50 protein-coding genes (2 of these 50 cut by a window edge) are annotated in these 57,671 nt (G+C 48.5%); 27 read left to right on the top strand and 23 right to left on the bottom strand.

The annotated features are described in order from the left end of the window. Both FS628_RS19660 and FS628_RS19655 read right to left on the bottom strand, forming a co-directional pair. Nucleotides 1-15 carry the start of a glycosyltransferase gene (locus tag FS628_RS19660; protein WP_145324741.1) on the bottom strand. The gene continues 978 nt to the left of window position 1, outside the view, so 15 of the gene's 993 nt are visible here — the first part of the coding sequence; the start codon lies at nucleotides 13-15; its stop codon lies off the left edge, out of view. Then, nucleotides 15-1,307 carry a hypothetical protein gene (locus FS628_RS19655; protein ID WP_145324740.1) on the bottom strand — a complete coding sequence of 431 codons (1,293 nt, stop codon included), beginning with the start codon at nucleotides 1,305-1,307 and terminating at the stop codon, nucleotides 15-17. Before FS628_RS19655 ends, FS628_RS19660 begins: the two co-directional genes overlap by 1 nt. A 383-nt stretch (nucleotides 1,308-1,690) precedes the next feature. Between FS628_RS19655 and FS628_RS19650 the strand changes: the two genes are divergently transcribed. From FS628_RS19650 to cydC, 4 genes are read left to right on the top strand one after another with little or no spacing between them, the layout of a single operon-like run. Beyond that, entirely contained in the window at nucleotides 1,691-3,106 is a 1,416-nt protein-coding gene (locus FS628_RS19650; protein WP_145324739.1) for a cytochrome ubiquinol oxidase subunit I, read from the top strand. Further along, the gene (gene cydB / locus FS628_RS19645) at nucleotides 3,051-4,106 is read left to right on the top strand and encodes a cytochrome d ubiquinol oxidase subunit II (RefSeq protein WP_260871119.1); all 1,056 of its coding nucleotides are present in this window, start codon (nucleotides 3,051-3,053) and stop codon (nucleotides 4,104-4,106) included. The genes FS628_RS19650 and cydB overlap by 56 nt, the downstream gene beginning before the upstream one ends. A 1-nt stretch (nucleotide 4,107) precedes the next feature. Next, a complete protein-coding gene (gene cydD / locus FS628_RS19640; protein WP_145324738.1) occupies nucleotides 4,108-6,018 on the top strand; it encodes a thiol reductant ABC exporter subunit CydD in 1,911 nt (636 codons plus the stop codon). A 1-nt stretch (nucleotide 6,019) separates the two neighbouring features. Beyond that, nucleotides 6,020-7,957 carry a thiol reductant ABC exporter subunit CydC gene (cydC, locus tag FS628_RS19635; protein ID WP_145324737.1) on the top strand — a complete coding sequence of 646 codons (1,938 nt, stop codon included), beginning with the start codon at nucleotides 6,020-6,022 and terminating at the stop codon, nucleotides 7,955-7,957. Nucleotides 7,958-8,066: 109 nt separating this feature from the next. Here cydC and FS628_RS19630 read toward each other — a convergent pair whose 3' ends face one another. The 3 genes from FS628_RS19630 to FS628_RS19620 form a co-directional block, all read right to left on the bottom strand. Further along, the gene (locus tag FS628_RS19630; protein WP_145325010.1) at nucleotides 8,067-9,026 is read right to left on the bottom strand and encodes an MraY family glycosyltransferase; all 960 of its coding nucleotides are present in this window, start codon (nucleotides 9,024-9,026) and stop codon (nucleotides 8,067-8,069) included. A gap of 117 nt (nucleotides 9,027-9,143) precedes the next feature. Then, nucleotides 9,144-9,959: a hypothetical protein gene (locus tag FS628_RS19625; RefSeq protein WP_145324736.1), complete on the bottom strand. Its 816-nt coding sequence runs from the start codon at nucleotides 9,957-9,959 to the stop codon at nucleotides 9,144-9,146. 64 nt (nucleotides 9,960-10,023) lie between these two features. Beyond that, a complete protein-coding gene (locus FS628_RS19620) occupies nucleotides 10,024-10,341 on the bottom strand; it encodes an ArsR/SmtB family transcription factor (RefSeq protein ID WP_260871118.1) in 318 nt (105 codons plus the stop codon). Nucleotides 10,342-10,734: 393 nt separating this feature from the next. On the opposite strand from FS628_RS19620, the gene FS628_RS19615 reads away from it, so the two are divergent. Then, nucleotides 10,735-11,124 carry a nuclear transport factor 2 family protein gene (locus tag FS628_RS19615; protein ID WP_145324735.1) on the top strand — a complete coding sequence of 130 codons (390 nt, stop codon included), beginning with the start codon at nucleotides 10,735-10,737 and terminating at the stop codon, nucleotides 11,122-11,124. Nucleotides 11,125-11,766: 642 nt separating this feature from the next. Here FS628_RS19615 and gntK read toward each other — a convergent pair. The 4 genes from gntK to FS628_RS19595 form a co-directional block, all read right to left on the bottom strand. Then, the gene (gene gntK / locus FS628_RS19610; protein WP_145324734.1) at nucleotides 11,767-13,317 is read right to left on the bottom strand and encodes a gluconokinase; all 1,551 of its coding nucleotides are present in this window, start codon (nucleotides 13,315-13,317) and stop codon (nucleotides 11,767-11,769) included. 267 nt (nucleotides 13,318-13,584) lie between these two features. Further along, on the bottom strand, nucleotides 13,585-14,412 hold the full coding sequence (locus FS628_RS19605; RefSeq protein ID WP_145324733.1) for a carbohydrate ABC transporter permease: 828 nt from the start codon (nucleotides 14,410-14,412) through the stop codon (nucleotides 13,585-13,587). Between the two features lie 20 nt (nucleotides 14,413-14,432). Then, complete coding sequence (locus tag FS628_RS19600) at nucleotides 14,433-15,299, bottom strand: carbohydrate ABC transporter permease (protein ID WP_091013252.1); 867 nt, start codon at nucleotides 15,297-15,299, stop codon at nucleotides 14,433-14,435. 128 nt (nucleotides 15,300-15,427) lie between these two features. Next, nucleotides 15,428-16,702: an ABC transporter substrate-binding protein gene (locus tag FS628_RS19595; RefSeq protein ID WP_145324732.1), complete on the bottom strand. Its 1,275-nt coding sequence runs from the start codon at nucleotides 16,700-16,702 to the stop codon at nucleotides 15,428-15,430. Nucleotides 16,703-17,025: 323 nt separating this feature from the next. Here FS628_RS19595 and FS628_RS19590 point away from each other — a divergent pair, with 323 nt between their 5' ends. Further along, entirely contained in the window at nucleotides 17,026-17,793 is a 768-nt protein-coding gene (locus FS628_RS19590; protein WP_145324731.1) for a GTP cyclohydrolase II, read from the top strand. A 3-nt stretch (nucleotides 17,794-17,796) separates the two neighbouring features. Here the strand turns inward: FS628_RS19590 and FS628_RS32035 are convergent, their stop codons facing one another. Further along, nucleotides 17,797-17,961 carry a hypothetical protein gene (locus FS628_RS32035; protein ID WP_222125264.1) on the bottom strand — a complete coding sequence of 55 codons (165 nt, stop codon included), beginning with the start codon at nucleotides 17,959-17,961 and terminating at the stop codon, nucleotides 17,797-17,799. Between the two features lie 24 nt (nucleotides 17,962-17,985). Between FS628_RS32035 and FS628_RS19585 the strand changes: the two genes are divergently transcribed. The 4 genes from FS628_RS19585 to FS628_RS19570 all read left to right on the top strand — a co-directional run bounded on the left by FS628_RS19585 (nucleotide 17,986) and on the right by FS628_RS19570 (nucleotide 23,209). Then, entirely contained in the window at nucleotides 17,986-18,555 is a 570-nt protein-coding gene (locus FS628_RS19585) for a glycerol-3-phosphate responsive antiterminator (protein WP_145324730.1), read from the top strand. A gap of 28 nt (nucleotides 18,556-18,583) precedes the next feature. Next, nucleotides 18,584-20,071, top strand: a complete 1,488-nt coding sequence (gene glpK / locus FS628_RS19580) for a glycerol kinase GlpK (RefSeq protein ID WP_145324729.1) — start codon at nucleotides 18,584-18,586, stop codon at nucleotides 20,069-20,071. Between the two features lie 406 nt (nucleotides 20,072-20,477). Next, entirely contained in the window at nucleotides 20,478-22,136 is a 1,659-nt protein-coding gene (locus tag FS628_RS19575; RefSeq protein ID WP_313958620.1) for a glycerol-3-phosphate dehydrogenase/oxidase, read from the top strand. Between the two features lie 68 nt (nucleotides 22,137-22,204). Then, nucleotides 22,205-23,209, top strand: coding sequence for a Gfo/Idh/MocA family protein (locus FS628_RS19570; protein ID WP_145324728.1), 1,005 nt, complete (start codon nucleotides 22,205-22,207; stop codon nucleotides 23,207-23,209). A 94-nt stretch (nucleotides 23,210-23,303) separates the two neighbouring features. Here the strand turns inward: FS628_RS19570 and FS628_RS19565 are convergent, their stop codons facing one another. Beyond that, complete coding sequence (locus tag FS628_RS19565; RefSeq protein ID WP_026081419.1) at nucleotides 23,304-23,603, bottom strand: winged helix-turn-helix transcriptional regulator; 300 nt, start codon at nucleotides 23,601-23,603, stop codon at nucleotides 23,304-23,306. Nucleotides 23,604-24,026: 423 nt separating this feature from the next. Between FS628_RS19565 and FS628_RS19560 the strand changes: the two genes are divergently transcribed. Beyond that, nucleotides 24,027-24,407 carry a DoxX family protein gene (locus FS628_RS19560; protein ID WP_145324727.1) on the top strand — a complete coding sequence of 127 codons (381 nt, stop codon included), beginning with the start codon at nucleotides 24,027-24,029 and terminating at the stop codon, nucleotides 24,405-24,407. Nucleotides 24,408-24,599: 192 nt separating this feature from the next. On the opposite strand, the gene FS628_RS19555 is transcribed toward FS628_RS19560, so the two are convergent. From FS628_RS19555 to FS628_RS19545, 3 genes are all read right to left on the bottom strand, one after another. Further along, complete coding sequence (locus tag FS628_RS19555) at nucleotides 24,600-25,118, bottom strand: AbrB/MazE/SpoVT family DNA-binding domain-containing protein (protein ID WP_145324726.1); 519 nt, start codon at nucleotides 25,116-25,118, stop codon at nucleotides 24,600-24,602. Nucleotides 25,119-25,224: 106 nt separating this feature from the next. Then, a complete protein-coding gene (locus tag FS628_RS19550) occupies nucleotides 25,225-25,905 on the bottom strand; it encodes an LrgB family protein (protein ID WP_145324725.1) in 681 nt (226 codons plus the stop codon). Next, nucleotides 25,902-26,273, bottom strand: coding sequence for a CidA/LrgA family protein (locus tag FS628_RS19545; protein WP_145324724.1), 372 nt, complete (start codon nucleotides 26,271-26,273; stop codon nucleotides 25,902-25,904). The genes FS628_RS19550 and FS628_RS19545 overlap by 4 nt, the downstream gene beginning before the upstream one ends. 154 nt (nucleotides 26,274-26,427) lie before the next feature. Here FS628_RS19545 and cidR point away from each other — a divergent pair, with 154 nt between their 5' ends. From cidR to FS628_RS19520, 5 genes are all read left to right on the top strand, one after another. Beyond that, complete coding sequence (gene cidR, locus FS628_RS19540) at nucleotides 26,428-27,312, top strand: cidABC operon transcriptional activator CidR (RefSeq protein ID WP_186327884.1); 885 nt, start codon at nucleotides 26,428-26,430, stop codon at nucleotides 27,310-27,312. A gap of 111 nt (nucleotides 27,313-27,423) precedes the next feature. After that, nucleotides 27,424-28,281 (top strand): carbon-nitrogen hydrolase family protein, encoded by an 858-nt coding sequence (locus FS628_RS19535; protein WP_145324722.1) that lies wholly within the window; start codon nucleotides 27,424-27,426, stop codon nucleotides 28,279-28,281. Nucleotides 28,282-28,358: 77 nt separating this feature from the next. Then, nucleotides 28,359-29,033, top strand: a complete 675-nt coding sequence (locus FS628_RS19530) for a GNAT family N-acetyltransferase (protein WP_145324721.1) — start codon at nucleotides 28,359-28,361, stop codon at nucleotides 29,031-29,033. A gap of 45 nt (nucleotides 29,034-29,078) precedes the next feature. Beyond that, on the top strand, nucleotides 29,079-29,750 hold the full coding sequence (locus FS628_RS19525) for a GNAT family N-acetyltransferase (protein WP_145324720.1): 672 nt from the start codon (nucleotides 29,079-29,081) through the stop codon (nucleotides 29,748-29,750). A gap of 147 nt (nucleotides 29,751-29,897) precedes the next feature. Next, nucleotides 29,898-30,458, top strand: coding sequence for a hypothetical protein (locus tag FS628_RS19520; protein WP_145324719.1), 561 nt, complete (start codon nucleotides 29,898-29,900; stop codon nucleotides 30,456-30,458). Nucleotides 30,459-30,554: 96 nt separating this feature from the next. Here FS628_RS19520 and FS628_RS19515 read toward each other — a convergent pair whose 3' ends face one another. Continuing rightward, on the bottom strand, nucleotides 30,555-32,537 hold the full coding sequence (locus FS628_RS19515; RefSeq protein WP_260871117.1) for an LTA synthase family protein: 1,983 nt from the start codon (nucleotides 32,535-32,537) through the stop codon (nucleotides 30,555-30,557). A 166-nt stretch (nucleotides 32,538-32,703) separates the two neighbouring features. Continuing rightward, entirely contained in the window at nucleotides 32,704-33,201 is a 498-nt protein-coding gene (locus FS628_RS33045; RefSeq protein WP_076328672.1) for an antibiotic biosynthesis monooxygenase family protein, read from the bottom strand. 364 nt (nucleotides 33,202-33,565) lie between these two features. Here FS628_RS33045 and FS628_RS19505 point away from each other — a divergent pair, with 364 nt between their 5' ends. Continuing rightward, nucleotides 33,566-35,878 (top strand): ATP-dependent DNA helicase, encoded by a 2,313-nt coding sequence (locus tag FS628_RS19505; protein WP_145324718.1) that lies wholly within the window; start codon nucleotides 33,566-33,568, stop codon nucleotides 35,876-35,878. A 176-nt stretch (nucleotides 35,879-36,054) separates the two neighbouring features. Next, the gene (locus FS628_RS19500) at nucleotides 36,055-37,536 is read left to right on the top strand and encodes an alpha-amylase (protein ID WP_145324717.1); all 1,482 of its coding nucleotides are present in this window, start codon (nucleotides 36,055-36,057) and stop codon (nucleotides 37,534-37,536) included. A gap of 126 nt (nucleotides 37,537-37,662) precedes the next feature. Here the strand turns inward: FS628_RS19500 and FS628_RS19495 are convergent, their stop codons facing one another. Next, nucleotides 37,663-38,406 carry an MBL fold metallo-hydrolase gene (locus FS628_RS19495; RefSeq protein ID WP_145324716.1) on the bottom strand — a complete coding sequence of 248 codons (744 nt, stop codon included), beginning with the start codon at nucleotides 38,404-38,406 and terminating at the stop codon, nucleotides 37,663-37,665. Between the two features lie 203 nt (nucleotides 38,407-38,609). Between FS628_RS19495 and uxaC the strand changes: the two genes are divergently transcribed. From uxaC to FS628_RS19475, 4 genes are all read left to right on the top strand, one after another. Beyond that, on the top strand, nucleotides 38,610-40,052 hold the full coding sequence (gene uxaC / locus FS628_RS19490; RefSeq protein ID WP_145324715.1) for a glucuronate isomerase: 1,443 nt from the start codon (nucleotides 38,610-38,612) through the stop codon (nucleotides 40,050-40,052). Between the two features lie 298 nt (nucleotides 40,053-40,350). After that, the gene (locus FS628_RS19485) at nucleotides 40,351-40,893 is read left to right on the top strand and encodes a MarR family winged helix-turn-helix transcriptional regulator (RefSeq protein ID WP_145324714.1); all 543 of its coding nucleotides are present in this window, start codon (nucleotides 40,351-40,353) and stop codon (nucleotides 40,891-40,893) included. Beyond that, a complete protein-coding gene (locus FS628_RS19480) occupies nucleotides 40,890-42,617 on the top strand; it encodes an ABC transporter ATP-binding protein (RefSeq protein WP_145324713.1) in 1,728 nt (575 codons plus the stop codon). The genes FS628_RS19485 and FS628_RS19480 overlap by 4 nt, the downstream gene beginning before the upstream one ends. Then, on the top strand, nucleotides 42,614-44,494 hold the full coding sequence (locus tag FS628_RS19475; protein ID WP_145324711.1) for an ABC transporter ATP-binding protein: 1,881 nt from the start codon (nucleotides 42,614-42,616) through the stop codon (nucleotides 44,492-44,494). The genes FS628_RS19480 and FS628_RS19475 overlap by 4 nt, the downstream gene beginning before the upstream one ends. 102 nt (nucleotides 44,495-44,596) lie before the next feature. Here the strand turns inward: FS628_RS19475 and FS628_RS19470 are convergent, their stop codons facing one another. Next, nucleotides 44,597-45,187, bottom strand: a complete 591-nt coding sequence (locus tag FS628_RS19470; protein WP_145324709.1) for a hypothetical protein — start codon at nucleotides 45,185-45,187, stop codon at nucleotides 44,597-44,599. A 308-nt stretch (nucleotides 45,188-45,495) separates the two neighbouring features. Between FS628_RS19470 and FS628_RS19465 the strand changes: the two genes are divergently transcribed. Next, complete coding sequence (locus tag FS628_RS19465) at nucleotides 45,496-46,392, top strand: diacylglycerol/lipid kinase family protein (RefSeq protein ID WP_145324707.1); 897 nt, start codon at nucleotides 45,496-45,498, stop codon at nucleotides 46,390-46,392. A gap of 40 nt (nucleotides 46,393-46,432) precedes the next feature. On the opposite strand, the gene FS628_RS19460 is transcribed toward FS628_RS19465, so the two are convergent. Next, entirely contained in the window at nucleotides 46,433-47,023 is a 591-nt protein-coding gene (locus FS628_RS19460; RefSeq protein WP_145324705.1) for a GNAT family N-acetyltransferase, read from the bottom strand. Between the two features lie 159 nt (nucleotides 47,024-47,182). Between FS628_RS19460 and pdxR the strand changes: the two genes are divergently transcribed. Beyond that, the gene (gene pdxR / locus FS628_RS19455; protein WP_145324703.1) at nucleotides 47,183-48,646 is read left to right on the top strand and encodes a MocR-like pyridoxine biosynthesis transcription factor PdxR; all 1,464 of its coding nucleotides are present in this window, start codon (nucleotides 47,183-47,185) and stop codon (nucleotides 48,644-48,646) included. Between the two features lie 2 nt (nucleotides 48,647-48,648). Here pdxR and FS628_RS19450 read toward each other — a convergent pair whose 3' ends face one another. Continuing rightward, a complete protein-coding gene (locus FS628_RS19450; RefSeq protein WP_145324701.1) occupies nucleotides 48,649-49,281 on the bottom strand; it encodes a TetR/AcrR family transcriptional regulator in 633 nt (210 codons plus the stop codon). 178 nt (nucleotides 49,282-49,459) lie between these two features. Here FS628_RS19450 and FS628_RS19445 point away from each other — a divergent pair, with 178 nt between their 5' ends. Both FS628_RS19445 and FS628_RS19440 read left to right on the top strand, forming a co-directional pair. Continuing rightward, a complete protein-coding gene (locus FS628_RS19445; RefSeq protein ID WP_145324699.1) occupies nucleotides 49,460-51,691 on the top strand; it encodes an MMPL family transporter in 2,232 nt (743 codons plus the stop codon). Nucleotides 51,692-51,959: 268 nt separating this feature from the next. Beyond that, nucleotides 51,960-52,913 (top strand): nucleoside hydrolase, encoded by a 954-nt coding sequence (locus FS628_RS19440; RefSeq protein ID WP_145324697.1) that lies wholly within the window; start codon nucleotides 51,960-51,962, stop codon nucleotides 52,911-52,913. A 335-nt stretch (nucleotides 52,914-53,248) separates the two neighbouring features. On the opposite strand, the gene FS628_RS19435 is transcribed toward FS628_RS19440, so the two are convergent. From FS628_RS19435 to FS628_RS19425, 3 genes are all read right to left on the bottom strand, one after another. Next, nucleotides 53,249-54,967 carry a methyl-accepting chemotaxis protein gene (locus FS628_RS19435; protein WP_145324695.1) on the bottom strand — a complete coding sequence of 573 codons (1,719 nt, stop codon included), beginning with the start codon at nucleotides 54,965-54,967 and terminating at the stop codon, nucleotides 53,249-53,251. 204 nt (nucleotides 54,968-55,171) lie between these two features. Continuing rightward, nucleotides 55,172-55,903, bottom strand: a complete 732-nt coding sequence (locus tag FS628_RS19430) for a DUF3105 domain-containing protein (RefSeq protein WP_222125263.1) — start codon at nucleotides 55,901-55,903, stop codon at nucleotides 55,172-55,174. Between the two features lie 470 nt (nucleotides 55,904-56,373). Beyond that, the gene (locus FS628_RS19425) at nucleotides 56,374-57,291 is read right to left on the bottom strand and encodes a hypothetical protein (RefSeq protein ID WP_145324691.1); all 918 of its coding nucleotides are present in this window, start codon (nucleotides 57,289-57,291) and stop codon (nucleotides 56,374-56,376) included. A gap of 375 nt (nucleotides 57,292-57,666) precedes the next feature. On the opposite strand from FS628_RS19425, the gene FS628_RS19420 reads away from it, so the two are divergent. Next, nucleotides 57,667-57,671, top strand: the 5' end (the start) of a protein-coding gene (locus FS628_RS19420; RefSeq protein ID WP_017691786.1) for a Na-translocating system protein MpsC family protein. It continues 340 nt past the right edge of the window; 5 of the gene's 345 nt are visible here — the first part of the coding sequence; the start codon lies at nucleotides 57,667-57,669; its stop codon lies beyond the right edge, outside the window.

Below are 57,671 nucleotides of genomic sequence, written 5' to 3'. Positions count from 1 at the left end.
CTTCGGGTCCAGCATCATGGCACCTCCCCAAGCAATTGCTGCACAGCATGATCCAACAGCTCCAGCTCGACAATCCGGGCCAGCGCATCCTCATCCTCCAGTGCCGTCTCGAGGAAATGTCGGACGGCCCCGTGTCGTTCCCCTCGCAGTGCCAGCGCACTTCCCGATAATTGCTGATAATCCCGGCGACTGGCATCATCCTGAATATCGACTGCATGCACGAGAGCCAGTGCCTCTTCCACACGTCCAGTCTCCTGGAAGATGCGGAATTTCCAATGTCTCGCGGTTTCTCCGCCAAGTTCGTCCAGGATACGCAGCGCGTATCCGTAATCATCGTTAATACGTAGCAATTCCGCTCGCACAAGTTGATCTTCTCCCGCCTCAAGCCAGCGACATAGCTGTTCATAATGATGTCGTTCCTGTTCGTCGCCTGCACTGATTCCATACACTAGCAGAGCGTCTTCCAACTGCCCGGCCCGTGCATGAATGGCAGACAGGAATCGATAATGGGAGACTACACAATCACTGCGACCGTTCATAACCGCGTGGGTGAAGGCCTCCTGAAGTGATGCGGTGGCTCGTGGATCCTCAAGCAGATACTCATAAGCTGCCAGTAAAAAAGATATCGTCTCATGCGCCCCTGCTTTGGCCCGGAGCTGGCGGTAGAAGTCGGCACGTACACTGCATTGAAGCAGGGTGACGCTATCCAGCGTTCCTGACAGGATCTGCCGCAGCGCATGCAGGAAGAACAGTTCGTAGTCCCGGAGAGGGATTTCAAGATCATCCTTTTGCATCGTACCCGCGGGTGTAGGGTCTTCTCCGCCCAGCCAGATGGCGCGTACGCCTTGGAATAACAGCTTCAAATACCGTGTTTCGGAGGAGGTACCTACCAGATCGGCGATGCCGACCAGTTTGGAAATACTGCTCTCCCATAGTGGAGATTCTGCTTCGTTTCCAGCAGGCTCAGGGAGCAGGGCGATACATAGCTCAGGCTCCAGCGAAGCTGTAGCCATTAGCCAGTAGGGATGGGTGACCACTGCTACGGTGCGAGGTTCCAGCAGTAGTTGTTCAGCTTCAGGGAGGGAGATGACGGTGATGGCCGCAGGTACATCCTCTGTCTGCGTCAGGCTGCTGACATAATAGACATCTCCCTCGATCGACAGCAGAGCAGCGATATCGGGATAAGGAAAGGAGGACCAGCCCCCTTTGCGAGGGAAGAGAATATACCGGACAGGCGGCTGGGCTGTACTGTCCTCAATCGGGCTGGATTCGGGATCTACACTTGGTAATGGCGCAGGTTTTTCCATGAATGCTTCACCTCACCTTGACTGTATTATGGTGTTTCATTCTCTCTTCATGTGCTTCATGCTTTCACTTCATATGTAAAGCCCTCACGGTACTTCGCATGATATGCCTGAGACTAACATATGGGCATTCCATCCCAAACATGAGTATCTTCCATGAATAGATGAAGTGGGCAAGCTGTGATAATAGGCTGAATTTTATCTTTTGTGTGACCGAGGTCACTTTTTTTCACTCTAAACACGTAGATTGTGATAATTCTCACATGTATAAAATAGGTAATCTGGCACAATACGTTCATCAACGTATTTGGTGGACAGACAGCGAAGGTGCAGCTTCAATGCCAAATACGCATACTGCGAAGTGAACAGAAAGAAGGGGTAACGGTATGGATCCGATTATGTTATCGCGTATCCAATATGCACTTACAACGATTTTCCATTTCTTTTTTGTGCCGCTATCCATCGGTCTTGTACTGTTGGTTGCGATTATGGAGACGTTGTACGTTGTTAAAGGTAAGGAGATCTACAAAACGATGGCCAAGTTCTGGGGCAAGCTGTTCCTGATTAACTTTGCCGTCGGGGTAGTCACAGGTATTCTGCAGGAGTTCCAGTTCGGCATGAACTGGTCAGAGTACTCCCGATTTGTCGGGGATGTGTTCGGTGCGCCACTGGCTATTGAAGCCCTACTGGCGTTTTTTATGGAGTCTACATTTATTGGATTGTGGATATTCGGATGGGATCGTTTGTCCAAAAAAGTGCATCTGGCCTGCATCTGGCTGGTGTTCGTCGGCACATTCCTGTCCGCGCTGTGGATTCTGGCAGCCAATTCATTTATGCAGCATCCCGTCGGGTTTGAGATCAACAACGGCCGAGCCGAGATGAATGATTTCTTTGCACTTATCACGAATGGTCAGCTTCTCGTCGAGTTCCCGCATACAATCTTTGGGGCATTGATGACAGGGGCCTTCGTGGTAACCGGGATCAGTGCCTACAAATTGATGAAAAAGCAGGATGTAGAGATCTTCCGCAAATCGTTCAGTATTGCGATCATTATCGCGCTTGTTTCCTCATTCGGTGTGGCTTTCTCCGGACACTTCCAGGCGCAATATCTGGTGGAGACACAGCCGATGAAGATGGCAGCCAGTGAAGGCACATGGACGACGACAGAAGATCCGGCGCCATGGACGGTGGTCGCCTTTATCGATCCGGACAAACAGGAGAACACGGGTGAGATCAAAATCCCCGGCTTGCTCAGTTATCTGTCTTATAGCAAGTTCTCCGGCAGTGTCAAAGGCATGAAGGAGCTTCAAGCTGAGTATGAACAGACGTATGGACCGGGGGACTACATTCCGCCAGTACGGACAACGTTCTGGAGTTTCCGCATCATGATCGTTGCGGGTGGTCTGATGATTGCACTGGCGCTATACGGTACGTTCCTGGCCATGCGCAAGAAGCTGGAGGTCGCTGGAAAGTGGTTTATGCGTCTGATGGTATTTGCCATCTCCTTGCCGTTTATCGCCAATACATCAGGTTGGATTATGACCGAGGTTGGAAGGCAGCCATGGACAGTATTTGGCTATATGACAACCGAAGCCGGGGTCTCACCGAATGTATCCGCAGGAATGATCCTGTTCTCGACCATCGCTTTTACCGCTGCGTATACGGTTCTCGGAATCGTGATGGTATACCTGTTCGTACGTGAGATCAAGGCAGGACCGTTTGCGGTCGATAAGCCGGAAGATCACGATGAATCGGCCGATCCGTTCGGCGTGGATGGAGGTTATTCCGTTGTCACTAAGTGAGTTGTGGTTTTTGCTGATTGCCGTATTGTTTGTCGGTTTCTTCTTTTTGGAAGGTTTTGATTTTGGTGTGGGGATGTCTACAGGCATTATCGCTAAAACAGATCGTGAACGTCGGACTCTGATCAACTCGATCGGTCCGTTCTGGGATGGCAACGAAGTATGGCTGATTACAGCAGGGGGAGCGATGTTTGCTGCCTTCCCGCACTGGTATGCGACGTTGTTCAGTGGTTTTTACCTGCCACTTGTAGTGGTGTTACTCGCGTTGATTGGTCGCGGAGTTGCCTTCGAATTCCGCAGTAAAATGAAACAGCAGCGCTGGCGCAAAACGTGGGACATCATCATTGTCGTCTCCAGCGCGCTCTTGCCGTTCCTGTTCGGGGTTGTCTTTGCCACGTTGATGAAAGGTCTTCCCATTGATGGGGAGATGCAGTTACGCGCAGGATTCTTCGATATCGTTAATCCGTACACCGTGATTGGTGGCTTGAGCGTAACGCTGCTGTGTCTGGTTCATGGATTGCTGTTTGCCTCACTACGAACAGTGGGGGAACTCAGAGAGCGTGCCTTGAATACAGCGCAAAAATTAATGCTGCCGCTGGCTGCACTGCTCGCTGTTTACGCGTTAATGACGTATTTCATGACCGATGTGTTCGCGGTACGCGGATGGGCTCTTTGGATCATGGTTGTACTTGGCGTAGTCTCGCTTGCACTTGCGGCTTACTTCGTTCGTCAGAAGCGTGAAGGCTGGGCTTTCGGTATGACAGGGGCAGTGATTGCAATTGCCTTTGCCTCGGTATTTATCGGATTGTTCCCAAGAGTGATGGTGAGTTCCTTTGGAGCGGCATATGACCTGACTGTGTACAATGCGGCATCCGGTGCTTATTCTTTGAAAGTAATGACCATTGTAGCTTGCACATTGCTGCCGTTTGTTCTCGGCTATCAGATCTGGAGTTATTATATCTTCCGCAAACGTCTGAACGAGCAGCACCACCTGGAGTACTGATATGGGACGGGGGCTGATGAAGCTGCCGGGCATCCGGCCGGTACTTGCGCTGGCCTCAGCGCTGGTGCTGCTACAGGCGATGACGATCATGATGCAAGCCAAATGGCTGGCACAGGCCATCACGGCATTGTTTGAAGGTTCATCCGTAACGGAGCAGTACCCTGTACTGCTGCTGTTCCTGGCTGCTTTTGCCGCCCGCTATGCCCTATCCTTCTGGTTACAACTCGTGACCTCACGATATGCGGAGAGGACAGGAACCGATCTGCGCAGACAGATGGTGGAGCAGTGGTTCAGGCTTGGACCGCGTTATGCCAAGACGGAGGGCACAGGCCATCTGGTTACGCTGGCACGTGAGGGAACAGCCCAATACAAGACGTATCTGGAACTATTCATTCCTCGCATGCTGGGCATGGGGTTTACCCCTATCGTCATTCTGTTGTATGTATTCAAGTTGGATCTGATGTCCGGAGTTATTCTGATGCTGACACTCCCGATTTTGATCGTGTTCATGATTCTGATTGGCCTCGCTGCGCAGCGGAAGATAGACGGGCAATTCAGATCCTACAAAGCACTCGCTAACCATTTTGTCGATACCTTGCGTGGTCTGGAAACGCTGAAAACATTGGGGCAGAGCAAAACACACGAAGGGTCTATTCTGCGGGTCAGTCAGCGGTATCGGAAGGCGACGATGTCTACGCTGCGTATGGCCTTTCTTTCTTCGTTTGCACTCGACTTCTTCACGATGCTGTCTGTTGCTTCGGTGGCAGTTGGCTTGGGGTTGCGTCTGACGGAGGGACATATGCTGCTTGGTCCTGCACTGACGGTACTCATTCTCGCTCCGGAATATTTCCTGCCTGTACGTATGCTCGGCGCCGATTACCATGCCACATTGGATGGCAAAGAAGCAGGAGCAGCCATTAATCAGATGATTGAACGTGGGAAAGCCGCTGAACGGAAACAGAAAGAAGCCTATGCGAATGTTGTTGTGCATGCGGACACGACAAAAGACGAGACGGGATATACATCATTATTATCTTCGGGTAAAAGGAAAGCGAGCTCTTCGACCATACGCGTCGTGTTGAACGACAAAATGACTGCGGGGCATCTTGATCCTGATCCTGCTTCTATTACTCCTGATCTTGTTCCTTCCTCTTCCTCGGTGACCTCCTGGAATGAGAATAGCAGATTGGCACTAACGGATGTACAGGTACGACACGATGATGAAGGTCCTTATTCGCTAAAGGATGTTACCTTTCAGATTACAGGTCTTGGCAAAATCGGTATTATCGGCGCTAGCGGAGCAGGCAAGTCCACGTTGATTGACGTATTGGCTGGATTTCAGCTGCCTACTTCAGGCCAAGTATTAGCTAACGGACAGCCTGTGACACAGGATATGCTTGAATCCTGGCGAAGACAGACGGCAGCCATCCCGCAGCATCCGTATATCTTCAGCGGAAGTCTGGCGGATAACGTTCGTTTCTACATGCCGGAGGCTTCGGATGCGGAAGTGGCGAAGGCAGTTAGCGCTGCCGGATTAACCAAGCTTCTGACCTCATTATCCGGTGGACTGCATGAGCCCATTGGTGCTGGGGGCAGACAACTCAGTGGTGGGCAGGAGCAGCGTGTGGCACTGGCAAGAGCTTTGCTTAGTCAACGGAACATTCTGCTGCTCGATGAACCGACGGCACATCTGGATGTGGAAACGGAGTACGAACTGAAACAGACGATGCTGCCGCTGTTTGATGGCAAACTTGTATTTTTGGCTACCCATCGTCTGCACTGGATGCCACATATGGATCGAATTATTGTCATGGACGGCGGTACAGTGGCAGAGACGGGAACACATCAGGAGTTGCTGGCACGACAAGGCGTATATTATCAGATGATTCAGGCCCAGATGGAGGCGATATAAAATGAAGTCCGGATATGAACATATGGAGAACGTCCGTAACAAAAAAGAAAAAAATAGCTGGATCGCTCCGTATGTGGCACAGTACCGCTGGAGATTCATTGCAGTCATTGCGCTGGGCACATGCGCTGCCTTGTGTGCGGTGCTGTTGCTGTTCACCTCCGGATTTCTGATCTCCAAGTCTGCGCTGCGTCCCGAAAATATTCTGATGGTATATGTCCCCATTGTAGGTGTACGTGCATTTGGAATATTCCGAGCTGTCTTTCGATATATCGAGCGATTGGCAGGACATGATGCCGTACTGCGGGTGTTAGCCGATCAGCGGGTGAAGCTGTATCGCATTCTGGAGCCACAGGCCCTGTTCCTGCGCTCCCGCATGCAGACCGGAGATGTGCTTGGAGCACTGGCCGATGATGTGGAGCGGCTGCAGGATATCTATCTCCGTACCGTTTTTCCCGCCGTTACCGCGCTTGTGATGTACGGTGCGGCTGTGGTCGCCTTCGGCAGTGTTGATCTGGGATTCGCGGTGTGGATGGGCTTGTATATGTTATTTCTCGTTGCCGCGCTACCTGCAATTTCCCTGAAAGTAACGTGGAAATGGCGTGTTCGGCTGAAAAAGGAAAACAGTAGGTTGTACACCCGTCTGACTGACGGGGTGCTTGGACTGGGAGATTGGCTTGCAAGTGGGCGAGCAGCCGAATTTGTTCAGCAGCAGGAAGAGGCGGAGGAACAGGTCAACGCGATTCGTCGCAAGTTGCGGCGTTGGACACGCTGGCGTGATCTGATTGCCCAGTGTGTCATTGGTCTGCTGGTGGTATCGGTTACGTTATGGGCAGGAAACGCCACTTCTGTCGGACAATTACCTGCTGTGATGATTGCTGCTTTTGTGCTGGTTCTATTTCCGCTCACGGAAACGCTCCTGCCAGTAGGGGATGCTGTGGAGCACCTTCCACAGTACCGGGAGTCGCTGGACCGCTTGAAACAGCTGGAAGGGAAAGAGCATCTTCCGGTGCAGAATGGGGCGGATGATGTTGACGGGACGGGCGAATCGATCTCTAGAGTAACAAACGGCAACGGATTGGCTGGACAGCCATCTGAGTCCTTGCCAGCTGCGAATGATATCCCGGACAGACGAATTCGTCTTCGCATTCCGCCCAAATTAAGAGCAGAAATCGAGATTCATCGTGTAAGTTACCGTTATGCAGAGGATGATTCTTACGCTGTACAGGATGTGTCTCTTCATCTGCCACAAGGCAAACGTCTGGCTATCCTTGGACGAAGCGGCGGCGGCAAATCGACATTGTTGAAGCTCATTCAGGGGGCTTTGCTTCCGTCTGCGGGGAAAGTTCTGATCAATAATATGTCTGTGCAGACCTTGGGTGAAAGTGTCACTGATGTCATCGCGGTACTGAACCAGAGTCCGCACCTGTTCGATACCACGGTAGCGAATAATTTGCGGATTGGACGTCCGGATGCAACAGATGAGCAGATTCGTCAGGTGGCTGCGCAAGTAGGTTTATCCGGTCTGATCGAATCCTTGCCGCAGGGATATGATACGCCGATGCTGGAGACGGGCTTGCGTTTCTCCGGCGGGGAAAGGCAACGGATCGCTCTGGCCCGGGTACTGCTTCGGGAGACACCTGTTATTATATTGGATGAACCAACCGTAGGGCTTGATCCGGTGACGGAACGCGAACTGATGCGGACCATCCTGGACAGCTTGCAAGGCAAGACGATGATCTGGGTCACCCATCACCTGATTGGTGCGGAACAGATGGACGAACTTATTTTTATGGAAAATGGTCAGATTGCCATGCAGGGTTCTCACGAACAACTGCTGACCGGGGAAGAGCGATACCGCCGTCTCATCGAACTCGATCGGCCAGGATGGACAGGTCGGCAGCAACAGACACAACCGTTGCCACCCGTAGCTTCGAGATAAGTGGGAGCCTGTTAGCGCCGAACCATATAAGCATAGCAAAGAGACGAGCCAAGAAATCTTGGACTCGTCTCTTTTTACATTTCGATATGACCGCTTTCGGTGCGGATAATTACATTTCCACCAACATTAAAATAATGGAGGACAGACACAGACAAGTGCTGACGAGATAGAGCACAGCAACAACCTGTTTGTGGTTCAATCCTGCACGCAGCAGCCGATAATGGGCTTGACTCGCATCGGCCTGGTAGATCGCTTTACCTTGAATGAAGCGTTTGATAACGACAAAGATGTTATCGAAGATCGGTACACCGAGCGCCAGAATCGGAATGAAAATGGACAACATGGTTGCTTGTTTGAATGCACCATCCAGAGCGATAACCGCCAGAATGAAGCCGAGGAACGTAGCACCTGCATCGCCCATGAACACTTTGGCAGGAGCTTTGTTGTACTTCAGATAACCGATCGTCACACCGACCAGAATAATCGACATGAGTGCGGAATCACTTTGACCTTTGGCAAGGGCCACGATGAACAGGGTAATAGCCGAGATGGCCGATAATCCCCCAGCCAGTCCGTCCATGCCGTCCGAGAAGTTGATGACAGTTGTCACCCCGAAGATCCACAGGATCGTGAGAATGAATTGCAGCCAGATCGGAAGCATGACATATTCCGCGTTGAAGGGATTCACGAATCCGGTGAACGCAATACCTGAAGCAAATACGAGTACTGCCGCAGAGACCTGTACGAGCATCTTGGGCAGGGCAGGAAAATCTTTGCCTTTTGTTTTGTACCAGTCGTCGACGGTACCAATCGTTAGCAGAAGCATACCACCAGCGACCAGGGCCGCCGTTTCCCATGTGATTTCTTTCGTAAGAGCAATGTATGTCAGGAAAAATCCAGTAAATATCGCGTAACTCGCCGTGAGCGGGATAGGTTGCCTGTGCAGCTTACGCTCCACATCTTCCCGGGGCTTGTCCACAAAATCGAGCCGATGAGCCAGTCGACCAAGCGGCGGAATAAGTAGAACCACGACAGCAAAAGACACTATAAAAGCCAGTATGTATACCATAAACTCGCTTGTTTCACTCCCATCTACCAATTTCCCCTTATTATACGAGTTAAACAGGAAATCTGTCGATGTCATTATTGTAACCAGACGCACGCAAAGGTGAGCAGAAATCGGATTCTATTGCTTTTGAGGAAGATAGGAGCCGAAATAATGATATGCGGTTTCTACATGATATCCATCATCGCCTTGCCAAGTTGCTGCAAAGACGAAATCATTGGAGCCTCCCTTGCCTTTTCTCGGTTTATCTCCAGGGATCAGTATACCGGCTGCGGCCCAAATTTCCAGCAGGGCGTCCCGCTCCTGTTTGCTGGAAGGGAAGAGATCTTTCCACTTTTTCTCCAGTGAACGTGCACTGTCCTTGGGATCTTCTGTCTGTGCTGCTTCAAGAAGATTTACAAGGATAGCCTGATCTTCAGGTGCTACTTCATAGTTTGCATCCTTGTCTTGTAGCAGTAATTCCAGATCCATCAGGCAGTAGAGTAACCAACCATGACGTACGCCACCCCATTTGATCCGTTCAAAATTAAGGACGTTCAAGTCTACGTTGGAATATTCCTTGTCTGACTGCAAACGCAGGAAATTGCAATCTCCACAGGCACTGGTATTAGCGTGAAGGGCAGGGCGTTCCGCGTAGGTGTGTAAAGGCATGTTCGATGTTAAAGCCCAGCTGGATAATGCGCTGCGCAGGTAGACTTTTTTGGTGGACAGACTATGTAGAAAGGCCGAAATCACGCGTTCCTTGAAGGAGTCATCCTGATGCATGGCGTACAGACGCTGGACAATCTCATCATGCGTGATCGTGATTGGATCGAACATAACGCCTTGGCTCTTGGCATATTCAAATTCATCTCCAGAGAAGGGAGCAGAAGTTGTTTTCCAGCCGCCGCCTCCCCAGAATGTGCTCAGCAGTATCTTTGCCGCTTTTTTGTCCATATGTTGAGCCTCCTGTATCCGAATTGCGATTATGATCATTGTGATTCTTCTATCTCAGACCTGCTTAATGTGCATATTCCGCGGTTGTATTCAGAATCATCTCGACTAGTCCCGGAAAACGTGTATTTAGTTCTTCCTTTCGTAGGGAATAAAAGTGCTGTTTACCTTCAATGCGCGGCTGGATTACGCCAGCTTCTCTTAAAATTTTAATGTGATGGGACAACGTGGATTTGGAAATATGGTCTACTTCGAAGGCGGAACAGTTTTTCTCGCCAGAGCTGGCCAGACAGTGTGCAATTTTCATGCGGATTGGATCACCCAATGCATTGCAGACCGTGGTCAGCTTGAATTCCGAAGCCATAGGTATCGTTGGAGTTCTCATATCTATGACGTTAGCACATTCGGCTTTCTCTTTCAATGTTTGAAAAATTTCGAACTATAGAAGTTTAACTGTAACTATTACACTTGTTTACTCCGATTGCAGTACCATCTTTCGATCGCTCTTATCCCCAGATTTTCTTTATTCCCTTGGTCTAAGGGCAAAATCCGGTGATAGCGTATGCTTCCGATGTAGCTTTCTTTCAGAAAGCTTTTAAGCGCACGCTTCGCTTCTTCAGATTGGTTCTGCACTCTCCGTGTTAGTGGGAAAGTCGGTCTCAACTTATATATTCCTTGCAGGCAGTATAAGAAGTGTGTTACATTTCTTTTCACTTAGTTCGAAAATATTCGAACTGAAAGATTGGAAATCGGATTTTTTATTCTAGGAGGAATATGAATGAATGCTACAAATACCACTACACTGTTGAACAACTATTTCCGTTTATTTGATGCTTCACGTACAGACGAGCGTGCCATGGAGGATTTGTTATCTCTTTTCACACCGGACGCAGAGATTGTGCTTAACGGCACCAGCCGAACAGGATTCGACGGTTTTATGAAGGCCTTCTACGAGTACAATAAAGACGTAAAACATATGTGGGACGGTTGGGTGCAACAGCCTGATGGCAGCTACCAAACCAATTGGGCGGTATGCGGACAAGCGGCTGACGGAACCGTATATGCCAAGACAGGCATTGATATTGCTCGTGTGAATGATGCGGGGCAGATCGTGTACCTGGAAAATGTACAGGCAGACCAGAATGCGTTCAGCAAGTATAATCAGTAATAGCGGAGTGTAAATAGGTAATAATGCAATGGTTAGGAAACGAAGCTCTACAGTCTTTCAAGCTGTGGGGCTTTTTTTATGGAATATTTAGGTGATTTGGAAGGCGCTGAGGACGAGGGCTTAATCACTCTAGTAGCACAGTTCTACAGGTAAATTGGTAAACAAAAACTGTACATGAAAATCTGTACATGAAAAAGACCCTCCCGCATGTCTTAAACATGGCGGGAGGGTCCTCATAAATGTGCATAAGATGTAGTCGCTAGAGCCGTAGGTTATTCTGAGCCAGAGGCAGCTTAGGAGATGGTAATTCACTGCATGGTGACAATGGTCTGTCAATTCTAACGAACCTGAGACGCGCTATTGGCCGAAAATCGGCATAAGTCAGATTCTAACGAATCGCTGAGACGCTATTTTTCGGTTATTCTCACTTTCAGGCAGTTATCCACCGCTAAAATCGGATATAAGGTGGCTCAGGTTCGTTAAATTTTGAAAACATGCTAAAAGCTTCAAATAAGATGTCTACGATTCGTTAGCCTATTCCATGTTCAACGTTTGACCCTCCAACGTGAACATCCCAAGCATGTAACCCTCTAGCCCCTAAATCTTCAAGCCGCCATCCTCTAGTCATCTTGCACGTCATCCTTACCCTTGCATCGTCTTATTCTGAAAAGCAGCGATATCCGCATACTCCTCTTCGAATTTGCGGGAGATGCGGATGAAGATCGGTAGCAGTTCTCGGTAGACGCGGACACTGTCCGGGTCAGGCTGGTGCCGATGTGTTGATCCGATCATGCCGGAGACGGCACTCAGGGAATCGATGCGGCCAAGGGCGTACAAGCCCAGCACAGCTGCGCCGAGGCAGGAGCTTTCAATACTTTCGGGAATGATGACATCCTGATCGAAAATATCCGCCATCATCTGACGCCACAACTCAGATCGGGCGAAGCCGCCAGTCGCCTGGATTTTTTTCGGACGGCCGATCTTTTCTTCAATCGCCAGCATGACCGTGTACAGGTTGAACAACACACCCTCGAGCGCAGCGCGAATCATATGTTCCTTCTTATGGTGCAGGGTCAGACCGAAGAACGAGCCGCGTGCGTTCGGATTCCAGAGCGGAGCCCGCTCACCCGTCATGTACGGATGGAACAAGAGACCTTCCGAACCCGGAGGTACATTTTCGGCGACACGAGTGAGCACTTCATACGGATCGATGCCAAGTCGCTTCGCCGTTTCCACCTCGGAAGCCGCAAACTCGTCCCGAATCCAGCGGAAAATAACACCGCCGTTATTCACCGGTCCGCCAATGACCCATGCATCCTCCGTGAGCGCATAACAGAAGAAACGACCTTTTGGATCGGTCACTGGTTTGTCCACGACCGTACGAATCGCTCCGCTAGTACCAATGGTTACGGCCACGACGCCTGGGTCAATGGCATTCACGCCCAAGTTGGAGAGCACGCCATCACTGGCTCCGATGACAAACGGTGTGGTGACCGCAATGCCCATCTCCTTGGCGTATTCCGGATGCAGTCCCTGTTTCAGCACATGTGTGGTCGGTACGAGTCGGGATAGATGCTCCGGCGTAATACCCGCCACATGAAGCGCTTCTGCATCCCAGTTGAGTTTCTCCAGATTCATGAGTCCGGTGGCTGAGGCCATCGAGTGGTCGATGACGTATTCAGAGAATAATTTATAGAAGACATATTCTTTCATGGATATGAATTTATGTGTCTGTCTGAACAGTTCCGGTTGATCCCGTGTGAGCCACATGATCTTGGTGAGTGGGGACATCGGATGAATCGGCGTGCCTGTTCTCAGATAGATTTCGTGACCATTCATCTCCGATTTGAGTACTTCAGTCCACTCGGCACTGCGATTATCTGCCCATGTCATGGCCCGCATCAGCGGTTTGCCGTGTTGATCGACTGGCAGGATGCTGTGCATGGCCGAACTGAACGATACAAACAGGATATCCTCAGGCTTCACTCCCGCTTTGGACGTGGCCTGTTTAACGGATTCGATGACTGCTTTGAAAATATCTTCCGCATCCTGCTCCGCAATCGCAGGTGTGGGGGTGTGCAGCGGGTAATCGGCACTGCCTTGAGCTACAATGGTTCCGTTCTGTTCGAACAAGACGGCCTTGGTGGAGGTCGTGCCGATATCTACGCCGATCATATAGGGTGAAGAAGCCATTTTTAGTCATCCCTCTTTCTTGAATATATAAGTGAAATGAATGCTGTTACACGTTAACACTTCGGGTACAGAAAGCCTTCCGATCGCGTAAATGCGAAGCATATGCTTTTGAAGTAGCTTTCCTCTGGAAAGCTTTTAACTTCATTTCTTCAGGCCCTTTCTGTCCCCTCCGCGCACGTGGCGCTGTTCATCCAACTTATATGGCATCTGGTATTTATCTATAGATAAGAATATCAGACTTGAGGGATGGATCAAAATGCCACAATCTTAGTCCTTCACTGCTCCTGCCGCGATATCCGAGATAAACTGGCGACTGATGAACAGGAACATGATGATAAGCGGAATAACGGCGAGCAATGTACCCGCGATAACCATGGCATAGTCTGTATTGTACAGTCCGTTCAATTGAGACAACGCAATCTGCAACGTATACTTGCGTTCATCTGTCAGGACGATCAAAGGCCACAGGTAGTCATTCCATACTCCGATAAAGGTGAACGCACCGAGGAAAGCAAAGGCAGGTCGCAAGATTGGCAGCGCCACGTTCCAATAGAGTCGGAAGAAATTACAACCGTCGATGCGGCCTGCATCCAGCAGATCGTTCGGAATCGACTCCGTGGCATATTGGCGAATCCAGAAGATGCCGAAGGCGTTCACCATGCCCGGAATAATGAGGGCTTTGAAGGAACCGACCCAGCCGAACGTAGCCATGAGTACGAAGGAAGGCACCAGCGACAGCTGTGAAGGTACCATCATGGTCGCGAGCAGCAGGATGAAGAGCCACTTTTTGCCGGGAAATTCAAACTTCGCAAACGCAAATCCCGCCAGTGAGTCAAAAAACAGCACCAGGATCGTTACGAGGCCTGACACAAACAACGTATTTAGAAAAGCTCCCCAGAAATCAATCTGCTGCAATACGCGCGTAATATTATTCCACAGTTCACCCCCGAACCAGAGCTGGGGCGGGAACTTGTAGATATCGGACGTTGTCCGGGTGGACATTACAATCAGCCAATAGAACGGGAACATGGATATGAGCATGCCCCCGATAAGACCGGTATACAACACCAGCGATTTGAGGTGTTTGGTCGCCATGTGCGCTCCCCCTTATCACATCAGGATGATTTGCCTTGAACAAGCTTCCAGTTCACAATCGAGAACAGGGCGATAATGAGGAACATACCCCAGCCAACAGCAGCACCATATCCAAAGTAATTGTTAATGAAGGATTCACGGTAGAGGTACAGTACAATCGTCATACCTGCTGCACCAGCACCACCATCGTTACCTACCAATACTTGCGGCTCGGTGAACAGCTGCATACCGCCAATCGTTGATGTAATGACCGTAAACAGGATCACAGGACGCAGCATCGGAATCGTAATTCGGAAAAAGGACTGTATCGCTGATGCACCATCAATTTTGGCTGCTTCGTATAATGTCTGCGGGATACTCTGTAATCCCGCCAGATAGATGACGGCGTTATATCCGGTCCAGCGCCAGACCACCATGGAGGAGATTGCGACTTTGATGCCCCATGGTGCATTTAGCCACTCCACAACCGGTAGCCCGACCGACTGCAACAGATAATTGAGAAAGCCATAATTGTTGGCAAACAAGGCACCGAAGATGATGGCCACCGCCACGATGGACGTGACGTTCGGCAGGAAATAACCAACCCGAAACAGGGTGCGGAACTTCACAAATGGTGCATGCAGCAGAAAGGCAATAATCAATGCGAAGAAGAGCATCGGAATCGTCGAATAGATCCAGATCATGAACGTATTACCCACGGCTTGCCAGAACTCGGCATCGGTCAGCATGTATTTGAAATTGTTGAACCCGTTGTACGTCATGACACCGATGCCATCCCATTTATGAAAAGCTAGATAGAGTGAGAACCCGATCGGGAACAGGCCAAATACCGCAAACAGAATATAAAACGGCGATATCGCAACATAAAGTGCACGATGCTCCCACATCTTGGACCACAGTGACTTCTGCCGATCCAGATCAGGTCTTGCATTTCCAGGATCGGGAGTAAGACGAGGTTCAGTTACAGCCATATGAATTCCTCCTTTGCGGATAACGAAACCACACGTTCTTCAGGTTAACGCTGTAATTCCCGTTCGACGCGGTGCACCGTATCCGTCCAGACCTGCTGAGGATCGGCATTTTGCTTCGCGACATCATTCAGCCGCCGGGTGATAATGTTGTGTACGGATGGGTATCGTTCGCCAAAGAAAGCATCCGGCACCTCCTGTGCCGATTCGGCAAATACAGGCCCTGTCGCCTGTCCACCGAAGAAAGGTTCTTTTTCTTTCATGGCAGGATCATCAAATACACCTGGTGCAGAAGGGAACAGGTTCAATGTCTGATATTGCTCCAGTTGATTTTCGGGACTTTGCAGCCAGCGAACCAGTTCAAAGGCTTCCTGAGGATGTTCACTCGACTTCAGGATGGACAGGAATGATCCCCCGTTATTGCCATCTCCCCCTGGTGCCCGAGCGACCCGCCACTTTCCGGATGTATCCGGAGCGGCTTCCTGAAGAACTTGTTTCATCCAGACAGCACCTACGAAAGAGGCGATTTCGCCATTATTCATCGCGGCGTTCCAGCCCGGAGTCCAGCCATCTGCATTGGCTAGCAGTCCCTTCTCTTTGAAAGCAACGGCCGTATCCCAGCTCTTGCCCACAATAGGGGAATCCATGCCGATAAAGGACCCGTCCGGCCGGAAATAGCGCTCCGCAGACTGCGATATGACTTGGTTGTAAACGGTTGCAATATTGTCGGTCAGATATACCTTGCCTCCGAATTTCTCCTTGATCTGTTCTCCGGCAGCTGCATATGCATCCCAGCTGTTAATCTGGCGTGTAACGTCCTCGGGATCAGATGGCAATCCGGCTTCCTTGAATAGATCTTCTCGGTAGAAGAGGGCTGTTGGTCCCGTATCCATCGGGAACCCGATCATCTGTCCACTTGGCGTAACGCCTTGCTTCCATTTCCACGGCAGATATTGGTCTTCAATATCTCCTGCGCCGAGATCATACAGATTATAGAAACGATCCTCACTGGGGAATAGCTCCATGATCCAGTCGTTCAATGCCACAATGTCTGGTTCACCTGAGCGTGCAGCGAGTGTTGTTTTGAGCTTTGCTTTGAAATCACCGCCGATTTTCTGAGCTGTCAGTTCAATATTGGGGAACTTTTCCTTAGCCCTGGCAATCAACTTATCATCGATGGAACGGTTCCAGTACCATAATGTAAGCGTTACCTTTTTGTTGTTCGCTGAATCGTCCTGTCCGGGCCAGATGGAGCATCCGCTTATGAGCAGGACGCAGACCATCATTATGGCTGTCCAGCATGTTCTTTTCCGGCGGATCATGTGCATAACCCCCTCATCGTTAAGTTCGAGGCATGAAGTGCTTTGGACTACAACATTAGTGTATGAGCAGTTTATAAACTCATACCCAATATTCCTGAAATGAAACACATATTTGTGTCCGTTGCGTAACATAATTTTAGTAGTTACTTTAAAAATAAAAGTTACTTGACACTTTATAATTTTTATTCTAAACTAACTTACATAAAGTAACTAATGATGATGAGAATAATATAGATACGTACTATATAATATCCAAGTGATCCATTTTCGCTCTGGATGCGAATCAATCAACATACAAGTTGGCCTAAACAGGAGGAACGACAATGATCAATTCACATATTATTCAACTGCTTGCCCCCAAAATTCAGACTTTTCCGAGTGGAAAAGAGTTTATATACCTTGTAGGTCCGATTAAGCTTCCGGTAAACCTCGATGGAGAGACCAAGACATTCCAGTGGTACAGCTGGATGAAGTCAGACAAAGCGATGGAGAGCGGGGAGCTGATTGAATCCCTTGCTGAGGCTGAACTGGCAGAGCGTCAACAATCCAGTGTTCTGGTGTATGGTGACTTTGCCAACGCACAAGAAGCGCTGATTCGGATGCATAGCATCTGTCATACAGGCGACATCTTTGGCAGCAAACGTTGTGATTGCGGCTTCCAATTGGAACAATCCATGAAGATGATTGCCGCTCACGGAGCGGGCGCACTGTTCTACCTTGCCAACCATGAAGGACGTGGCATCGGTCTGTTCAGCAAAGCGATGGCGTACATTTTGCAAGAAGAAGGTCTGGATACGGTGGATGCGAACTTGCAGCTCGGATTCACGGACGATGCCCGCAATTATGACGATGCGATTGCCGTATTGCGTGCGCTTCGCTCTGCACCGGTTACACTGATCACCAACAATCCACGGAAGCTGGCTGCCTTGCAGGAAGCGGGATTGAATGTGGGTGGACGTGTGCCACTATGGGGAGATCGTTCTGCTTTTAACGAGAAGTATCTGCAAACGAAAGTGAATCGTTCCGGTCACTTGGCAGAAAGTGATGGCTGGGCTGGGGCAGAGACGCTGCTTCCGCATGCGCAGGCTTAATCATTATTTATAGACGTATACGAATAGATGATTAGCCGTTGTTGTACTCTCCGTTATGGAGAAGTGCAGTAGCGGCTTTTTGGTATGGATAACAGCATAGCGTTCAGATCTTCCTGATTCACGGAATGGCTTGCCGTTCACACGGCACGGATTATACAATATAGGCATCTGATGAATGCGGGAGGAACCAAGGTGCCATTTGAGGGACAACGGATATTGCCGGCTGCGAAGAGCATGAAGCAGTTTGAGGCGATGATTGAAGGCCCTTATACCTATGGGGTGATGCTGGAAACTCATATTGCACAGCTTCAGAGTGTAATGGACGAGGCGCGGCGGTATGACAAAAAGATACTTTTGCATGCAGATCTGGTACAGGGATTGAAGAACGATGAGTATGCGGCAGAGTATCTGTGTCAGCACATTCGCCCGGCAGGACTGATCTCTACAAGGGCAAGTGTAATTCAAAAGGCGAAGCAGAAGGGAATTACAGCCATACAACGTATTTTTCTGCTGGACACCCATGCACTGGAGAAAAGTTATCTGCTGCTGGCTAAAACCCAACCGGATTATATTGAAGTACTACCTGGCGTCATTCCGCATATTATTGCGGAAGTATCTGTGCGTACAGGTATCCCCATTATTGCGGGGGGACTGATCCGCTCACCGGAAGAGGTTGAACTTGCGCTTGGCGTCGGAGCAACGGCAGTGACCACTTCCAACGCAGAGCTGATCCGACATTTTGAGAAATCGCTTACACCTTAAAAAGAACCCACAACAGGAGGTTGTCTGTATGGAAAAATATATATTGGCTTTGGATCAAGGAACGACTAGCTCCCGGGCCATTTTGTTTAACCACGGCGGAGAGATTGTGCACATTGCTCAGCAGGAATTTCCCCAATATTTCCCCAAGCCGGGCTGGGTAGAGCAGAATGCCAACGAAATATGGAGTTCCATTCTTGCCGTGATGGCTTCATGTCTGGCAGAGAGTGGAATCAAGCCTGTCCAGATTGCCGGGATTGGAATTACGAATCAGCGGGAGACCGTTGTGGTATGGGACAAAGAAACAGGCAGACCCATCTATAATGCAGTGGTATGGCAGTCCAGACAGACCGCAGACATCTGTGAAGATTTGAAGACACAGGGACTCGGGGACCTTTTTCGCCGCAAAACAGGATTATTGATCGATCCCTACTTCTCGGGAACGAAGGTGAAATGGATTCTGGATCATGTCCCTGGTGCCCGGGAGCGGGCAGAGAAGGGTGAACTGTTGTTTGGCACGATTGATAGCTGGCTGATCTGGAAACTAAGCGGGGGCACACACGTCACGGATATATCCAATGCTTCACGTACCTTGATGTATAATATCTATGATCTGCAATGGGATGACGAATTGTTGGGTATTCTCGACATTCCTAAGGTCATGCTGCCAGAGGTGCGAGGTTCATCTGAGGTGTATGCACACACGACAGACTATCATTTCTTCGGTCATCGGATTCCGATTGCGGGGGCAGCAGGAGATCAACAGGCAGCGATGTTTGGTCAGGGCTGTTATACCAAGGGCAGTATGAAAAATACATATGGTACCGGTTGTTTCATGCTCATGAATACAGGAGAGAACCCGGTACAATCGGATCACGGACTGATTACGACCATTGCCTGGGGGATGAATGGCAAGGTTGAGTATGCGCTTGAAGGCAGTATTTTTGTTGCAGGCTCAGCGGTTCAATGGCTGCGTGACGGATTAAGAATGCTTCGCTCTTCAAAAGATAGTGAGGACTACGCCTCACGCGTGCCTTCGACAGATGGCGTTTATATGGTACCTGCATTTGTGGGACTGGGCAGTCCGTATTGGGATAGTGAGGTCAAGGGTGCAGTGTTTGGCCTGACCCGCGGCACGACGAAGGAACACTTTATCCGTGCTACACTGGAAGCATTGGCGTATCAGACCAAAGATGTACTGGAGGCGATGGAATCCGACTCGGGTATTCCCGTGCATGCTCTGCGTGTCGATGGCGGGGCGGCGGCTAATGATTTCCTGATGCAATTCCAGAGTGATATTCTAGGCATTCCTGTCGAACGCCCTACAGTGAACGAAACTACTGCATTGGGTGCGGCTTATCTGGCAGGTCTGGCGGTGGGGTATTGGACGAACGCGGATGAATTGGCCGATCATGAGAATACGGAGCGTGTCTTCCATCCTGTTATGGCTGAGCAACAACGGACAGAACTGTATACAGGCTGGAAGCGTGCAGTGAACGCCGCGATGGCCTTCAAATAAAAGATATGTAGTGAATCTGCAATTCTCTCGATGTGGGTATTTGTACTTTATCACTAAACTTATGTTATAAATGATATTTATTGGTGGAAAATGATGCACAATTTACAGGGTAATTATTCCTGGAGAGGCGAAACCATATGCCCACTTTAAGGAAAAAGTTAAGGTTAGTGGATTCATTTGAAATTCCACCCTTTGGCAGAACAACTTTTTGAAATTTTTTTGAATAATGTGTCATTTCAGGACTTCACGCCGTCAAAAATCTGTGATAGGATAAAGGCACAAGTTAAAAAATGATGTCTGGAGATCGGGAGGGACCACGTGCCGCTCAGCAATTGCTGAGCGAATGACGTGGTCCTTTTTTTGTTTTTTTGCGGATACATAAAGGGAATCAATGGGAGGTTCAAGGATGGCAGAAACGTTCTCGTCAGCACAACGGACCGAATATTTGCAAAGAATGGCGAATGCACATTTTGACGTATTGATTATTGGCGGCGGGATTACAGGCGCAGGGATTACATTGGATGCGGCTTCCCGTGGATTGAAGACAGCGCTTGTAGAAATGCAGGATTTTGCAGCAGGGACGTCCAGTCGTTCGACCAAATTGGTCCATGGCGGTTTGCGTTATTTGAAGCAATATGAAGTGAAGATGGTTGCGGAGGTAGGACGGGAGCGGGCTGTAGTGTACGAGAATGGGCCGCATGTGACAACACCGGAACCGATGTTGCTACCAATCTATACGGCAGGTACGTTCGGCCGCTTCAGCACATCCATTGGTCTGATGGTATATGATCGGCTCGCCGGGGTGAAGCGCAGTGAACGGCGCCAAATGTTGAACGCCGGTGCAGTATCAGATAGTGAACCTTTGCTGCGCAAACAGGGGCTGTTGGGTGGTGGGCTCTATGTGGAGTACCGGACAGATGATGCCAGGCTTACCATTGAAGTCATGAAAGAAGCTGTCAAACGCGGGGCACAGGCAGTGAACTATGTGAAGGCAACAGGTTTTCTGAAGGAGAATGGCAAGATTGCAGGTATTCGAGCTATGGATCAGATCGATGGTCAGACCTATACGCTAAAAGCAAGCAAGGTGATCAACGCTTCTGGTCCCTGGGTGGATGGGCTGCGGGAATTGGATGGTTCACGCCAAGGGAAAACACTACAGATGACCAAAGGTATTCATTTGGTCTTCGATGGTGGACGATTCCCGCTAAGACAGGCGGTCTATTTTGATACACCAGATGGTCGAATGTTGTTTGCTGTCCCTCGTGATGGCAAAACCTATGTGGGGACAACCGACACTGTATATCAGGGCGATCCTGCACATCCACTAATCTCCGACTCGGACCGCGAATATGTGATTGATGCAGTCAATGGCATGTTTCCAGATGTACGGATTGGTATCAAGGATGTGGAGTCCGGATGGGCGGGTGTACGTCCATTAATTCATGAGGAAGGCAAGAATCCTTCCGAAATTTCACGTAAAGACGAAGTCTGGGTATCCGATTCCAATCTGATTACCATTGCCGGAGGCAAATTAACTGGATACCGCAAAATGGCTGAGATGGTCGTTGATCTGGTCGCTCGCCAGATGGAGCAGGAGCACGGACATTCCATAGGCCCTTGCGTAACGAAGAAGATGCCCATATCCGGCGGGGACGTAGGAGGTTCGACTGGATTCGTATCGTATGCAGAGCGCAAGATCAAGGATGGTATTGCTTTGGGGCTTGCTAGACCTGCTGCGGAGCGGCTGGTCCGCACGTATGGTTCCAATGTGGAGGCACTGTATGAGCGAATGCCTGATTCACGCACCAAGGCCGAGCTTCATGGCCTGTCACAGGAGCTACTGCTGATGTTACGTTATGCGATCGAAGAAGAGATGGCGGTAACCCCGTCTGACTTTTTGGTACGAAGAACAGGAGATCTATTTTTCCGTATTGCTGAGGTCCGTCGTTATAAGGCAGCAGTTATCTCCTATATGGCCGGGCGTTTGAACTGGTCTGAAGAGCAAGTGGTTATGCATACACAGGAACTGGATCAGCTGTTGTTGGAAGCATCCGGCAAAATCTGAGGCAGGATTTCGCTACTGAAAGTCGAATGGAACATGTAAGCGTGTAACACAGAGAGGGGATTACATCCATGACATTACAGATCGGAATCATTGGAACAGGCTGGTTCAGTAAAGTACATGCAGATATTCTCGCACGAATGGAAGGTGTTCGTGTTGCGAGTGTCTGTGGAACAACGTTGGAAAAGGCAGAGGCTATGGCCTCCGTCTATGATGCTGTTGGTTACGGTGAACTTGAACATATGCTGGATGGTGAGAAGCTGGATGCGGTGTATATCTGTGTGCCTCCGATGTCTCACGGATCGATTGAGTCGGAATTGAATCGTCGCGGAATTCCATTCCTGGTCGAGAAACCGCTGAGTACTGGAATGGACGTTCCGCGTCAGGTGTTGGATCAGGTACAGAAGAGCGGATTGTTAACCTCTGTCGGCTACCATTTCCGTTATCAGGAGGCTGCTCAAGTATTACAACAGGCCATGAAAGAACAGACGGTTGGCATGGCTCTTGGCCGCTGGATGGGCGGAATGCCAGGGGTTACCTGGTGGCGGCGCCAGGATGGTTCAGGTGGACAATTCGTAGAGCAGACCACACATATCGTAGACTTGCTTCGGTATTGTGCAGGAGAAGTTACGGAGGTGTACGCCGTAGCAGCTCAGCGAAGCATGCATGAGAAGCATGAGCATGTTACTGTTGCCGATGTAGCGAATGTGACGCTCAAGCTGGAAAGTGGAGCGATTGCAAGCATCGCCAATACATGTCTGTTGCCAGACGGAGAGGGCGGTGCAGGACTGCAGTTCTACACGGATGCAGGGGTGTGGGATTGGACGCCGGAACGTTTGCTTCTGCCAAGTGCCGCAACACATGCGATGGCAGGCCTGGAGATTCCGGCAGGACATAATCCATATGAGCGTGAGAATGAAGCGTTTATTCACGCCCTGCGTACGGGAGACCGTTCACGAATTCTGTCCGATTATGCGGATGCCTGTCGTACACAGGAGATTACGACGGCGGCGCTGGCATCTGCAGATTCCGGCCTGCCGGTACAGCTTCAGCCTTCAAAGCATCTCTCTCACTAAAAATATAAATACGCCTGAATCGGGGATTGATCCGCAGATCAACCTGATTCAGGCGTATTTGTGTTGAGTAGAAATGAATGGGACAGGAACCATATTACTCGGATTTTTGCTGTTTCAACCAGTCGGAAGACCAGCTGTAGATCTGATCAATGACAGGTTCAATGGCTCTGCCTTTGGGGGTTAACTCATACTCCACACGAGGAGGAATCTCCGGAAACATGTGCCGGGTTACGATACCTTCTGTCTCCATTTCCTTCAATCGCTCCGATAAAAGTCGTCCACTGATGGCCATCTCTGCTTCAAGTTCCGTAAACCGCTTCGGTCCGGACAACAGTTGGTACATAATTAACAGTACCCACTTCTTGCCTATAATGTCTATGGCCTGAGTGATCATACAGGGACTTGGTGCTTTTACTTTTTTCAGCTTCAACGTGTTCACCTCGATTCATGATCATTTTTTTCGCTGATGTATATGAAAGACATGGTTTCTGCCGCGCTAAGAATGGTAGAACATTCAGTTTAATGCCGGTCACTACAAAATATACTGTAACATACCTTTTGTATGTATTATACATCATACAGCGAAAAATTACTTGAAGAAATTATCTTATCATTGTATACTAACTTCATAAAAGTAAGTTGGTGATAAATAATACGTATAATATACACATGTACTATTTCGAAAGTGAACCTAGCTAAACAGATGAAAACAGAGTTACCTTCGGGGAACTTTTACATAGATTCTTTTTTTACTATTTATCGCAAAAATAATCATTACATAGTGGGAACATTCAATTCGCTTTAGGAGGATATACATATGAACAAGATTTTGGGTTATATTTTTCTGGTTGTGCTAGCAGGTGTATTTGTCATGACTGGGTTTAACAAGATCAGTGGAGCAGACATGATGATTCAGACCTTCGAAAGTTTCTCTTATCCAACATGGACCATGTATCTGCTTGGTGCTGCCGAGTTGCTTAGTGCAGTGGGGCTACTGATTCCACGTACTCGCATCCTGGCTTCTGGCATACTGACATTCATTCTGATTGGGGCTGTGGGAAGTCATCTGATCTATGCACAATATGCTGCTGTTCCGTTCCCGGCTGTGTTGTTGGTAGCTAACATTATTGTCCTGGTTGTGGGCATGCGCAGATTGGAAGAGGAAGAAGAAGGACATATGGATGCCATTCAGGTGTAAAGGAAAGATGAATAGAAGATCTGAAACGATATCATGAGATGGCCGCTGCAGATGAGCATAGGTCATCTTTTTTTATGATTGAATGAATCTAATATAAAAAAAGAAGAACCCACGAAAAACAACGGGTTCTCTTGCAGCGGGACTTCCTGATCGGAAGGTCTTCTGACTATAAATGATCGAATACCATTCTTATTATAGTAACTTTTTTAATTGAGAGACGCGTCCTTGGCTAATGCCAAGCTTTTCCGCAATTTGCTGTTGAGCCAAACCGGGATTCTGTTCAACAATTTCTTTCATCTGTTGCAGCATGCGTGCCGTCTTGGGTCGCAGGTCCGGGTATTCTTGGTTGTCAGCAGTGGTCCCTTCTTCCCTAACGGGAGATGAGACTGAGGCGGATTTGGTAGCAGGACGCTCCACGGGTGCAGGAGCCTGTTTGTTCTGAGGTACGAACCAGTCGGGAGAGTCATCCGGGTGTTTTAATTGAATTGCACAAGTCCGGCAGATGAATTGCTCTTTGAAATACATTTCCGTATCCACATCACCGCAAAAAATACACAATGTTGATTTGTACTTTCTCAAAATCAACTCTTTCCCTTCAATGAAAAACTCAAGCGGATCGCCGATATGGATTTCCATCGTATCCCGCATTTCTTTGGGAAGGACAATTCGTCCAAGACGGTCCAGAGATCTCTTCATTCCGGTTCTTTTCATCGCATCTCCCCCGCAATATTCACAATTAAAAACCTGTCCTTATTGTAAGGAAGAAAGGGCTTTAATACAACAATAATATTTCAAAAAAGTGGGATTATTCCATCTATTATGGGAAAATAAGTTTGGAAAGGATGGGTGCAACGGCTAAAGTGAACAATGCGGCCAGCACCATGGAGATACTGGAGATGGTACCCGTCAGGGAACTCAGTTCAAATGCTTTGGATGTCCCTGTACCATGAGCACCGGTTCCAAACAGTGTGCCTCGTGCAATCTCGCCATCGATGTGCAGCATCTTAACAATAGTAGGACCCATAATTACTCCGAGCAGACCGGTCATAATGACAAAAACCGCTGTCACTGCGGGGATTCCCCCGATCGTTGCTGATACACTCATGGCAATTGGCGTTGTGATGGAGCGCGGGATTAAGCTATGGATTAGCCCGGAATCCAGTTGCAACCATTTGGCGAGCAGGGCAGAAGAAAGCACGGCAACCACTGAGCCAGTCATGACACTAAAGACGATCTCGGAAATATGTTTTTTGAGTACATGGAAAAAGGTATACAGTGGTACGGCAAAAGCCACGGTGGCCGGTTGAAGCAGTAGGCTCAGCCATTTGCCGCCGCTGCTATACGTGGTATAATCCGTTCCCGTTGCGAGCAATATGCCTACGACAAGCAGTGGCGTAATGAGCAGCGGAGACAGATAAACTTTCGGCAGATTGCGATACATTCGTTTGGCAACTCCGTATATACCGACGGTTAACAACAGGCAGAGGAATCCAATCATCCGGTGTGACGCTCCTTTCGTTTCGCAATTCGTGTAGCGACCAGTCCTGTACAGGACATGACCAGAAATGTACTAAGCAGTACGATGAATAAAATCTGCAGACCGTCATGCTCCAGCATGGGCATATAGTTCATAATGCCAACAGCTGACGGAATAAAAAATAACAATAGTTCACCGAGTAGCCAGGCAGCTCCAACTTCAATCCAGCGCAGCTTCACGACACGGGTCTGAAGCAGAATGAATAGCACGACCATACCGAGTATCGAACCCGGTACAGGAAGATGGAGAGTACGGGCCAGCAGGTCCATAATCAGTGAAAAAACCATTAAGAGCGCAACCTGTGCAATACCAAGGCCCCATTTTTTCACTTTAATCCCTCCTTGTATAATCAACGTAATCGTTTGAGTTGTTATGAAAATGAATCACTTGATAACGCAAATTTTACATGGCATTCTTTCATGAGTAAAATGCATATTAAGAATGTTTACTATTCCATTTATCTATGAGAGGTGGGACCAACCGGTGGATATCCGCCATTTGCAATATTTTCTGGAAGTCGCTAGGCAACAGAGCTTCACAAAAGCCGCTGAAGTTCTGTATATCACCCAGCCTACCATCAGCAAGACCGTCAAGAGTCTTGAAGAGGAGTTGGGTATCACGTTGTTGGACCGTTATGGTAAGAAAGTGGAACTAACGGATGCAGGTCATGTGTTTTTTCGGCAGGCACTGGAGATTGAAAAATCGTTCCGCAATCTGTCATCCGAGTTGGATGATCTGATGAACTTGAAGAAAGGCCACCTGCGGATCGGTCTGCCGCCGATGGTAGGGTCCAGCTTTTTCCCCATGATCATTGGCGAATTTCACAAAGCCTACCCGCAGGTGACTATTCAGCTATTTGAAGATGGAGCCAAAAAAGTGGAGGCCGATGTGATCAGCGGTGCACTGGATATTGGCGTTGCAGTACTGCCAACCGTGGATGAGCTGTTGGATCATTTTGTGTTTGTGAAAGAGAAGCTGAACCTGCTCGTGCATCCTTCACATCCACTTGCGGAGAAAGAGTCGGTTGCGCTGCATGAACTGGAAAACGACGCCTTTGTATTGTTTCGGGAGGATTTTGCGTTGCATGACCGGATTATTGTGGCCTGTCAGGAGGCCGGATTCCAACCCCGGGTGGTGTATGAGAGTTCCCAATGGGATCTGCTCAGTGCGATGGTTGCGGCCAATCTGGGAGTAGCCTTGCTACCGGAGACCATCTGTCGAGAGGTGGATCATATGCGTGTGAGTATCATCCCCGTAACGGAGCCTGTAATTCCATGGCAACTCGGCATGATCTGGCGGAAGGACCGCTATCTGTCTTTTGCCACGAGAGAGTGGATCGGATTCACACAGTCGATGCTAGGAGAGTAAGGAAGCCATCGGAAGGTGGTTCTGTCATTGTAGTGCTCCGTGTAAATACTCTTTTGTTGACCCCGGATCGTTGTTACAATGGAAGCATAATCATGGTGGAGGTGTAGGAACATGAAACTGCGGGTATCCGCTGTACAATACCAATTGCATACAATCAGCTCATTTGAGCAGTTCGCCGCTCAGGCTGAACATTACATACGGACAGCGAGCGAATACGGAACCGAATTCGTACTGTTCCCTGAATTTTTCACAACGCAATTAATGTCCATTGGGGACGAACAAGGCCATGCACTGACGATTGAGGATCTGCCGAACTTTACGGAACAATATGAACAACTATTCACATCACTTGCTGCCAAGTACGGCATGCACCTCATCGGGGGAACTCACGTCATTCGCCGTGAAGGGAAGCTGTATAATACAGCCCACATGTTCTACCCGGATGGTCGCATCGCGCGCCAGGACAAGATTCACATTACACCAACCGAAGTTCAGGAATGGAATATGGCTCCGGGGAATGGACTTGAAGTGTTCGATACGGATAAAGGCCGCATTGCAATGCTAACCTGTTACGATATTGAATTCCCGGAGATTGTGCGGATGGCCAAAGCCAAAGGTGCAGACGTAATTTTCTGTCCTTCCTGTACGGACGATCGCCACGGTTTCTATCGTGTACGCTATACGAGTCATGCCCGCGCGGTAGAGAATCAGGTGTATGTTGTGTTAACCGGAACGGTGGGTAATCTGCCGACAGTTGATTTCATGCGTGCCAACTATGGACAGGCAGCGATTATTACGCCGAATGATATCCCGTTTCCGCCACGTGGCATTCTGGCCGAGGGTGAGATTAACAACGATATGATTGTAACGGCCGATCTGGATCTGGACTTATTGTATGAGGTGCGCGAACGTGGATCGGTTACGACCTGGCGTGACCGCCGTACTGATCTATATACCGATTGGGAGTAGGCAGCAACGTTTAAAACTGAACGGAACAGAGCAGAGCAGGAAATTCATTTGTCAGTGGAAAGGGGCGACCCGGCAACATGTATAGCAAAGAAATGCTGATCACCGACCCGGAGCGAAGTGGCAAAAGGGTAAAGGCCGTCGTCCGCAATTATGTAGCAGCCGACTTTGAGGAACTCATTCGCATTCAGGCGGAGAGTTTCCCTCCTCCTTATCCGGAAGAGCTGCTCTGGAGTCACGAGCAGCTTACCAGTCATGTACAGCATTACCCGGAGGGCGCCATCTGTATTGAGGTGGATGGAGAATTGGCCGGATCGATGACCTCGCTGCGTATGCAGTGGGACCCTGCACATCCGGCGAATCATACTTGGGCGGAAGTAACGGATGACGGCTATATTCGTAACCACCGCCCGGATGGCAACACGTTGTATATTGTCGATCTCTGTGTTCGTCCAAAGTACCGCAAGTGGGGGTTGGCTCAGCTTATGATGCAGGCGATGTATCACCTTGTTATTGCACAAGGTATGGATCGGTTACTAGGTGCTGGTAGAATGCCAGGTTATCATCTGGTTGCAGACCAACTGTCTGCGCAGGAATATCTGAACCAGGTGGCAGCGGGAGAAAGACGTGATCCGGTGATATCGTTCCTGCTTCGTTGTGGGCGCATGCCAGTTGGTGTGACAGCGGACTACCTGGACGATGAGGAATCCTGCAACTATGCAGCCCTGATGGAGTGGCGGAATCCGTTCAAATAAAAAATATCAAATGCAATACATCATCGATCGAGGGGGTATTTATCCATGGAATTTACGCGTATTACATCCATTAAAGATCCATTGTTTGCCCAAATGCACAAGCTGATGCAGGAGATTTTCCCGCGGGAAGAAGTGCTGGACTTCCCCCTGTGGGCAGAACCGTTGGAAGATCCGGGTATTCGGGTGTTCGTGGCTGTACATGAAGGACAAGTTGTTGGGGCGACAGAATACCGTTATTACGAGGACTGGAACGTTGCCATGACGGACTTCACGATTATTGGGCGCGAAGGTTTGGGGATCGGCAGTTTCCTGGCGAATCACCGCAAGCGTGATCTGCAGAAGCTGGCTGCGGCAAATGGGAAAGAATTGTTCGGCATGTTTGCCGAAATCTATAATCCATACTTGAGTCAGGATCACGAGTTCGGCGGCATCAAGCCCATGGACCCGTATGTACGTCGTGAAGTATTGTCCCATCTGGGGTACCAGCGTCTGGACTTCCCGTATGTTCATCCATCCTGGCAAGGTGACGGCGAAGCAGTTGGCGGATTGGATCTGTGCTTCATGCCAGGCGATGATTCACTCGGTGAACTGCCAGCTAGCCTGGTGGCTGATTTCCTGAATCGATATTATGCAGTGCTACCGAACAAACCGCAGGAATGGCTTGCCATGGTAGAGCAATTGACTGCTCGCAAGACCGTTGCGCTACTGCCGTTGTAAACATATGAATGACCCGAGCCCTGCTAACAGGATTCGGGTCATTTTTTTATTTCAGAATTAACAAGATACTCTTTCTTTGAGGTAGCATATGTTACCATATAAATGGAAGAGAAGTGTTTCTATTCATTTTATTAAGGAGGCAATTAGATGAAAAAAAGAAGAATCTTGTTGATATGGATGTTCACTGTTCTATTAACAGCTTGTAGTTCAAGTAACGATGCTCCCCTGCCAAATGTACTGGAGAGAGACCGCCAAAATGTCATAGATACCGAACAAATTCAGAAGGAAAATGAGCTGCTGAAGGAGCAGGTGCAGAACAACAAGGAGGAACAGGATGCGAATGATGCAAAAGAGCAGGAAGCAGTAGAGAGCTTAAGAGAAACGCTGAACATAACATTTAAACTGATGGCAGCAATGGAATCCAATGACTATACATATCTTGAATCGGTGTCTTCTCCGAATATAGAAATATCAAAGCAGAACAATACTGTTATATCAAAACGGGATAAGGGGGATTACGAAGTACCTTTTCTTCAAAACGTTAGCCTAAATAATCTGGAATACCGTGGATTTAATCCTTTGGATTCAGACCGTGTCATTTTGCATATGGCTTTAATGAGGTCTGATGGAAACAGTGCATTGGATATTTATTTCACTCGTACCGAGGAAGGTAACTGGCTCTTCGATGGTCTGCTCACGAATGGATAGGCCACTAGTCTGGCTCTGTAAAAATAAACGGCGACCGTTTCCTCTATGTTAAGAGAGGATGGTCGCCGTATGGATGAGTTCCAGTGAAATATTCAATTATTGTGTAGGCTTTCGATCCGGTAGCTGGCTCAAATAACTGTTGGACAAGTGTACAAGATCCAATGCGCGATCATATTGTTCCTTCGTGATAAACCGCGAAGAGGAAACCTCACTTTTAGGAGAAGTGGCTATTGTTGGAGATCCCTTTTCTCCCGAATTCTTCGGTGTCTCTTCTGAAGGGATGTCCGTCTGTTTCTGCCTTGCATCCTGCCTGCCCGCATCAGCTAGGGAATAATGCGTTCCGTCACCATATCCGGTCGCTGGAATGAAGAGAGAAGCATCGTTCAGCACCGACCCGGAAGGAAGGTAATAGCGTTCAGGTAGCAGATTCCCGCCTTCATGCAGCAAATCCTGTCCAAAGTGTAATTGGTCATCTAACGATACTCCGGTGAGTCCAGCAATCGTTGGCAGAATGTCCACTTGGCCTCCGATCTGTTCCAGTTGTACGCCCGGGGTAACGCCCGGAGCCGAGATAATGAGTGGAATGTTAATCATATCTGCTGATGTATATTCCCGACCATACAACTCTTTCATAAGGATTTCGTCATCTCGGTCCAGTGAATAGATGGGAAGTCCGAGGTGATCCCCATACAAAACGAACAGACTATTTTCCCATAATCCCCGTTCCTTCAATCCCGCAATTAACTGTCCAACCGCCTGATCAGCATAATGCTGGGATATCAGATAATTGCCGGGCAACGTATCTTTGTAACGCTCAGGCAACGTCAGCTTGACCTTGTTATCAGGCAAAGTGTACGGGTGGTGGGCCGACATGGAGATGATATGGGCATAGAAGGGATCACCCGAAGACTGCATGGATTTCAGCTTATCCAGTGTTTTGGAATACAGAATCTCATCCGAAGCCGAAAAGGCAATGGAGTCCTGTGTGCCGAAATAATCGATATCATAATATTGGTCGAATCCAAGTGCCTGGTATAACTGATCCCGATTCCAGAAACGAACATCATTCGTATGGAAGGTGGCTGTCTGATACCCGTTTGCAGACATCAACTTGGGCAGGCTCGGCAGGGCTTTATCTGCATATACAGTCGTTGCTGCCCCGTTCGGCGGGGTGTAAAACGATGTATTCACCACAAATTCTGCATCCGAGGTATTTCCCTGTCCCACTTGCTGATAGAAGTTTGGAAAATACAGACTTTGTCCAGCCAGTTGGTTCAGGTTGGGCGTGATCTCCTGTCCATCTACCTCTAATCCAATCAGGAAGTTCTGAAATGACTCCAACTGGAGCATAATCACGTTACGTCCGCTCGCTGCCCCCCGCTCCACAATCGCAGGAAGTTCGGTCGTTTGCTTCAACTGGTCGATGTCAGCCTGATCAATGTGGGCAATGGGCACAAGTTCATCGGGTCGATCCAGAATAGTATAGGCTTCATAACCGAGGATACCCATCTGTTCTGCTTGTGTAATCTCACTCATACTGGCCCGATTGGGATAGATGTTGAGCATGCACAGAATCATGGACAGGGTCAGAATGACCGAAGCAACACGTCTTCTGGCACGCCGTTCGAGCGGAATCCGGTCCGGGCGCTCTGTACTCCCGAGCTTGATCAGGCGACGAATGAGTATCCCCCCGATAATCAGAACGTCTGCAAAAATAAACAAATAATAGGGGTCCAGCAAAGAAAACATGCTGCTCTTGACAGAGGTCACCTGATTCACCTGTGCTAGTGCGTGATAGTTAACGATTACGCCATAGTATTTGTAGTACATGATGGCTGCAAAGAAAATCCCTGAGAGCAGCAAATTCACGGCGAGGTATATCCACATCCGTCGTTTGGCAGCAAACCACTCAATCAGACAGAAGCCGATCCAGATGAGCGGCAATTCGGTCAGCAGTGGTTTCCAGACAGGGATGTCATCGAAGATAACAATCCAGGCCAGTGAACTTTTGATCATCATGATAATGGTGAAGAATATAAACGGTCCGCTTAGAAACCGGGTGAGTGAACTGCGTGACAAGGTACCGCCTTCCCTTCCGAAGTTTCATTTAACAAGTATTATCCTATCTCAGCATGTCCATGTCAAAAAATGAAAGCCGCCATGAATCGACAACAAAAAACCTCTTCCTGCTGGAAGAGGTGTGGCAGTACCGGTTGTTGTAATGAAAGCCGGATTAACCCGATCGTTATTCTATAGTGTACGTTGTAACGTAAGAAGGTCTGGGGAACATGGTGGGCTTCTGTGCGGTCAGGCCTTCGCTTGTACTGCGGTTTCGGTGAGCGTGACTATATGCTTGCGATTCCTGCCAGCCTTTGAAGTGTTCCTCGGACTGCCAGAGTGTAAGTACAACATACGTGTCATCCTTGAGTGGACGAAGCACACGAATACCGACAAAACCAGGCTCGTCTTCGACTTTGCGGGCACGGTTCTTGAACCGTTCTTCGAAGTCGTTACGACCATCCTCTGTGACGGGAATATTATTCAAAACAGCATAACCTCCGCCAGTCCAGGAACCTGCGGCATCAAAAGCTTCGTATGCGGCTACTTTATCATCAGACTCGATATTCATCAGACGTTCTGCGGATTCAATAGCCAGTCGCACCTGCTCCTCGCTTCGCAAAGTTAGATGCGGGTATGCAGCAAGTGCATCCGGAATCGGTGAAGGAACCAAATAGATATACATAGAAGCTGCCTCCTTATATAAATACAATCATGTAAGTTAAACTATACGTTTACACGAGAACGCAGAGGACAGAAATAACCTGAAGAAGCGAAGTGTGCGCCTGAAAGCTTTCTGAAAGAAAGCTACATCGGAAGCATACACTATCACCGGATTTTCCCCATTAAGAGGGGATCAAAAAAATCTGGGGATAACAGCGATCGGAAGGTTGTTCTGTCATCGGAGTGGTAAGTGTAACATTAACTAGTTCAACTTATATACCCCAACATAGCATATGGGAATCGGTGAGTCCAATCGGCGGATCAACTGGTTTGAGCATGTCTTTTCATGATAAAGTATAGTCACTACAAACAGAACGGGTGATCGTATGACAACAACAATTCGGATATCGGTTAGACCTTTGGTGGAGTATGTGTACCGCAGTGGCAGCATACGTCCAGGGTTTCGTACCAATGCATCGATGCAGGAGGGGACTCGAATCCATCAGCGGGTACAGAAGGGATACACCGAAGAAGATCTGAAAGAGATCGTACTCGAAGCTGAAATTCAACATGGCGATCTGACCTATGTGGTGGAAGGGCGATGTGATGGCTTGATCCGGTTGGAGGGTCAGTTAACGGTGGATGAGATCAAATCCACTGCGGGCAATCTGGACGACCTGGGTGACGGACTACCCGTGCATTGGGCGCAGGCCATGATGTATGCCTACATGTACGCCGTTCAGCAGGATGAACCGCGGATGCAGGTCCAACTTACGTATGTGCATTCGGTAACCCATGAAGAAAGACGGTTCCGCCGAATGGCAGAGCGACAGGAACTGGAACAGTTTGCGGCAGAAGTGATTGCCGGTTATGCGCCATATGCAGAGATGATCGCTGCATATGAAGAAGAGCGTGATGTTAGTGTGCGAGAGCTGCCGTTTCCTTTTCGCAAATACCGGGAGGGACAGCGGAAGCTGGCAGGAGCTGTGTACAAGACCATTCGTGAAGGCCAGGGATTGATGGCCAAAGCACCAACAGGCATTGGTAAAACGATGTCCGTACTGTTTCCCACGGTCAAAGCGATTGGCGAAGGTGAAGCCAGCCGATTGTTCTATCTGACCGCGAGGACGACGACACGGGTGGCGGCAGAAGAAGCTTTTGCCCGGATGCAATCGGAAGGATTGAAGATGCATGTGATCAGTCTGACCGCGAAGGACAAGATCTGTTTTAAAGAAGAGGAAGCTTGTGATACGGGACAATGCGGCATGTGCGAAGGATATTATGACCGTATTAACGGGGCCGTGCTGGATATGCTGGAACATGAGACATTAATGACACGTCCGGTCATCGAGCAGTATGCACGCAAACATCGGGTGTGTCCGTTTGAGTTTTCAATGGATGCGGCATATGCTGCCGATGCGGTCATCTGCGATTATAACTATATTTTTGATCCGCGTATCTCTCTGAAACGAATGTTGGAGGAGCAGAAGCGTAAGACGGTGTTATTGGTGGACGAGGCACATAATCTGGTCGATCGTGGCCGAACGATGTTTTCCGCAGAGCTGGAGAAAGCGGTATTCCTGGATGTGAAAAGGGAGTTCCAACCGCTGAACAGCAGTGTGTCGGCTGCCAAAGCCATTGTTGACTACACTGGAGCCATTGATAAGTATCTGATTACCCTTCGCAAAAATGGTGGAGATGAGGGGAAGATCATACAGCAGGAGGCACCGGAGGAACTGATTGAACTACTGGAGCCTTTTGTTATGGTTGCAGAGCAATGCCTGGTCGAAGGTGGTTCGGGGAATGCAGAGTCGGATCAGTTGCTGCTCGATGCCTACTTCACGGCACAGAATTTCCTGCGTATTGCCAAGCTGTATGATGAACGTTTCATCACATATGCAGAGTGTGTTCGAAGTGAAGTGAGAGTGAAGTTGTTCTGTCTCGATCCCTCCGTGCTGCTTCGTCAGACGGCCAAAGGATTCCGCTCACTCATTCATTTCTCGGCAACCTTGTCACCTCTTCGCTATTATCGGGATATGCTGGGTGCAGAGGAAGAGGATTATACATTGCAGATTCCATCGCCATTTCAGCGCGAACAACTGGATGTAAGGCTTCTGCCCTTATCTGTGCGATATAAGGACCGGGAGCAATCCCGGCGACCCATTGCGGAGATGCTGCAACAGCTGGTGGCCGAATGGCCGCGCAGTAATCTGATGGTGTTCTTCCCTTCTTACCCTTATATGCGAGAGATCTATGAAACCTATGCACAGCTTCCGAATGAAGCAGATACGGTTATACAGAAGCAGGGCATGAACGAACTGGAACGGGAGCAGTTTTTGGATGGATTCCAGCCAAACCCTGAACGGACACGATTGGTATTTGCCGTCATGGGTGGCGTATTCTCGGAAGGTGTCGACCTCCCGGGAGACCGATTGAATGGCGTCGTTGTGGTAGGTGCGGGGCTGCCGCAGATTGGCTTGGAGAACAATGTGCTTCGTGATTATTATGACCGTACAGGCCGCAACGGATTCAATTATGCCTATATTTTCCCCGGTATGAACAAAGTGCTGCAGGCAGGAGGAAGGCTGATTCGAACGGAAGAAGACAGGGGTGTGCTGGTGCTGGTTGACGATCGGTTCACGCAGGAACCCTATCGTTCCCTGCTGCCCGAGGAGTGGCAGGATTATAAGCGAATTTGATGATCGAACCATGATGAAAATGACTGATGTAACATTTATTTTTCGATTTTGTCTCTTTTACATGATTGAAGGGTAGGGTGAAAGGGTTATAACTTGGTTAGCAACGAACGAACAACGGCGAATACCCTATCCGTTCCGCGGTCCGCTTCGAAAGCAATCAAGGAGGTCGGTTTGTAATGAAGAGAAATCATACCATGATGCAGTTTTTTGAATGGCACCTGGCTGCAGACGGAGATCATTGGAAGCGACTGGCTGAAATGGCCCCGGAATTGAAAGCCAAAGGCATTGATACGGTATGGGTGCCTCCTGTGACCAAAGCCGTATCAGCTGAGGATACAGGTTATGGTGTATATGATCTGTATGATTTGGGTGAATTTGACCAAAAGGGTACCGTGCGTACCAAATATGGCACCAAGCAGGAACTGATAGAGGCTATTGCTGAGTGTCAGAAGAACGGCATTGCCGTCTATGTGGATCTGGTTATGAACCATAAGGCCGGAGCAGATGAGACGGAAGTCTTCAAAGTGATTGAGGTTGATCCGAATGATCGGACGAAGGAAATTTCCAAACCGTTTGAGATTGAGGGCTGGACCAAATTCACATTCCCGGGTCGCGGGGATCAATACTCCTCTTTTAAATGGAACTCCGAACACTTCAATGGCACGGACTTTGATGCCAGGGAAGAACGAACAGGTGTATTCCGCATCGCAGGAGAGAATAAAAAATGGAATGAGAATGTCGATGATGAGTTTGGCAACTATGACTATCTGATGTTCGCCAATATAGATTATAATCACCCGGATGTAAGGCGTGAGATGATCGACTGGGGGAAATGGCTCATTGATACCCTCCAGTGTGGTGGTTTCCGACTTGATGCCATCAAGCATATCAACCATGAATTCATTAAGGAATTCGCAGCAGAGATGATCCGCAAACGCGGTCAGGATTTCTACATCGTAGGTGAGTTCTGGAATTCGAACCTGGATGCATGTCGTGAATTCCTCGATACGGTAGACTATCAGATCGATCTGTTTGATGTGTCTCTTCACTACAAGCTGCATGAAGCTTCACTTGCAGGCAGAGACTTTGATCTCTCCAAAATTTTTGATGACACCTTGGTTCAGACCCATCCTACCCATGCGGTAACTTTTGTAGATAACCACGACTCTCAACCTCATGAAGCATTGGAATCATGGATCGGAGACTGGTTTAAGCCGAGCGCCTATGCCTTGACGTTATTACGTCGAGATGGTTATCCGGTTGTGTTCTACGGTGATTATTATGGCATAGGTGGACCTGAACCTGTGGATGGCAAAAAGGAAATTCTGGACATTCTGCTATCTGCCCGTTGCAACAAGGCGTATGGAGAGCAAGAAGATTACTTCGATCACGCGAATACGATTGGCTGGGTGCGTCGTGGCGTAGAGGAAATCGAAGGCTCCGGTTGTGCGGTAGTTATCTCTAACGGGGATGACGGTGAGAAAAGAATGTTCATCGGTGAGCACCGTGCTGGTGAAGTCTGGGTAGATCTGACCCATAGCTGTGAGGATCAGATTACCATTGAAAAAGACGGCTGGGCTACTTTCCATGTATGCGGTGGAGGCGTCTCGGTATGGGCTCTTCCAGAGCAGAATGAGGACTGTGCTGACGCTGAGTAACAGAATCAATAAATGAGAATAAATGATATTAGAAACAACCATATATAGACCGTTATACCACCTGAACCGATGAGTTTCTGCCGGGCAGGTGGTTTTTGGTTTGTTCTTCATAAGTTTTCCGTTTAACTACTCTAGTTCAAATGATTCCAGCGTGCCAACCATTCGCAGATCATGCTCGCGGTTGAACTGTTCCCGTCTGTCCGCATCGGCGTATTCATCATGATAATGCATTAACACGGTTTTCTGTCTCACTTCGGCAGGCAGTTGTTCCAGATCTTTCAGTGAGGTATGTGACTTGATCACCAGATCATGCATATGACATTCATGGAAAATCAGCTGCACATCAGAGGCGACCTGTTCCACCCGTTCCAGATCAAGCGTACTGTCTGCACTGTAATAGAAATAAGGCTTGGCGAGCAGTCCGTTACTGACCATACCTGGCACGTGTTGTGTCCGAAAGGTCTCAAACGTCACGCCGCCCAGTTGGAATGTGCCTCCATCTGGCAAGGGAACTACATCGTAGTAATCGTCCATGGTACGTTCACCATCGGTTGTGTAGCGCATACCCGGAGATAGAATGTTCCATAGTGGGTCTACCAATTGTTCGTGGATGAACAGACGGGGTTTGCGATCGCCGACAATCTGGGAGTAGTATCCGAGCATCTGTACACCGTTAATATGATCCTCATGCAGGTGGGTAATGAACACGTTGTGGATATCGGTCATTGGAAAACCGTATTCCTTAAGCGCTTTGGCATTCGATTCCGGAAAATCAATGACCAGATGCGTCTCTCCGAATTCAGCCAGCATACTATTGTGGTGCTGCTCCACGCTGAACATGTCTCCTGTGCCGAGAAATGTGATTTTCATTATATTTCATCTCCTTATGTCATCTTCAGATCAGCATTCGTACGTTAAAAACAGTATACCTTGTTTAAGGATGTATGCCTAAATCAACCTTTTTTGATAACGCTATCATTTTATATTGAACTTTGGGGTTAAACAGTGTAGCGTAAAGATGGGAAGTGAACCCATATGAACGTAAACTCACCTAAAGGGAGCGTGCGAGGCGAATGAAATCTTTTTTGGATGAACAATTTTTGCTGCACAATGAAACGGCGATCAAGTTATATGAGGATTATGCCAAAGACATGCCGATTATTGACTATCATTGCCACCTCAGTCCTCAGGAGATCTACGAGAACAAGACCTTCGGCAATCTTACAGAGGCCTGGTTATACGGTGATCACTACAAGTGGCGGCTCATGCGCGCGAACGGAATTGAAGAGCAATATATAACCGGTGGTGAAGGGGTGACGGATTACGATCGTTTCCTGGCTTACGCCAAAACGGTACCCATGATGATTGGTAATCCGCTGTACGCGTGGTCACATCTGGAATTACAACGATACTTCGGCGTGTACGAAGTACTGAATGAGACAAGCGCACCAGCCATTTGGGAGAAAGTAAATGCCAAGCTGACCAGTGACGGATTCGGTGCACGTGATCTGATTACCAAATCCAATGTGACCGTGGTCTGCACAACAGATGATCCAACGGATTCTCTGGAGTATCATCTGAAGATTCAGGAGATCGAAGGTTTCGATACAGCGGTATTGCCTTCTTTCCGCCCGGATAAAGGGTTGGAGTTGAATCGAGATACCTTCACCGAGTGGGTGGGTAAGCTATCACAGGCATCCGGCAAGGCAATTTCCGATTATGAATCGTTCCTTGCTGCGCTAGAGTCCCGAGTGGAATTCTTCCATTCTGTAGGCGGCAGAGTGTCTGACCATGCACTTGATTACGTCCCTTATGGCGTGGCTACACGCGAAGAGGCGGGTGCCATCTTTGCCAAGGCACTTGCGGGTCAGAAGGTAACTCGTGAGGAAGAGGACAAGTACAAGACGGTAACGCTGACGTTCCTTGGCAAACTGTATGCAGATCGGGGCTGGGTGATGCAGTTCCATATCAATGCAGCCCGTAACAACAACACACGGATGTTTGCCAAACTTGGGCCGGATACCGGTTACGATGCGGTCAATGATACGCCACTGTCATCGGCAATGATTGGTTTGCTCGATGCGTTGGAACAGCAGCAAGCACTGCCCAAAACGATTCTGTATTCCCTGAATCCAAGGGACAACGAAGTGCTCGCGGCGATTATCGGCAGCTTCCAGGGCGGAGGCATTCCGGGTAAAATTCAGCTTGGTGCCGCCTGGTGGTTCAATGATACGAAGGATGGCATGTTAGCCCAGATGAAAGCCCTGGCAAATGTCGGTCTGCTCAGCCGCTTTGTCGGCATGTTGACTGATTCACGCAGCTTCCTGTCCTACACGCGGCATGAGTATTTCCGTCGTCTGGTCTGCAATCTCATTGGGGAATGGGCTGAACAGGGCGAAGCACCACAGGATATGGAACTGCTCGGTCAGATCGTTCAAGGCATCGCCTACAATAATGCGAAGGAATATTTCCCGTTTGCCTCAGCGCTCAAAACGGTCTCTGCCTCGCAGTCCTGATGCTTACCCAGCGCACCTAATACTGCATTAAGAGAGTGCCATTTCTAAATATAAAAAACTCCCATTTCATACTCCCGGTCATCTTCAACCGGAGTATAAGATGGGAGTTTTTTATGATTTTAAAACGCAAGTCTTCAAACAATATGGGTTGATTTTAGTGGTTTGACTTTTGTTTCTCACGATAATATACTTAGTATACCTAATTAATTGTACATCTATTTAATTGCAATACTATTTAATAGATGTCCTATGATATTGGATGTCTATGGAATGATAAAGAAACAAGGAGGGACCCATTATGACTGGTATAGATCCAGTCGCTCAGAAGCTTTTATACTCCATCATGCAGTTCAACAAAGGCAAATGGAGGCAACATAAACCTCATGGGCGCAATCACAATGAAATTATGGTGCTGGGTTGTTTGCTCCATGGGATGCATCCGGGAGAACAATTGAACTGGCAGGACAATCCGCCTAATTTCAATGACACCATCCAGTCCAATCATCCCGGGATGAAAGTATCCGAGATTAGTGCTTTGCTACGAGTGAAGTCACCAACCATTACACCGGTTATTCGGGGTCTTGAAGATGAGGGGTTGGTCAAGCGGACAATGGACCCGGAGGATCGACGTGCTGTCCGCATCACGATTACTGAAGCAGGCCGTGAAATCATTCGGGCTGCTCATGAAGAGCGCATGGAGATATTCAACAAACTCGTTAAACACCTGGGAGAAGAAGACAGCACTCAGCTGGCTGAGCTGTTGACGAAGGTATACACCTTTTTCGATACACTGCCCTCCCTGCAAAAGGATGATTCGACACAAGGAGATGATACGCCATGATGAAACTGTTTCGCATGTTGAAGCCTTACAAAGTACCCATTATCTTCATTCTGGGTCTGATCATGTTACAGTCTTTGGCTGAACTGTACCTGCCTACGTTAATGGCGGACATCGTGAATCACGGCATTATTAAAGGAGACATCCCGTACATCTGGCAGATTGGCGGTTGGATGCTGGTCATTGCGATTGCCGGAACAGCGTGTTCGGTGATTGCCAGTTACCTCTCATCCCGCACAGCGGGTGGGTTTGCCAAACAACTGCGTAGCAGAGTATTCCGCCACGTGGAGAACTTTTCGCTGCAGGAGTTCGATAAGATGGGAACAGCTTCACTGATTACACGTACGACGAATGATATTACACAGGTGCAGAACGTACTTACAATGATGCTACGCATGATGATTATGGCTCCGCTCATGTGTATCGGGGGTATCTTCATGGCGGTATCCCAGGATGCCAAATTATCTACCATCTTCCTGGTTGTGCTTCCTGTGTTGGGTGGAGCCATTGCGTTGATTGGGGCCAAAGGTTTACCTTTGTTCAAAACCATTCAGAAAAAACTGGACCGTCTCAACCTGGTTCTTCGTGAACAGTTGACAGGAATTCGCGTGGTTCGTTCATTTAATCGCGGGAAACATGAGCGTGCCCGTTTTAATGGAGCCAATTCAGATCTGAGAGATGTGTCCATTAAAGTAAATGTGCTTATGGCGACTTTGATGCCTGTCATGATGCTTGTGATGAACTTCTCCATGATCGCCATCCTGTACTTTGGAGGACAACGGATCGACAGCGGAAATATGGATATTGGCTCACTGATTGCATTTATTCAGTACGCCATGCAGATTATGTTCTCCCTCATTATGGTTTCCATTATCTTCGTCATGATCCCGAGAGCATCCGCTTCGGCAGAACGGATCAACGAAGTGCTTGATATGCAACCTGATCTTAGCAATCCAGATCAGCCTCATGCCATGAAAGCACTGCAAGGTACGATTGAGTTCGATAATGTGACTTTCCGTTACCCAGGTGCGGAGAATCCTGCATTATCCAACATTTCATTCACAGCTCGCCCAGGGGAGACCACAGCGATTATCGGGGGTACCGGTTCAGGAAAATCCACATTGCTTAGCCTCATTCCGCGTTTCTATGATGTAACGGAGGGCAGTGTGCGAGTAAATGGAACGGATGTGCGTGATCTTCGTCAGGAGGATTTGCGCGGAAAAATTGGTTTTGTACCGCAAAAGGCAGTTCTCTTCACCGGAACGATTAAAGAAAATATCCGTCACGGCAAAGATGATGCCACGATGGAAGAGATTGTTCATGCAGCTCGGACGGCGCAGGCGGAGAATTTTATCTCCGAGATGAAAGACGGATATGACAGCCTCATCTCTCAAGGGGGGAGTAATGTGTCTGGTGGGCAAAAACAGCGTTTGTCCATCGCTCGCGCACTCGTTCGTCGTCCGGAAGTTTATATCTTTGACGACAGCTTCTCGGCCCTTGATTTCAAAACAGATTCACGTCTTCGTGCTGCACTGAAGTCTGAAACGACAGAGGCGGCTGTACTCATCGTGGCTCAGCGCGTAAGCACAGTTATGGATGCAGATCGCATTCTGGTCATGGATGAAGGACGTATTGTCGGTTCAGGAACACATAAAGAGCTGCTGGAGCACAATGAAGTGTATCGCGAGATTGTATCCTCCCAGCTGACTGAGGAGGAGATCGCATGAGTGAACGTACAGAAAAACACAAGGCACCCCGTGCTTCTGGCGGACCGGGACCCGGTCCCGGAATGGGCATGCGACCTCCCGCCGAGAAAGCGAAAGATTTCAAAGGCACACTGCGTCGCTTAATTCAATATCTTCAGCCTCACCGTTATCGACTGTTGGGTGTGCTGATTGCAGCTATTCTAAGTACCGTATTTAGCATCATCAGTCCGAAGGTCATGGCGGAAGGTACAGATATTCTCAGTCAAGGCGCGATTGCCATCCTTCAGGGTGTGCAGGGAGCAGGGATTGATTTTCCGGCATTGATCAAAGTGTTGTACCTGCTTGTTGGGCTCTATCTGTTCAGTGCGGCATTTATGTATCTACAACAATTCCTGATGGCCGGTGTGGCCCAACGGGTTGTATATGACATGCGTGAGCAGATCAGCGAGAAGGTAGGACGGTTGCCACTGAAGTATTTTGACTCCCGCACCCATGGGGAGACTCTCAGCCGTGCCACGAATGACGTGGACAACATTAGTAATACGCTTCAGCAAAGTTTGGCCCAATTCATTACGTCCGTAGTAACCATTGTCGGTGTAATTATCATGATGCTGACGATTAGTCCGTGGATGACCCTGATCACCATTTTGACGCTGCCACTCAGTGTGGTTGTGGTTATGCTGGTTGCATCCCGTTCGCAAAAACACTTTGCGGGTCAACAGAAATCGCTTGGTGAATTGAATGGTCATGTCGAAGAGATGTACACGGGGCATAAGGTCGTCAAAGCATTTGGACGCGAAGAAGAATCGGTACAGCAATTCGAGAAGGTTAATGAGGAGTTGTATGAGTCCGGCTGGAAAGCCCAGTTTATCTCGGGTATCATTATGCCGCTCATGAGCTTTGTTGGTAACCTGGGTTATGTACTGATCTGTGTGGTCGGGGGGATCTTCGTTACACGTGGAGCTATCTCCATCGGGGATATTCTGGCCTTCACACAGTACTCCCGTCAATTCACACAACCGATTAACCAGATCGCGAACATCTCCAATATCATCCAATCGACAATTGCTTCAGCAGAGCGGGTATTCGAGTTGCTGGATGAAGAGGAAGAAGTTCCGGAGTCCAAACAACCCCTGCAATTACAGCAGCCTAAAGGCGCGGTTGCGTTCCAAGGTGTTAATTTTGGATACAAAGAGAATGAGCTGCTCATTCGCAACATGAACATTGATGTGAAACCAGGGCAGACGGTAGCTATTGTTGGACCTACAGGTGCCGGTAAAACAACCCTGATCAACCTATTGATGCGTTTCTACGAAATTCAGGATGGTCAGATTACGATTGATGGTGTCAATATTCAGGATATGGAACGCGGTAAGCTGCGAAGCCTGTTTGGAATGGTGCTTCAGGATACCTGGTTGTTCAACGGAACGATTCGTGACAACATCGCTTATGGACGAGAGGGCGCAACCGAAGAGGACGTCTTCAAGGCAGCTGATGCAGCCCATGCGGACCACTTCATTCGTACACTGCCCGATGGATACGATACGGTGCTGAATGAAGAGGCATCGAACATCTCCCAAGGACAGAAGCAGTTGCTTACGATTGCGAGAGCAATTCTGGCGAACCCGGCCATTCTGATTCTGGATGAAGCGACGAGTAGCGTAGATACACGGACTGAAGTATTTATCCAGAAAGCGATGAATGATCTGATGAAGGATCGCACGAGCTTTGTCATTGCACACCGGTTATCCACCATTCGCGGCGCCGATCTGATCCTGGTGATGGATCATGGTAACGTGATTGAACAAGGCAATCATGAGGAACTGATGGCAAGTCAGGGCTTCTATGCGGATCTGTACAACAGTCAGTTTACGGAGCAACAACCGCAAGCAATTTAAGTATTAGATTGAATTAACAAGAATAGCCGGGAGTACCCTCTAAGGGTTCCCGGCTATTTGTCATTTATTTTGAGCATCGTCGCTATGATATGCAGTATTTAATTACTCCTCATTGGACTCTTTAGCAGATACATCAGCGGCATTATTGGAAAGTGCCTTCACTTCCACCTTAGCATCATCGGTAGCTTCCTCCAGTGCAGATGGAGCAGGCTCACCCGGGATCAACTCGCGCTGCTCAATCATGCGTTTGACGACTTCATAGCAGTCATCGACATGTTTGTTACCTACATAGCGCATGGCTGTGAAGCTGAGTGCGGCAGCCAGCCCTTGTCCTGCAAATGGAACAAATTTGGCGACCGATTTGGTGGCAACGCGTATCCCGACTCTTTTCAGAACCTGTACGACCAACTCCTTGGTTACCATGCGGCCAATGACTTTACTACCGATGGACATCACGAATCCATAGATCATGGATTTGGTCTCAGGGTCCATTCCGTCCAGCTGTTTTTGCGATAATCCGAATTTATTGTTAATGGCAGGCAACAGCTGCATCAGCATCCCCACATCAGCCAGTACGTCTGTACCGGGCAGTGGAACGAGTGTTGTACCTGCGGAAGCAGTAGCTCTTTTGCGAACCATGGTGCGGCATTCCTTGCGAACTTGCTCCAATTGTTCCAACGTTGCCGGAATCATAGGGAATCCCTCCATTCGTATATGGTATAGATATAACCGTTTTGACTCGTTTTGAATGGGTTCTCACCAGCAAAATTTGCGGCCTTATGACATAAGGTGTGGAGAAACCATTTTTCTCATGCATACATTCTGGTTAAACAAGGAAATGAGTTGAACTTATATAGCTATTACGAATGAATGACGATTAGGATGCATATCTGAGTGGGGAACCTATTCTGGATCATGATGAGTACTTGGCGAAAGGCTTGTTTACGGCTTCAACCTTTGTGGGTAAAGGTTAACAAGCATTGGAATGGAGGAAGAGAAGGATGGAGTTTAACAAAGCCTTGTTAATTCATCATCATCATTCGGGCAAGGCCAATCGAGAGAATACCGTTGGTCTTGTAGCTGGTGTGCTGGCTCCCGCTGTCCACGAACTCGTTATTGTGCTTACGGATGAACCGGGTGAAGGGGAGAAGTTGTGCCTTGAACGCGGTGAACAATTCGATGTGGTGTTTATTCTGGGCGGGGATGGTACGGTGCATGAATGCGTGAATGGACTGGCAGATCTGCAACATCCTCCGTTGATTGGCATATTACCTGGAGGCACCTGTAATGACTTTGCGCGTTCGCTCGGTATTTCACCGGATGCAGAGACGGCGGCACAAGAAATACTGGCGGGTCGTGTGGTGTCCATTGATATTGGACGCGCGAATGATCGGGTGTTCACGAACTTTTTTGGCATTGGCTTAATCAGTGATGCATCGCAGAATATTAATGAGAATCTGAAAGGCGCGTTGGGGAAGCTCAGTTACTTCATCAGCACGTTACAGACGATTAGTCATACAGAGCCGTTTCCTTATCAACTGGAGGCGGATGGGAAAGAGATGGAGGGCGAAGCTGTGATGATTTATGCAGCCAATGGCCGTTTCCTGGGAACCAATGCATTACCTTTTGCACCGGATGCGTTGCAGGATGGTGAGCTGGACGTGCTCATTATTCATGAGACAGGCATTCCGCTGCTGCGAGAGATACTATCGCACAAGCCGGAGGGCGATTGGCAACCTCGGAATGGAAGTATTTCCCACTTCAAGGCATCTACGCTCAAATTGAAGACGGATGAACCGATGTCAGCCGATACGGATGGCGAGTTATACATGAAGACACCCGTCGAACTATCGGTGCTGACGGGTCATTTGAAGTTTCTAACCGGGGAAGGGTACTAAATTCCCCGGTTTTTTGGTTTGATTTTGGTAGATCGTAAACTTAATTATTCCCTGCCTGATCATCCATATGACGTTGCCGGAACTCATCTTCCAGTAAGCTCATCTGTATAGAATCATGATATTGGTGATTGTAGTACAAAGCATCGCGCTTCACACCCTCGCGCTGAAATCCGAGTTTCTCATACGTGCGAATGGCTCGCTCGTTGAAGGCGTACACCTCAAGCTCGACTCGATGCAGGTTACAGATGCCGAAGCCGTAGTCCAACATAAGCAGCAATGCTTCGCTGCCGTAGCCTTTGCCTTGATGCTCCGCCTGATCGATGGCAATTCGTATGTGTGCACTGCGATTCTTGGCATGCATGTCCATCAGGACGACATCTCCAATGATCTGATCATTTTCCTGCAAAGCAATAAGTAACATGAGTCTGGAGTCATCCTGAGCGGCGTTTTCAATATAACGTTCAACCTGAGTGCGAGTGAAACTGTTCTGTGTTCCCGTCAGCCTGCGCATCTCGGCGTCAAACAAACCAGGGAAATAAACATCCACATCTGTAATCTCGAAAGGACGCAGGTATATGCGCTGCGTTTCCAGCAGACGGGGGATACGATGGGATGATTTTGGTTGGGGCATATTGTTTCCTCCTATAATTCAAAGCGGGACAGATGGAGATTGCCCTGCCTCTTCAAAAGTGGCGTTACATAATGATGATGACATGAGTATATCTCAATACTGTATACTTCCAAATATACAGTTTTAATTCATTTTACAGGACAGATGAGGTGCAGCAGTGTGATTCAATTGCCAAAGTTGGATGAGAACGATAGTGCGCCAATCTATGTACAGCTCTCGGATCATATCAAAAGGGGAATCATTCACGGGGCATTGGCTGAGCATAGCCGATTGCCTTCGGTCCGAAAGCTTGCTGAGATGCTTGGGGTAAGCACCACTCCTGTGGAGTGGGCCTATCAACAGTTGATCGCCGAAGGATATGTATACAGTCAGCCACGACGCGGCTATCGTGTTCGTGCCTTGGTAGACAGCTATCATGCCATGCAGATCGGGAAGACAGACACACAGACAGCCGGGAAAGCCCCCGAGGCTCGAACGACATGGTTAGATCAGCAGGCCATACGCCCTGCTAGAGAAGTACAATATGATTTTCATATGTCACGCAATGATTTCAGCCTGTTCCCACTTGCCAAGTGGCACCAATATGTTAATCGGGTATGGCGGGAAGAAGCGGAGGAGCTATTGTTCTATGGGGACCCTCAGGGAGAATGGGGGCTACGATGTGAAATTGCTGTCTATCTTGCGCAGTTCAGGGGAGTCAGCTGTTCTCCAGAGCAGATTGTTGTGGGTGCTGAACAGCATCTGCTAATGTCCCTATTAGCACAGACCCTGCTTCACAAGGGAGGATCAATGCATTCCATCGGTGTAGAGAATCCTGGATACCGACTGTTACCTGGCACATTCCGCAATTATGGTTATCAGGTTGTCCCGATCTCTCTGGACCCTGATGGCATAAACTTGACGGAGCTGGAACAGGCCGGGGTGAAATTGGCAGGTGTGTCGCCCTCTCACCAATTTCCACTAGGTATGACCATGCCGATTACCCGCAGATTGGCGTTACTGGATTGGGCGGAACGAACAAAGGCATATATCATCGAGGATGATTACGATGGGGAGTTCCGGTATCATGGAAGACCAATCCCTTCCATGCAGGGGCTGCAAGAAGGAAGCCGCGTGATCTATATGGGTGGGTTCTCGCAGGTCCTCGCACCTGCTCTTTGTATACACTACATGGTACTTCCCAGAGAATTAATGGATGATTTTCGCGAAATGTACAAGTCCATTCTGTTCGAACAATCGGCTACCCGGCTCCATCAGCGAACATTGGAAATGTTCATGCGTGAAGGGGAACTGGGCAAGCATATCCGTAAAATGCGTAATGTCTACAAACGAAAACATGACCTGATCGTTCAGGCCATACAGCTGCATTTCGGGGGTCGGGCTGAAATACAGGGTCAGCACTCGGGATTTCATCTGGTGCTACGGATTGCATCCCAGCAAACAGCTAACGAATTGGTTTCTTTAGCGATGAATGCAGGCATACAGATCAGTTCAACAGAATATTTGTGGGCAAACGGGAGCGGACCAGTAGATGGCAAAAGAGAGTTCATTATCGGTTTTGCCGGAATAGAACCGGAACGCATTGACCCGGGTATTGCCGCATTGGCTAAAATCTGGAGCTAGCATCAGCATTCGTTCCGCCTAACAGCTCCATCCAGAAACAGGGCAACAAGTTCCTGTGCAAGTTCTTCTATGCTGCCGCCATTCATGTTGCGCACATCTTCGCGGTTCGCGAGCATCAGCAGTGAAGTAAACGCATGGGCAAGCAGCATGGGACTTGCGGCCCGGAAATAACCGTTGTCCATCTCCTTCTGAAAATGGGTGGCTAGTACTTCAAATATGCGAACCTCTGCTTCCCGAATCTGAGCGAGTTGCTCCGGATCCAGATGTTTCTCGGCTTCTCGCATCATGGTCTCCGTTTCAATATGGGAGAGCTGCATCTTCGCTTCGGCAACCTTAACCAGACGTTCTTGCAATGGACCGGGTTCATCCAGACGAAGAGAAGTCTGCTGCATGCCCATCGCCATCATGCGGGTAATGGCAACGGTGAACAGCTCGGCTTTGCTGGAGAAGTGATAATAGATCGATGCTTTGGTCACATTACATAACGAAGCGATCTGCTGAAGAGAGACGGGTTCATACCCGTATTCCATAAACAGACGTGATGCGGTCATCAATATGTTGGTTTGGACAGATGCTTGATCCACACCTGCTTTGGGTCTACCCGGTGAACGGGGAATGTTTGTTTTTTTGCTCATAGGTACATACCTCTTTACGTATTTAATTGCTTGTCAGAAGTGTTCACAAAATTAGGCATTGCAAAATTAACCTTCCGGTATATATAATTAACTCGATTATACTATGACCCGTGGTTCATTACTACACCATCATATATATTAGGGCTTCATAGAAACAGAATAGGGAGATGAAGAGACAATGCAGGAAGATTCGGGTTACGGCCGCTGGGTAGCCGGCAAACGAAGCAAATGGATTACGCTGTTGGTATGGATCATTATCGCCGTTGTGCTTGGCATGGTATGGCCTGCTGTAGGTGATCGTGAAACCAATAACGCACAGGATCTGAGTGAATCCAAACCATCGGTTCAGGCAGCTGCACTTGCCGAGAAGGAATTCCCTGGTGGTGAAGGACTGCCCGCACTGATCGTATGGCGTCAAGCCGGCGGTCTTACGGATGAGCAGATTGAGAACATTCAGGCATTAACGGAGCGACTGGATCAAGATCCGGTAGAACAACAGCAGTCCGTTGTGCCACTCTATCAATTGCCACCACAAGCATTGAAAGGCCAGCTTTCGGAAGACGGAAGTACCTTGGTTATGCCACTTTTCTTCAATGAAGGTGCCGATTCGGAACAATTGAAGGAAGCTATTGAAGCTCTTGAGCAAAAAACACAAGACATCTTCGGGGCAAACCCGTTCGATGTAGCCATAGATGATACCAATACACTGATTGCCCGTGTAACAGGGCCTGTAGGAATATCCATTGATGCGAGCGGACTGTTCTCCTCCGCCGATGTATCCTTGCTGATCGCTACGGTTGTACTGGTATTAGTACTGTTGCTGTTGATCTATCGCTCGCCGGTATTGGCAATTATCCCGATTATTGCGGTTGGGTTCGCGTATATGGTGACAAGCCCCATTCTCGGATTCATGGCAGATCAAGGCTGGATCACGGTGGACGCACAGTCGATCTCCATCATGACCGTGTTGTTATTCGGAGCGGGTACGGATTACTGTCTGTTCATGATCTCCAGATACCGCCAAATTCTCTATCATGAGCCGGACAAAAAGAAAGCCATCTTCCAGGCAATTACCGGATCATCTGGTGCCATTGCCATGAGTGGATTCACGGTCGTTGCAGCACTGCTCGTGCTGTTGCTGGCTGAATACGGTGCATATCATCGCTTTGCCGTACCATTCAGTCTGTCCATCTTTATTATGTTTATTGCAAGTCTGACGCTGGTTCCGGCACTCTTGGCGATCTTCGGTCGGGGTTCATTCTACCCATTCGTACCGCGTACACATGAGATGGAAGTGGAACGTGCGAAGAAAAAAGGCAAACCTGCCCCGGCTCCACGCAAAATCAAGGAAAGCTGGATTGGCCGTATTGTAGTAACGAAGCCATGGACCGTTCTTGCAATTACGTTGGTATTGCTGGGTGGACTGGCTGTATTCTCTACTCAGGTTAAATTCACCTATGATCTGTTGTCTTCCTTCCCGGAGGATGTGCCTTCCCGCGAAGGTTTCACGGTCATTGGTGAACAGTTCTCCCAAGGTGAGCTGGCTCCAGTGAAAGTGATCGTTGATGCCGAAGGCAAAGAAACTGATCTGAAGCAGCGTCTCGAATCGCTGGATTACATTAGCAAAGTAGGCGATGTCCAGCAGGGCGCTGAGAATGCCAACATTACCGCCTTTGATGTGGAATTCAATCTGAATCCATATTCCATGGAAGCAATGCAGCATATCCCGGATCTGCGGGCTACTGCCGAACAGGCGCTTCAAGATGCTGGTGTAGCTAATGTGGACAGTCAGGTCTGGATCGATGGTCAGACGGCTGAACAGTATGACATTGAAGTGACAGGAGAACGCGATGCCAAGATCATTATTCCGGTAGTCATCGGCATGATTACATTGTTACTACTGTTGTACTTGCGTTCAATCGTAGCCACTGCGTACTTGATTGCGACAGTCGTTCTATCGTACTTCTCTGCACTGGGTCTGGGTTGGATCATCATTCACTACGGACTTGGCGCGGATGCCATTCAGGGAGCGATTCCGCTGTATTCCTTCGTATTCCTCGTGGCACTGGGTGAAGACTACAACATCTTCATGATCTCTAGCATCTGGCAGAAACGCAAAACGATGCCGCTTCGTCAAGCGATTAAAGAAGGTGTTGGCGAGACAAGTTCGGTTATTACATCTGCAGGTCTGATCTTGGCAGGAACATTTGCGGTACTTGCTACATTGCCAATTCAGGTGTTGGTGCAGTTTGGTATAATCACAGCCGTTGGTGTGATGTTGGATACCTTCCTGGTTCGTCCGTTCATGGTACCGGCTATCACCACATTGCTGGGCAAATGGGCCTTCTGGCCAGGCAAGTATGTGCCGATTGCCGAAAAGAATGAGGAGAAACAGAACCAGTCCATGTAATGCATGGATTGGGTGAGATGGACGGCGGGGCTTCAAGCCTGCTGTCCATTTCTTTATTTTTATAACAATGAGAGTAGAGCTGTGTGTCCTCCTGAGATGGAATGGTGGAACTGTAAAATATCCGCAGGATGAGGCGTGATCCTTGTTTTCTTTGCATGGGGAAGGTTTACGTAGCCAAGGGTTATGGGACATAATAGAGAGAGCGTCGGCTTTGGGCAGACGGATGATCAACATCAATGGGACAACCAGGGGAAGGATGAAAGCAAGCATGACGAACCAACTTAATGTGTATTTTAACCATGACGGCGGCGTGGATGACCTCGTATCGCTGTTCATGCTTCTGCAAATGGACAATGTACATGTAACCGGGGTATCGGTTATTCCGGCAGACGGATATTTGGAGCCAGCAACAGATGCCAGCCGTAAAATTATCGATCGTTTCGGTACATATTCCGTAGAGGTATCCAAATCCAACTCCAGAGGGAAAAATCCATTTCCTGCGGCGTGGAGACTGCATTCCTTCTATGTAGATGCACTTCCTGTACTGAACGAGTCTGGCAAAATGGAAGCACCACTCTCTGCCGTTCCGGCTCATCAGCATCTGATCGAGAAAGTACGCAATACCGAAGGCAAAACGCTGCTTCTGTTCACAGGCCCTCTGACGGACCTTGCGCGTGCACTCGACGAAGCACCAGACATTGAAGAGAAAATCGACAAGCTGGTATGGATGGGTGGCACATTCGAGCGTGGTAACGTAGAAGAGCCAGAGCATGACGGCACAGCTGAATGGAACGTATTCTGGGACCCGGAAGCGGCTTATCGTGTGTGGCAGAGCGGCATCCAGATCGATCTGGTTGCACTGGAAAGCACGAACAAAGTACCTCTGACTCCAGCCGTTCGTAACCGCTGGGCAGCAGAGCGCCGTTTCGAAGGCGTTGATTTCCTGGGGAACTGTTACGCAGGTTGTCCGCCACTGGTGTACAGTGAGACGAATTCCACATACTATCTGTGGGATGTACTGACAACGGCTTCCGTTGGACACGAGGATATCGTGAAGAAGAAAACCGTGAACTGTATTGTCATCCCGGATGGTCCTAGCCAGGGTCGCACGGTGGAGCAAGCAGACGGACGTCCAGTACAACTGGTGTATGATACCGATCCGGAAGCGTTCTTTACGTACATGACGGATTTGGGTAAAAAAGCTGCTCCGCAGCGCTATTAATTCAGGCAGCCTTAGGGCGCCAACATTAAAGGTACAAAAATAAAGCCGCAGGCAGTGGTCTGGATATGGGGTTGAACCCCTTAATCCCGTCCCTGCCTTGCGGCTTTTTTGGTTGTGGGCTGATCTATATAAATGGTACGAATCATTTTACACGAGAATGTAGAGGACAGAAAAAAGCTGGAGAAGCGGAGCGTTCGCCTTTATCCTCAGATTTTCACCATTGTAAAAGTGAATCAAAAAATCTGGGGATAACAGCGATCGGAAGGTTGTTCTGTCATCGAAGTGGCAAGTGTGAATATTCTTTAGTTCAATCTATATAGTAATCTAGCTGCCCGCTATATTTTAAATCGACCAATTAATCCGTTCAGCTCACTGGACAATACACGCAGAGATTCCGCGGATGCACTCATCTCATCCATGGATTGCAGCTGGCTACCGGTAGCGTGCGATACCTTCTGGATGCTCGAAGAGGATTCACGCGAGATATGTTCCATGTCCTCCACAGAAGCGGACACTTCTTCTGCACTGGCAGACAGCTGCTCGGATGCTGCAGATACTTCATGCAGACGTTCATTCATCATTTCAATCCCGGTATGAATGGAGGTGAATGAACGGCCTGCCTCCTGAACGACAGTGAGACCAGACTGTACGGCAGATGTGCTGGCTGACATATGTTCCGACAACAGGGCAGTCTGGCGTGTCATCTCGGTGATCAATTCGGTTACATGCTGGGACGATTGCTCCGATTCCCCTGCAAGCTTGCGAACTTCGGAGGCAACTACAGCAAATCCGCTGCCATACTCTCCTGCACGAGCCGCTTCAATACTTGCATTAAGCGCAAGCAGATTGGTCTGTGAAGCGATACCTTTCATCAGGTGTGCCACCGATTCGATTTTACCCGAGTACTGCTCCAACTGGGAGGTGGAGGCTACCATCTGCACATTTGCCTGATGAATTTTGTCCATACTTTCAATGGCTGTGTTGATGTTGGCTTGACCTTGTACTGCATTATTGGTTGTTTCCTGTGAGACATCCGCGACCATGGAGGAAGAATTCGCAATATGCTGCATGCTGCGTGTAATCTCTTCCATAGCTACCGTAACTTCGCCCGCACGAGCCACCTGTTCAGCAGCGCCACTGGCTGTAAGATTCGTGTGCTCGGCAATCCGTTGACTGGCTTCTGCAGTCGCCTGCGAATGTTTGGATACTCCTTCTGCAGCTTTTAGCAGAGAATCGGAGCTTTGACGGATGCCCGTCATGACATCCCGGGTACCTGTGACCAGATGTTTGAACTCGGAAGCGAGCTGTCCCACCTCGTCCTTGCGGCTAAGTTCAACGTTGACCGTCAGATCACCTTTTCCGACTTGGGCAATCAATTTCTTGAGTTTCACCAATGGACGGGTTAAGTAGTGGGCGAATCCATACACCAACAAGACACTGAGCAGCACAATAGCCAAGGCTGTCCAGATCATGGTCATACGGTTGCGGGACATCAGTTCATAGACCGCAGTGGAGTCCAGATCTGCACCGACCAGGCCCAGCACATTTCCGTCAGCCCCTTGGATCGGCACATACGCTGTAATGGTGGCTCCATATTCATCTTGTGTGAGTTCGCCTCGCATAGGTTCATTCTGTTCAAAAGCCTGAAGCATTCCGTCATAATGCGTCTCTTCTTCGGAGCCGTAAGGGGAGAAGTCATCCTCTGCCACATCGGCAGCAGCCCCATCCACTACATAGAAATATGTATTTGTTCCATTTTCTTCGCGTGTACCGAGTGTGTACAGATACTTGAGTCCATTGGCCTCACGCAGCTGGCTGAGCTGCTCACGCAATGTGCCATAATACGCTGTTTCGTTCTGTCCTGTACTGAGTGGTGCGTACAGAGAGGTGTCAATTAATGCTGCTGCCCGTTCAGCCACAGCCTGTGCCTGCATCCCCATGGATTGCTCGACCAGTTGGGCCGATGAACGGTACATGGTAATGCCCAGAACCGCACCTGCGGCCAGCATCAGACAGGAAAAAAATAAAAAGATTCGCATAAACAAACTATTCATTGGTAAAAGTGCTCCCCCTTGATCTGTTGGATGAATCATCTCGTTTTCTCTTTACTTTGGTGCTGTACGTTCTTCTTTGTTTCGTATGTATATGTATTTCAATGTTCGCATTTCTACTCTTGAAATATCGGCATCCAGGCGATAAAGAATTAGCTCCCGGATCAATTTGATTCGGGAGCTAATTTCGTTTGAAACGATAAGTCGTTACATCGTTCCGCCGCCCTGGCGAACAGAGGCAGGAATCTTTTCAGGTCCCTGATTAATATATTTATTGATAAAAGTACCTACTTTGGCATTGTCGAATTGGTCGAGCTTCATCGTTTTGGTCCATGCGGTCACCACGACTTCACTGCCTTCGGGAATATCCTTGTTGGGTACAGCCAGAATACCTGCTCCGGCTTCGCGGAATTTAGCTAGGTATTTCAGATGTTCCTTCATATCCTCGCTTGCGTTCTCACGATAATAGATGATGATATCCCCGTGCTCCAGATTGTGTACTAGGTAATTGTAGCCCGGGAAGTCGGTGTAAAATCCAAACTTGATATCATGCGGATTATGCGGCCCTGAAGTCGGGATCTTCATCTCATACTGAATAGGGTCCTCCGTATGGTCAGCCCCATAATATTTATCGTCCGTTACGTCGATTGTCGCGTTGGACTCCAGATCGGCTACATTATATGTTTTACCTGCTCCTTGCATGAAGAACAGGCCAAACGTAATAATCGACACAGCCATCATTACATGTGCGGCCAGCCGAAGGGATCGACTTTTTTTCTGGATGTCTGCCCGCTCTTTCTTTTTCATGTGGCCCAGAATTTTGCCCTGTGTGCGTGATGCCCAGATATAGGCGGCGATGGAGAACAGCAACACGATTACACCTACGATGAGCCACAGGTAGGATGTACCTGCCTCGTGCTCCATTTGCATATGATTCATATGAGTCATGTCCATAGAGAGTTCCTCTGCTTTCTTTGTAAAATGAGTGATTAAAACACTACATAATGTAGTGTTAGTGGCAACGGTAAATCCTCTCATTACGTAACGGGAGTTGCTGGTTCCGTGTTTGTTACGTAAATAAGAACATACCTGTTGCACTACACATTATAGTGTATGAAACATACTCGGCGCAACGCTGTCTTAGAAAACCAAAAAAAGGCGTTCCCCGCGTGAGCAGGGAGCGCCTTAAAATAAATCTAAAGAGTCAGTAAAATTTATATTTATTGAAATAACCGTTTACACGAAACGTAGAGGACAGAAAGAACCTGAAGAAGCGGAAGCGTTCGCCTTTATCTCCAGATTTTCACCTTTGTAAAAGTGAATAAAAAATCTGGAGATAACAGCGATCGGAAGGTTGTTCTGTCATCGAAGTAACAAGTGTAAATAAGCTTTATTCCGACTGAACTATTTTACAGACGACCAAACGGTGAAAGCATCATGCCAATCAGTCCAATAATAATCTCACCCAACAATCGATACAGAATAAAGAATACGACCACATTGGCGATCAGCACGCTGTACATGCTGTCGATGGCTGCTTTGGTACGATTCAGTGGATACTGGAACAGCACCGAGTTCAGAGCAACAAAGATAATGATATACGAGACAGCAAGCAATGAGATCGCGATGGAATATGAGATGATTATAAACAGATTCGCCAGAACAAGGGATACGACAGCAGGAACAAGCAATGTACCGAACTGGGCAACCAGTGTTTTGGGACGGAACGTTATTTTTTCAATCTTTAGAATAGCGTACATCAGTGCAATAGAGGCGATCAGGATAATGGCGGTGAACAACAGTGGCCTTAAAAATCCACCAATGAACAAGCCTTCCATGCCTATGCGACTAAAGGTAATTAAGAAGTATGTAGAAGATAAGACTGCAATCAGCGCCATCGTCAGCCATCCGTTAATTGAATGCTGGTCACCAACGGTTTTCATCGTCTGATAAGGACGGGCCAATATGCTGAGAAAATAGGATAGATACTGTTTACTTACTTCTTTGGCTTGCTGAACTTTCTCATTCTGCACGATATTATTCCATTGATTGGAGCTGTTGTCCCCTGCAGAGGCATGGCCATTGGTGTTTGCTGATTCTGTTGAGTGTTGCTTCTGAGTTGAGACGGATGGTGTGTTGGATGGAGCGGGTGCCTGGGAAGATGTGGCCTGCGTACTGGACCAACGGGTGTATTTGGGTTCGGAAGAAGCAGCAGGTTCCGGATTCGGTACAGGAGTGGGCGAAGAGGTTGTTTGCGTTAGATTAGAGCCGCACCTCTCGCAAAAATGGGCATCTCCATTTTCGTGATTACATACTGGGCATTTCATGGTATAAGCCTCCAATTTCTAGAAAATAAAAACATGTAAACATTGTGTCTCATTTTAACGGTTGATGACGAAGTTTGTCTATGTTTCGCAGGAATTAATACCCCTATAGGGAAAGTTGAAACGAAGACTCGAATCCTGTGTATTAAAACGGAGTTTAGAAGTAACAATAGTATAGGACTGACATGCAGGCATATTAATGTAAACTTCACTGTGGTATAAGACGAATTGTTTTCGGCAGTTAATGTCTCATCGTTCGCTTTTATGTGTTATTATCATGTTAACTATATCTTTTGGGTTGCCTATGATCGTATATTTATGTATAATCAATCGTGTTAACACGTCGAATGTACGGTAGTAAGAGATGTGGGTGAGTTCATGGA

The sequence above is a fragment of the Paenibacillus xylanexedens genome, assembly GCF_007676705.1.
Lineage (GTDB): Bacteria > Bacillota > Bacilli > Paenibacillales > Paenibacillaceae > Paenibacillus > Paenibacillus xylanexedens_C.
Note: the sequence above shows the minus strand (reverse complement) of the source record. Positions and strands in the feature narration are given on the sequence as shown.

Excerpts from the sequence above, each read along its gene's own strand:
- FS628_RS19655 (WP_145324740.1), bottom strand. The coding sequence starts at position 1,307 with ATGGAAAAACCTGCGCCATTACCAAGTGTAGATCCCGAATCCAGCCCG.
- FS628_RS19650 (WP_145324739.1), top strand. The coding sequence starts at position 1,691 with ATGGATCCGATTATGTTATCGCGTATCCAATATGCACTTACAACGATT.
- cydB (WP_260871119.1), top strand. The coding sequence starts at position 3,051 with ATGAATCGGCCGATCCGTTCGGCGTGGATGGAGGTTATTCCGTTGTCA.
- cydD (WP_145324738.1), top strand. The coding sequence starts at position 4,108 with ATGGGACGGGGGCTGATGAAGCTGCCGGGCATCCGGCCGGTACTTGCG.
- cydC (WP_145324737.1), top strand. The coding sequence starts at position 6,020 with ATGAAGTCCGGATATGAACATATGGAGAACGTCCGTAACAAAAAAGAA.
- FS628_RS19630 (WP_145325010.1), bottom strand. The coding sequence starts at position 9,026 with ATGGTATACATACTGGCTTTTATAGTGTCTTTTGCTGTCGTGGTTCTA.
- FS628_RS19625 (WP_145324736.1), bottom strand. The coding sequence starts at position 9,959 with ATGGACAAAAAAGCGGCAAAGATACTGCTGAGCACATTCTGGGGAGGC.
- FS628_RS19620 (WP_260871118.1), bottom strand. The coding sequence starts at position 10,341 with ATGAGAACTCCAACGATACCTATGGCTTCGGAATTCAAGCTGACCACG.
- FS628_RS19615 (WP_145324735.1), top strand. The coding sequence starts at position 10,735 with ATGAATGCTACAAATACCACTACACTGTTGAACAACTATTTCCGTTTA.
- gntK (WP_145324734.1), bottom strand. The coding sequence starts at position 13,317 with ATGGCTTCTTCACCCTATATGATCGGCGTAGATATCGGCACGACCTCC.
- FS628_RS19605 (WP_145324733.1), bottom strand. The coding sequence starts at position 14,412 with ATGGCGACCAAACACCTCAAATCGCTGGTGTTGTATACCGGTCTTATC.
- FS628_RS19600 (WP_091013252.1), bottom strand. The coding sequence starts at position 15,299 with ATGTGGGAGCATCGTGCACTTTATGTTGCGATATCGCCGTTTTATATT.
- FS628_RS19595 (WP_145324732.1), bottom strand. The coding sequence starts at position 16,702 with ATGATCCGCCGGAAAAGAACATGCTGGACAGCCATAATGATGGTCTGC.
- FS628_RS19590 (WP_145324731.1), top strand. The coding sequence starts at position 17,026 with ATGATCAATTCACATATTATTCAACTGCTTGCCCCCAAAATTCAGACT.
- FS628_RS32035 (WP_222125264.1), bottom strand. The coding sequence starts at position 17,961 with ATGCCTATATTGTATAATCCGTGCCGTGTGAACGGCAAGCCATTCCGT.
- glpK (WP_145324729.1), top strand. The coding sequence starts at position 18,584 with ATGGAAAAATATATATTGGCTTTGGATCAAGGAACGACTAGCTCCCGG.
- FS628_RS19575 (WP_313958620.1), top strand. The coding sequence starts at position 20,478 with ATGGCAGAAACGTTCTCGTCAGCACAACGGACCGAATATTTGCAAAGA.
- FS628_RS19570 (WP_145324728.1), top strand. The coding sequence starts at position 22,205 with ATGACATTACAGATCGGAATCATTGGAACAGGCTGGTTCAGTAAAGTA.
- FS628_RS19565 (WP_026081419.1), bottom strand. The coding sequence starts at position 23,603 with ATGATCACTCAGGCCATAGACATTATAGGCAAGAAGTGGGTACTGTTA.
- FS628_RS19560 (WP_145324727.1), top strand. The coding sequence starts at position 24,027 with ATGAACAAGATTTTGGGTTATATTTTTCTGGTTGTGCTAGCAGGTGTA.
- FS628_RS19555 (WP_145324726.1), bottom strand. The coding sequence starts at position 25,118 with ATGAAAAGAACCGGAATGAAGAGATCTCTGGACCGTCTTGGACGAATT.
- FS628_RS19550 (WP_145324725.1), bottom strand. The coding sequence starts at position 25,905 with ATGATTGGATTCCTCTGCCTGTTGTTAACCGTCGGTATATACGGAGTT.
- FS628_RS19535 (WP_145324722.1), top strand. The coding sequence starts at position 27,424 with ATGAAACTGCGGGTATCCGCTGTACAATACCAATTGCATACAATCAGC.
- FS628_RS19530 (WP_145324721.1), top strand. The coding sequence starts at position 28,359 with ATGTATAGCAAAGAAATGCTGATCACCGACCCGGAGCGAAGTGGCAAA.
- FS628_RS19525 (WP_145324720.1), top strand. The coding sequence starts at position 29,079 with ATGGAATTTACGCGTATTACATCCATTAAAGATCCATTGTTTGCCCAA.
- FS628_RS19520 (WP_145324719.1), top strand. The coding sequence starts at position 29,898 with ATGAAAAAAAGAAGAATCTTGTTGATATGGATGTTCACTGTTCTATTA.
- FS628_RS33045 (WP_076328672.1), bottom strand. The coding sequence starts at position 33,201 with ATGTATATCTATTTGGTTCCTTCACCGATTCCGGATGCACTTGCTGCA.
- FS628_RS19505 (WP_145324718.1), top strand. The coding sequence starts at position 33,566 with ATGACAACAACAATTCGGATATCGGTTAGACCTTTGGTGGAGTATGTG.
- FS628_RS19500 (WP_145324717.1), top strand. The coding sequence starts at position 36,055 with ATGAAGAGAAATCATACCATGATGCAGTTTTTTGAATGGCACCTGGCT.
- FS628_RS19495 (WP_145324716.1), bottom strand. The coding sequence starts at position 38,406 with ATGAAAATCACATTTCTCGGCACAGGAGACATGTTCAGCGTGGAGCAG.
- uxaC (WP_145324715.1), top strand. The coding sequence starts at position 38,610 with ATGAAATCTTTTTTGGATGAACAATTTTTGCTGCACAATGAAACGGCG.
- FS628_RS19485 (WP_145324714.1), top strand. The coding sequence starts at position 40,351 with ATGACTGGTATAGATCCAGTCGCTCAGAAGCTTTTATACTCCATCATG.
- FS628_RS19480 (WP_145324713.1), top strand. The coding sequence starts at position 40,890 with ATGATGAAACTGTTTCGCATGTTGAAGCCTTACAAAGTACCCATTATC.
- FS628_RS19475 (WP_145324711.1), top strand. The coding sequence starts at position 42,614 with ATGAGTGAACGTACAGAAAAACACAAGGCACCCCGTGCTTCTGGCGGA.
- FS628_RS19470 (WP_145324709.1), bottom strand. The coding sequence starts at position 45,187 with ATGATTCCGGCAACGTTGGAACAATTGGAGCAAGTTCGCAAGGAATGC.
- FS628_RS19465 (WP_145324707.1), top strand. The coding sequence starts at position 45,496 with ATGGAGTTTAACAAAGCCTTGTTAATTCATCATCATCATTCGGGCAAG.
- FS628_RS19460 (WP_145324705.1), bottom strand. The coding sequence starts at position 47,023 with ATGCCCCAACCAAAATCATCCCATCGTATCCCCCGTCTGCTGGAAACG.
- FS628_RS19450 (WP_145324701.1), bottom strand. The coding sequence starts at position 49,281 with ATGAGCAAAAAAACAAACATTCCCCGTTCACCGGGTAGACCCAAAGCA.
- FS628_RS19445 (WP_145324699.1), top strand. The coding sequence starts at position 49,460 with ATGCAGGAAGATTCGGGTTACGGCCGCTGGGTAGCCGGCAAACGAAGC.
- FS628_RS19440 (WP_145324697.1), top strand. The coding sequence starts at position 51,960 with ATGACGAACCAACTTAATGTGTATTTTAACCATGACGGCGGCGTGGAT.
- FS628_RS19435 (WP_145324695.1), bottom strand. The coding sequence starts at position 54,967 with ATGAATAGTTTGTTTATGCGAATCTTTTTATTTTTTTCCTGTCTGATG.
- FS628_RS19430 (WP_222125263.1), bottom strand. The coding sequence starts at position 55,903 with ATGAATCATATGCAAATGGAGCACGAGGCAGGTACATCCTACCTGTGG.
- FS628_RS19425 (WP_145324691.1), bottom strand. The coding sequence starts at position 57,291 with ATGAAATGCCCAGTATGTAATCACGAAAATGGAGATGCCCATTTTTGC.